This window comes from Aminobacter sp. P4_D5 (assembly GCF_056401815.1).
Genome location: NZ_JBFUIP010000001.1, coordinates 57672 through 112579 on the forward strand (window position 1 = coordinate 57672; position 54908 = coordinate 112579).

Below are 54908 nucleotides of genomic sequence, written 5' to 3' on the forward strand. Positions count from 1 at the left end.
GTTCGGCTAGCGCATCGATCTGCTCGGCGGCACTTTCAGCGCGCAGCACCCAGCTCTGGCGCTCGGCAGCGATGGCCGTCAGCCGCCGCGTTCTCGCCTCTGCTTCGCGATTGAGGCCGTCATGCACGGCTCGCGCGTCAGCGACCGCTGACCTATCACGARCGACCGCGCCGGAAAGCTGCTCAAGCCGCACTTGGAGATCGGCGAGATCAGGCGCCGAGCCAAGCATGTCCTCGGCTTCGACGTAGCCGGCCTGCGCCTCCTCATGCGCATCGGCGACACGAGCGCGCGCTTCGTCCAGGGCCGCGCGGCGGCTGGTCAGCTCGCCGGCAGCCTTTTCGGCCTGGGCAAGCGCGTCGCGCGCCGCACCGACCTGATGCTGCGCGTTGCGCCAAGCCTGGCGCGCCTGCCGTTCGGCTTCGGTGTTTTCGCGCACGGTATTTTCAGCGCGCGCCAAACCTTCTTCAGCAGCTCGAACCAGGAGCGTCGCCTCGACCGCCTCGGCATCGAGTTCGGCCAGGCGATTCTTCTGGGCAAGGCGCTGCGCAGCAGCCGTCGGTGCGTCGGCACTTGCGGTCAGCCCATCCCAGCGCCACAACCCGCCTTCGCGGCTGACCAGACGCTGGCCGGGCGCGAGCAGCGGCTGAAGCCGTGCCGCATCAGCGGCATCGATGACGCCAATCTGGGCCAGGCGGCGCGCCAGCTGGTGCGGCGCACGTACCACCTCAGCGAGGCTACGCACGCCATCGGGCAGCTTCGGGTCGCTTGCGGCTGGCTTGGTAACGCCCCAGTGGACGGGAGCGGCGCGGTCGAGAGCTGCTTCAAGGTCGTCGCCAAGTGCCGCACCTAGGGCCGTCTCGAAGCCGCGCTCGACGCCGATCTGTTCCAGCACGGCCGGAAAAAGATCGCCCGAAGCGGCGTTGATGATCTTGGCCAGCGTGCGCGCCTCGGTCTCGATGCCCGCGAGTTCGGCCTTGGCCTCCTGCAACGGCGCACGAGATGAAGCCTCCGCCTGCCGTGCCTCAATGACAGCGCGCTCGGCCTCGGTGGCGGCGAACTCGGCCTCTTCGAGCGCCTCTTGGGCGGCCTCGGCCTGCATCTGCTTTTCCGCCGGGTCGGCGAGCGCTGAAATGCGCGCGGCGATTTCGCCGGCCTCGCGATCAAGCTCGGTTAGCTGGCGGGCAAAACGGTCGCGGCGATCGGCGGCATCACGCATGGCGCGTTCGGCCTGGGTGCGACCGGCAGCGGCCTCGGCGCGCTCGGCTGTAGCGCGACCAAGCTCGGCCTCGGTCAGCGCCAGCGTCGCCATCGCCTCTTCGAAGGCCGCGCGGGTATGCGTCTCGCGATCAGTGGCGCCGGCATTTTCGTCGTTGAGCGCCTTCTCCTCGGCATCGAGGCGCGACAGGATCGCGGCATTGTCGCCGATCATGCGCTGCTCCCGGACGATGTCGGCGTCGAGCTGCTGCAGGCGCCGGTCGAGTTCGCTCTGGCGTGAGTTGATGCGGCCCGCCTCTTCCTCAAGCTGGGAGCGGGCAATGGAAAGGCGCTGGAAGGTCGCAGCGGCAGCAGCCGCGGCATCTCGCATCTCGGGCAGCTTGTGGGCGCCGATGGCCTGATCCCTGGCGGCCGCCATCTGGGCGGCGGCGCGGTCGCCGACAAGAGCGGTGGCGGTGGCAAGGGCCGACTGGGCCTCGCCTTCCTGAACTTTGGCCAGCGTCCAGCGCAGATGCAGCAGCGTAGCTTCCGCCTTGCGAATATCGGCCGACAGGTTCTTGAAGCGCGAAGCCTGGCGCGCCTGGCGCTTCAGGCTTTCAATCTGGCTTTCGAGCTCCCCAACGACATCGTCGAGGCGTTCGAGGTTCTGCTCGGCGGCGCGCAGGCGAAGCTCGGCCTCGTGGCGGCGCGTATGCAGGCCTGAAATGCCGGCCGCCTCCTCAAGCAGCGCGCGGCGCGCCTGGGGTTTTGCCTGGATCAGCTCACCGATGCGGCCCTGCCCCACCATCGAGGGCGAGCGCGCGCCGGTCGACTGGTCGGCGAACAGCAGTTGCACATCCTTGGCGCGGGCTTCCTTGCCATTGATGCGATAGATGGAGCCGGCCTCGCGCTCGATGCGGCGCGACACCTGCAATTCGTCGGCGTCGTTGAAAGAAGCTGGCGCGGTACGGTCGGTGTTGTCGAGAAACAGCGTCACTTCGGCGGTGTTGCGTGCCGGCCGCGTGCCGGAGCCCGAGAAGATGACATCGTCCATGCCCGAAGCGCGCATGTTCTTGTATGAGCTTTCGCCCATCACCCAGCGCAACGCTTCGACCAGATTGGACTTGCCGCAGCCATTCGGCCCGACGATGCCGGTGAGGCCGCGTTCGATGACGAACTCGCCGGGCTCGACGAATGATTTGAAACCGAGGAGGCGGAGGCGCGAAAACTTCATTCGCGCCGTTCCGCACGGAAGGGTGCACCGAAGCTGCGTTGCCTCGGCGCCATGACCCTATCAGAGCATGCCGTCGATAACCGCCGACATTTCTTCAATCGTCATTGCCCCTTTGTAGACATTCCCGTTGATGAAGAAGGTCGGGGTCGAGTCGACCTTGAAATCCTTCTCGCCGCGGGCGCGCACTGCCCTGATATCGTCCAGAAGCTTCTGGTCAGTCAAGCAGGCCTCGAACGACTCCTGTGTAAAGCCGGCGAGCTTGGAAATCTGCAGCAGCGCATCCTTGGGCGTCTGCGAAGCCGCCCAATTCTGCTGCTGCTTGAACAGCACGTCGACCATCGGGAAGTAGTTATCCTTCGAGCAGCGCGCAAGCATGAAGCCTGCTTCGGCCAGCGGATCGAAGGGGAACTCGCGGTAGATCAGCCGCACCTTGCCAGTGTCGATGTATTTGGTCTTGAGCGCCGGCAACGTCGTCTCGTGGAAATGCGCGCAGTGCGGGCAGGTCATCGAAGCATATTCAACGATGGTGACCGGCGCATCGGCCTTGCCCAGCGACATGTCAGGCAGGCTTCCGGCTTCGAGCAGCTTGGCCATGTCGACCGAGCCCTGCGAGACGGGAGCCTTAACAGCAGGTGCTGCCGGCGCAGCTGGCGTTGCTGCTGGAGTCGCCGGTTCGGCAGGCTTGGCGGGCGTTGCTGCGTTGGCCTGCTCGCCGGAGTCGCTGCAAGCGGAAAGCAACGCTGCTGCCGATACGGCTGCGAGCCCGGTAAGTGCGGTCCTGCGAGAAATGGAACGGAGCATACGAATCACCTGACGATGGTTGGATTTTGCGATGTTCAGATACGTGAAAGCGATAGTTGGCGCGAATTAAGGCATGGCTGTCCCCAAACCAATCGCCATTATCCGCACGTGCGATCACAAATACGCGAGAAAGACGGCAAATTCTACTTTCGGCTGCCCAGGATGCTCGCCCCAAGCTTTTCCAGCGAAGCCTTCAGGCCCTCGTCTTCTATGTACTGGACCGTTCCCGCCAGCTTGCCCTGCTCGGCCTCGGTGAGCTTGCGCAGGCGCGGGCGAGCCTTGGCCGCTGCCGAAGAGACCGGCTTCTGCACGATGCGAATGCGGCCGATGGCGTTGAAGCCGAGATAGGAATTGACCCGGCCGATGATCTCGCCGGTCTCGTGCTGGAGGTGAAGCGCTGCCGGTCCCGAGCAGGCAACGATCAGCACCGCCGGCTCGAACGGGTCGTCCTCATGCATGCGCCGCGGCCATTGGATCTTTTCGGGCCTTGTGTTGTGGGCCAGGCGCGGGCCGACGATCTCCTCCCATGACTGGACGAGGCCTACCGAGATGCCGGTGCGCTTGCGCAGGACCGGATCGAGGATGGCATTTGCCAGATCGCTGACCGGAACGGGATTGCCCGTCCACCTTTTCCCTGCCATGTCGTTCTCCAGAAATGACCCTGTCGACACGCAACGCCGAAGGCAGTCCACCCCATCAATGGCATCCCGAACCGATCCCCGCAAGCACGCCACTGATGTGGACGGCACCATCGCCACCTTGTTGCTCGACTGGTATGACGTTCATCATCGCGAGTTGCCCTGGCGCACGGCCCCAAGCGACCTGAAGCGTGGCATCAAACCCGACCCATACCGTGTCTGGCTCTCCGAAATCATGCTCCAGCAGACCACCGTCGAGGCGGTGAAGCCCTATTTTCGGGCATTTCTGGACAAATGGCCCGATGTCGGTGCTCTCGCCACTGCCGAAACTGAAGACGTCATGAAAGCCTGGGCCGGGCTTGGTTATTACTCCCGCGCCCGCAATCTCAAGGTCTGCGCCGAAACGGTGGCGCTTATGCATGACGGACGCTTCCCCGACAGCGAAGATGGTCTGCGCACCTTGCCCGGCATCGGGCCCTATACGGCCGCAGCAATCGCCTCCATCGCCTTCAACCGGCCTGCGGCGGTTGTCGACGGCAATGTCGAGCGCGTGGTCACGCGGCTGTTTTCAATCGCAACGCCCCTGCCCCAGGCCAAGGTCGAAATCCGTGCCCGTGTCGAACGCATGCTGGCCACCGCGCGACCTGGCGATTTCGCCCAGGCGATGATGGATCTCGGCGCCACCATCTGCGCGCCACGCCGCCCGCGCTGCATACTGTGCCCACTTCGGTCCGATTGCAGCGCGGTCGTCTCAGGCGATCCCGAGTTCTACCCGGTCAAACCGGCCAAGGCGGAACGGCCGCAGCGACGCGGTGCGGCCTTCGTCGCTGTCAGGAGTGACGGTGCAGTGCTTTTGCGCAAGCGTCCGGGCAAGGGTCTGCTCGGCGGCATGACCGAGGTACCGACCACCGATTGGACCTCGCGCGTCGATGGCGCAACTGGCGCTGACAGCGCGCCTTTTGCCGCGAACTGGCAGCGCGCGGGCACCATCACCCACGTCTTCACCCATTTCGCCCTCGATCTCGACGTCTTTCGCGCCGAAGCGGCCTCGGATCAGGCGCCAGACGGCCACTTCTGGTCGGCAGCCGCCGACCTCGCTGGGGAAGCCTTGCCAAGCGTCATGAAAAAAGTCATCGAAGCTGCCATACCGGGTGCTACGAAACGAGGACGCTAGCGAAGCCATGAGCGAAATCCGCCACATCGTCTACGACATCGGCAAGGTTCTGATCCACTACGACCCCGACCTGCCTTTCAGCCGCATCATCCCCGATCCGGTCGAGCGCCGCTGGTTCTTCGACAATGTCTGCACCAGCGAGTGGAACATCGAACAGGATCGCGGCCGTACCTGGGAAGAGGCTGAAGCGCTGCTGATCGCCGATTTTCCCGAGTATGAAAACAGCATCCGCGCCTTCCGCCTGCACTGGCACGACATGGTGCCGCATGCCTATGACGACTCCGTTGCCTTGATGGAAGGGTTGGTCGACGCCGGCCACGACGTCACCATGCTGACGAACTGGGCATCCGACACGTTTCGTGAGGCGCGCGGTCGCTTTCCCTTCCTCGAACGGCCGCGTGGCGTGACGGTTTCCGGCGACATCGGCCTGATCAAGCCCGACCGCCGCATCTACGACCGCCACGTAGCGTCCTTCGATCTCGACCCGAAGGCTTCGCTGTTCATCGACGACAGCCAGAAGAATGTTGATGGCGCCATCAATGCCGGCTGGCAGGCAGTGCTGTTCACAAATGCGAAGACGCTCGAGGCGGACCTCGAGCGTCTCGGGATCGGACGGTGACTGGAAACCCGCCGATCTGCAAAATCCGGAGCGCCTAGGCTCCCGGAATTCGAGCTTTTACTGCAGGATCTGGAAAGCTTCTGCAGGGCCAGAACTGGCTGGCCATGGTGCCTGCGCAGCCGCGCCGGATGCCCTTCGAGGCCCGGCGCGACGCTTGATCGATCAGGCCCCAGCCTTTTCCATGCCGACGCGCACGATGCGGCGCAATTCGTCGATCTGGGTCAGGCCGCCGGCACGCTCATAGTGCCAGAAGGTCCAGCCGTTGCAGGCGTCCAACCCTTGAACCGCAGCACCGACGCGATGGATCGAGCCGGCGGTGTCGCCGATCGACAGCGTACCGTCGGCCCGAACATTCGCCGCCCAGCGCCTCTTGGCGTCGTAGAGCGTGGTGCCCGGCGTCAGCAGTCCCATGTCGAGGAGGCTGCCGAACGCGACACGCGGTTCCGCGCGCTTGCCGGTCAAGACGGTTAGCGTCGGGCCATCGAGCGTCCGCACCGAGGCGATGCGCTCCTGGGCCGCGTCGATGTAAGCCTGTTCGCGCTCGATGCCGACGAAGTGGCGGCCGAGGCGTTTTGCGACTGCACCGGTCGTGCCGGAACCGAAGAACGGGTCAAGCACGACGTCACCCGGCTGGGTCGAAGCCATCATGATGCGAGCCAGCAGCGCCTCCGGCTTCTGCGTCGGATGCAGCTTGTTGCCGTCGTCGTCTTTCAGCCGCTCGCCGCCGGTGCAGATCGGAAACAGCCAGTCCGAGCGCATCTGAATGTCGTCATTCGAGGCCTTCAGCGCGTCGTAGTTAAAGGTGTAATTCTTGCCCTTCTGGTCACGCGAGGCCCAGATCATCGTCTCATGGGCGTTCTGGAAGCGGCGGCCGCGGAAATTCGGCATCGGGTTGGTCTTGCGCCACACGATGTCATTGAGCATCCAGAAGCCGAGATCCTGCATGATCGCGCCGACGCGGAAGATGTTGTGGTACGAGCCGATGACCCAGATGGTGCCGTTCGGCTTGAGCACGCGGCGGGCAGCCAAAAGCCAGGCGCGGGTGAAGGCGTCGTAGGCGGCGAAGCTTTCGAACTGGTCCCAATGATCGTCGACCGCGTCGACCTTCGACTGATCCGGGCGATGCAGGTCGCCGTCGAGTTGAAGGTTGTAGGGCGGGTCAGCAAAGATGACGTCGACCGAGGCCGTCGGAAGCTTGTCGAGTGCGGCGATGCAGTCGCCCTTGATAATGGTATCGAGCCATTCAGAGCGCTGTGGCGTGCGGGAAAGTTGGCTAAGAGGACGCACTGCTGACATTCTGACACCCGGCTGACGCGTTACTGTTTACTCGCTGTTATGGTTACCGATCAGCGTAAATAATTGGTGAAGCCGCCGCCCGAATTTGCGGATCGGGCCAGAATGGTGTAATCGCCGCGCCTTGAACTTTTCCGCCCGCGCCCCGGCGCCGACCCCATTTTCCGGACCGTCATGACCCAGCCAGACCTAGTGATATTCGATTGCGACGGCGTGCTCGTCGATTCCGAAATCATCGCCGCCCGCATCGAGGCAGAGCTTCTGACCTCAGCCGGCTTCGAGATCACCGCTGAGGAGATCGCCGAGAGCTATGCCGGCCTGACCTTCAAGGACATCCTGCTCAGGATCGAGGAGAAGTCGGCGATCCCGTTCCAGGCTTCCCTGATCAGCCAGGCCGAGGATCTGGTCGACCGCCGTCTCAAGAACGAAGTCCGCGCCATCGACGGCGTGCACGAAGCAGTGGCTTCTGTTACAGCCCCGCGCTGCATCTGCTCCAATTCGACGAGCGAGCGCATCGAGATGATGCTTGAGCGCACCCGCATCCTGCCGCTGTTCAAGGGCCGCATCTTTTCGGCACTGGAAACGCCGAGCAAGAAGCCGAAGCCTTCGCCCGACGTCTTCCTGCATGCGGCAAAAACCTACGGCGTCGATCCGGCCAAGACTTTCGTCATCGAGGATTCGGTGCACGGCATATCAGGCGCGGTTTCAGCCGGCATGCGCGTCATTGGCTTCACCGGCGGCGGACACAGCTATCCAGGTCATGCCGACATGCTGACGGAGGCTGGTGCTGAAACGGTGATTCGCCGCTGGGCCGACCTTGGCGGCGTGCTTGAGGCTCTCAGCATGTGGTCGGAAAACGCCTGACCGTTTTCCGACTAACCAGGCCTGTGCCAGATCCGATCGACAAAATCGGCGATCAGGGGCGCGATCTCCGGCAAATTCTCTTCAAGCGCGAAGTGCCCGGTGTCGAACAGATGCAGCTCCGCTTCGGGTACGTCGCGGAGATAGGCATGGGCACCCGGCTCGGGGAAGAAGGGGTCGTGCCGGCCCCATAGAATCAGCGTCGATGGCTGATGTTGCCGGAGCCAGGCCTGCCATTCGCCATAGCGTGCGACGTTGCTGTGGTAGTCCAAGGCCAGATCGATCTGCGGCCGCTTGCGGCCGGGCAGGTCGAGGAAATGCTGGTCAAGCGTCCAGCCATCGGGTGCCAGCAATTCGGGCCTGCCAACGCCAATCTCATACTGGAAGCGCGTGCCCGCAAGGGTAAGCAAGTCCCGGATCGTCTGCTCGGTATTCGGCTGGTCAGGCCGCAACGCAATGAAGTCGCGCGCGCCGTCCGACAAACCCTCCTCATAGGCATTGCCATTCTGGACAATCAGGCCGGCGAACCATTCGGGATGCCGTGTCGCCAGGCGAAAGCCAACCGGTGCGCCAAAATCGAACAGATAGGCCACGAAGCGGTTCAGCCCCAATCCTTTGACAAACCCTTCCATCGTGTCGGCGAGCTGGTCGAAGCTGTAGACGAATGTTCCGCCCGCGCTTGCCGGCTGCGGCATGTCGCTATGGCCAAACCCCGGATAATCCGGCGCGATCACCCGGTAACTGTTGCCGATGGCATCGATCAGCCGGCGAAACTGATGCGAAGCCGAGGGAAAGCCGTGGAGCAGCAAGATCACGGGCGCATTCGCGCCGCCATCGGCCGGTATCGACTCGCGATAGAATATCCTGACACCACCGACGTTAAGATGGCGATGGATCACGCGGGGAAATGCCAGGGCTGTCATTTCACATGCCTTTCGTCTAGAATTATGCATTAGCAACATCCGCCAAGTCGACTAATGTGTCAATGATGATTTTAGGAGTTAGCATGAGTGCAGATTTCACAGCGCTGACCGGCGAACTGCTTGGGCTGGATCTGGTCAACACGCGCGCCCGCAGCGGTGCGGACAGCATCGACCACCTGGCGACGCCGGACGGCTTGCGGGCGTGGATCGCGCTGGAAGCGGAGCGGCTGCAGGGCTTTGGCGGAGAAGCGCTGGTGGCGGTCTCGCAAGCCGATCTTGCCCTCATCCACGCAGTACGCGAATGCGCAACCAAGGCGATCGACCATGTCCGCCACGGCAAGGCGCCGCCAGACTCAAGCCTGCACGGGCTCAACCAGGCGCTGAGGGCAGCGCCGTTGCATCTTGAGCTTCAGTGGAACGGATCGTCGATGGCAGTACGGCCCAAGCGCAGCGGTTCGGTTATCGCCGATCTCGCTGCCTGCCTGGCGGAAGCAGTGGCGCAAGTGCTTGCCGATCCTGCAGTCGCCAGCATCCGCAAATGCGAAGCCGAGGACTGCACGATGCTGTTTTTGCCGGCAAGCAGCCGCCGGCGCTGGTGCGCGGCGGCGCGTTGCGGCAATCGCATCCGCGTCGCGCGCTACTACCAGCGCCACAAGGACAGCTGACCCGTTTGGTTCAGCGTTACTGCTTGGCGGACTTCTTGGCCGGGGCGTCGTCAAAGCCCGCGAAGATCTGAATGTCGCGCGCGGTCGGGATCGGAATCACGACATTCGGTACCGTGAAGACGAACTGGGTGGCCGTCGACGGGTCTGTGACCTGCACGACGTTCTTGTGAAGCTGCGAGTAAAGCACCTCGGTGCCGCGGGTCACAGCAATGCGGATCGGCATGTTGACCGTGCCCGCGCCACCGGCCGGACCGACCACCACCTTGCCGGCAACCCCCACCTTGATGGTCATCTGACCATCGGCGCGCGTGCAACTGCGGGTGACGTCGGTGATCGCTGATTGATTTACCAGCTTGGCCGGGTCGTCCTGGCCACCCTTGGCGTAGCTGTTGAAGAAGGCCGTGCCGTCACGCAATGTGACACCAGGGCAATAAGCGAGCAACTCGCTGGCCAGAATCTTGCCCTCATCGGCGGCAACCTGCTTGGGATCCTTCGGGGCGGGGCTAAAAAGGCCGCCGCTGCCGCCAGATTGGCAACCTGCGACGGCAAACATAAAGCCGGCGGTCGCCAAAGCCGTCAGAAAACGGCCGTCGATCAAACGAAACACCATGAACTGCACTTCCCTCTCGCAAAGCAGTCGTTCTATATCAACCGCGCGGCAAAAATGMGACTGATAGAGCGCAGTTTTCCCGTCCTGCCGCAGGCAGCAGGTCGCATCGCCTTGGAACGGATAGCTATGCACTATGTGAGCACCCGCGGGGAAGCTCCCGCGCTCGGATTTTCTGACGCTGTACTTGCCGGCCTTGCCCGCGATGGCGGCCTTTACCTTCCAGCCGTATGGCCGCATTTCAGCGCAGCCGAGATTCGCGCCATGCGCGGCCTGAGCTACGCCGATCTGGCGATCAGGCTTTTGATCCCGTTTCTCGGCGGCGAAATCAAGCATGACGTCTTCGAGCGTCTGGTGCGCGAGGCCTATGGCACCTTCCGCCATGACGCGGTGTGCCCGCTGGTGCAGACCGGCGCCAACAGCTTCGTGCTCGAACTGTTCCATGGCCCCACCCTCGCCTTCAAGGACGTCGCCATGCAGTTGCTGGCGCGGCTGATGGACCATGTGCTTGCCGAACGCGGCCAGCACGCGACCATTGTCGGCGCGACCTCGGGCGATACCGGCGGCGCTGCGATCGACGCCTTTGCCGGACGTGAACGCACCGACATCTTCATCCTGTTCCCGCACGGACGCGTCTCGCCGGTGCAGCAGCGTCAGATGACGACGTCGACGGCGGCAAATGTCCACGCGCTGTCGATCGAGGGAAACTTCGACGATTGCCAGGGTCTGGTCAAAGACATGTTCAACGACCACGGCTTCCGCGACCGGGTGCAGCTGTCTGGCGTGAACTCGATCAACTGGGCCCGCATCATGGCCCAGATCGTCTATTATTTCTCCTCAGCCATTTCGCTCGGYGCACCCGACAGGCCGGTCTCCTTCACTGTGCCGACCGGCAATTTCGGCGACATCTTCGCTGGTTATGCTGCAAAGAAAATGGGCCTGCCGATCGACCAGCTGGTCATCGCCACCAACGACAACGACATCCTCGCCCGCACGTTGAAGAGCGGCGAATATCGCCAGACCGGGGTCGTGGCCACCACCTCGCCGTCGATGGACATCCAGGTGTCATCGAACTTCGAACGCCTGCTGTTTGAGGCCTCCGACCGCGACGCGGCGCTCGTGCGCCGCTACATGGCGGGCCTCAAGCAGTCGGGCGCCTTCACCATCGAGGCGAAGTCGCTCGCCGGCATCCGCGCTGAATTCCAGGCCGGCCGCGCCGACATGGACGAAACCGCAGCGACGATCCGCTCGACGCTCGACAAGAGCGGCTATCTGCTCGACCCGCACACCGCAACCGCCGTGCATGTCGCAGCCAGCCAGCCCAAAAGCGACATGCCGATGGTGGTGCTCGCCACTGCTCATCCGGCCAAATTCCCGGCTGCCGTGAAGGCTGCCTGCGGCATCGAGCCCAACCTGCCAAAATGGCTGTCGGGGTTGATGGAACGTAAGGAAAAGTTCACGGTACTTCCATCAGAGATAAAAATGGTGGAAGATTACATTAGCCGCCGCACACGAGCGGCGGGTTAGGGAGTATGCGTAATATGGGTGTTGAGGTAAGCCGTCTGTCGAACGGCCTGACAGTAGCCACTGAAACACTTCCAAGCGTAGAGACTGTAGCTCTCGGCACATGGGTCAAGTCCGGCGCGCGTAATGAGCGCGACGACGAGCACGGCATGGCCCACCTGCTTGAGCACATGGCGTTCAAGGGCACCAAGAACCGCACCGCCTTTGAGATCGCATCGCAGATCGAGAATGTCGGCGGCGAGATCAACGCCGCAACGTCAGTAGAAACGACGTCCTTTTATGCCCGCGTCCTGGCCGACGACGTGCCACTGGCAGTCGACATCCTGTCCGACATCCTCCAGGATTCCGAGTTCGATCCGAACGAGCTTGAGCGCGAACAGCACGTGATCCTGCAGGAAATCGGCGCCGCCCACGACACGCCCGACGACATCGTCTTTGACCGCTTCACCGAAACCGCCTTCCGTCACCAGACAATCGGCCGCTCGATCCTGGGCACGCCCGAGACGGTGAAATCCTTCACCTCGGCGCAGCTTCACGATTTCATGCAGCGTCAGTACGGCGCCGAGCGCATGGTCATAGTCGCTGCCGGCGACGTCAAGCATGACGATTTCGTCCGCCACGTCGAAAAGCGACTCGGCAATTTTCGCCCCAAGGCCGAAAGCGCCATTCCGCAATATGCGCAATATGTCGGCGGCGACTTCCGCGAAGACCGCGACCTCATGGACGCGCAGATCGTGCTCGGCTTCGAAGGCCGCGCCTATCATGTCCGCGACTTCTACGCCTCGCAGGTTCTCTCGATGATTCTCGGCGGCGGTATGTCGTCGCGGCTGTTCCAGGAAGTGCGCGAGAAGCGCGGCCTGTGCTACTCGGTTTATGCATTCCACTGGGGCTTTTCCGACACCGGCATTTTTGGCATCCATGCCGCGACCGGCCAGAGTGACATCGCCGAACTGATCCCGGTGATCATCAACGAACTGCAGCGGACCGGCGAAAGCATCCTGCTCGAAGAGCTTGATCGCGCCCGCGCGCAGTATCGCGCCGGCCTCATCATGTCGGCCGAAAGCTGCTCCAGCCGCGCCTCGCAGATCGCACGCCAGCTTCTTCTGTTCGGCCGCCCGATCGCCAAGGAAGAGCTGATGGAACGCCTGGCGGCCCTTACCGTCGAGCGCCTGACCGACTTGTCGTCGCGCCTGTTTTCGACCCGCCCGACGATTGCGGCGGTCGGACCTGTCGGCACGCTGGCGCCCTACGAATCAATCCTGGACACGCTGCCGGGCGTACAGGCGACCACCCGCAAGCTCGCCGTCTGAGCAGACTTTGCGCATATGTTTTCGCTCTCGCTTTTTCGCCGCGAAACTCCGGCACTAAAAGGCGAACGCGTCAGCCTGCGCATGCCGACTTGGCGCGATTATCACGAATGGATGGCCCTGCGCGCCGAAAGCCGCGCGTTCCTCGAACCGTGGGAGCCGCGCTGGGCACCGGACGAGCTTGATCGCTCGGCCTGGCGTGTCCGGATTTCGCGCTACCAGGACGAATATATCCAGGGCACGGCGGCGGCCTTTTTCATCTACGAAAATTCGACCATGAAACTCGTCGGCGGCATCACGCTTGGCAACATCCGCTACGGCGTCGCCCAGACCGGCCACATCGGCTACTGGATCGGCGAACGTTATGCTGGTCAGGGCTTCATGGTCGACGCTCTCAGGCTTGTGGTGCGACATGCCTTCGATACGCTTCGGTTGCACCGGATCGAGGCTGCCTGTATCCCCGACAATGCACGTTCCGTACGCGTGCTTGAAAAAGCCGGATTCCGGCGCGAAGGACTTTTGCGATCCTATCTCAGGATCAACAGCGAATGGCATGACCACTATCTCTACGCCCTGATTGCGGACGATCCGCAAGCTGTCACCATGAAGGCTTGAACTTGTCGAAGCATTTCCTGCTGGCGCCCTTGTTTGCGCTCATTGTTTCCATGATCGCCAGCGTCTGCGCGGTGTCGCAGGCATGGGCCGTGGAGCCGATCAAGATCTCTCGTGACGACGTCGCGCTCAACCTTTCGGGTGCCGTCGAGATCTACCGCAACCAGGGTGAAAACTTTCAGGTTTCGACAGCACCGGGCGTCGACGGCATCGTTCGCCGCATCGAGGTGGAGGCCAACGACAAGCGCTCAACCGGTGACTGGGCGGTGTTTGCGCTTGCCAACACCACCGACCAGGTGATCGACCGGCTGATCGTTGCGCCGCATTTCCGTCTCGTCGGCTCCGGCCTGATCTGGCCCGACCTCGGCTCCAGCCGCATTGCCGCCATCACGCCCAGCGAAGGCTTCGCGCTCGACCGCCAGGCAAGCCCCGACGCCGACGTGTTCCTGGTCACGCTCAATCCGAACTCGGTAGTGACCTTCATCGCCGAGCTCTCCTCGCCCAAGCTGCCGCAGGTCTATCTGTGGGAACCTGAAGCCTACAAGGACACGGTCAATTCCTACACGCTGTTTCGCGGCATCGTCATCGGCATTGCCGGCCTTCTGGCACTGTTCCTGACCATCCTGTTCGTGGTCAAGGGGACCTCGATGTTCCCGGCCACCGCAGCGCTCGCCTGGGCGGTGCTTGCCTACATCTGCGTCGATTTCGGCTTCCTCAACAAGGTCATAGAGGTCTCGCCCGGCAACGAGCAGATATGGCGAGCGGGCACGGAGGTGGCGCTCGCCGGTACCTTCGTCGTCTTCCTGTTTGCCTATCTCAACCTCAACCGATGGCACGGCCATTTCAGCTATGGCGCCTTCGTCTGGGTCATCGGCCTGCTTTTGATCGCCGGTGTCGCCATTATCGATCCAGCGGTTGCCGCCGGCATCGCACGCATTTCCTTCGCTGCCACCGCCATCACCGGACTCGGGCTCATAGTTTACCTCAGCATCCGTGGTTATGACCGCGCCATTATGCTGGTGCCCAGTTGGGCGATGGTGCTGATCTGGCTCAGCGGCTCGTGGATGGCGATCACTGGCGTTTTGGACAACGACATCGTCCAGCCAGCACTCGGCGGCGGCCTGATCCTCATCATCCTGCTTATCGGCTTTACCGTCATGCAGCATGCTTTCGCCGGCGGCGGCGCCCATCAGGGCCTATTCAGCGACATGGAACGCCAGGCGCTGGCGATCTCCGGCTCAGGCGACATCGTCTGGGACTGGGACGTGCTGCGCGACCGCGTCGTGACCCGCCCCGATGTCTCGCTACAGCTAGGGCTCGCGCCCAACAGCCTGGGCGGTGCGGCGCGCAACTGGCTGCCGGTGCTGCATTCCGACGACCGCGACACCTTCCGCACCACGCTCGACGTGGTGCTGGAGCATCGCCGCGGCCGCGTTGCGCAAAGTTTTCGCCTGCGCGGCGCCGACGGTCACTATCACTGGTTCTCGCTCAAGGCGCGGCCGGTGATCGGTTCGGACGGCGAAGTGATCCGCTGCGTCGGCACGCTGGTCGACGTCACTGAGCAGAAGAAATCCGAAGAACGCCTGCTGCACGATGCCGTGCACGACAATTTGACCGGCCTGCCCAACCGCGAACTGTTCATGAACCGGCTGGAGGCAATCATCTCGATTGCCCGCACCGAAGAGAAGGTACGTCCGTCGGTCTTCGTCATCGACATAGACCGCTTCAAGCTGGTCAATGACGGGCTTGGCATTTCGGCCGGCGACACCATCCTTTTGACCATCGCGCGCCGCCTGCACCGGTTGCTCAAGCCCAAGGACTCGCTGTCGCGCTTCGCCGGCGACCAGTTCGCACTGATGCTCCTGTCCGAACAGGACCCTTCGCGCATCGCCGTAGTCGCCGACGCGATCAAGCAGGCGATCAAGGCGCCGATCACTTTCGCCAAGCGCGAGATCGTGCTCACCGCGTCTGTAGGCCTCATCACCTGGACCACGGCCCAGGCCTCGGCCGAAGACATGGTCAAGGATGCCGAACTCGCCATGCATCAGGCCAAGCGTTTCGGCGGCGACCGCATCGAGCCGTTCCGCCCGGCTTTCCGCACCGTTGGCACCGACCGGCTGCAGCTTGAATCGGACCTCCGCCGCGCCATCGAGCGCAAGGAATTCACGCTTGCCTACCAGCCGATCGTACGGCTCGAGGATGGCAGCGTCGCCGGCTTCGAGGCCCTGCTACGCTGGGATCACCCGCGCCGCGGCATGATCCCGCCGGGCGACTTCATTCCAGTCGCCGAAGGTTGCGGCTTGATTGTCCAGCTTGGCTTGTTTGCCATGCAGCGCGCCGCCGACGACCTCGCCGATTGGCAAAAGCAGATCAGCGACGCGCCGCTTTCGGTGTCGGTCAATCTGTCGAGCCGCCAGCTCATCCGCCGCGACCTCGTCAGCGACGTCCGCTCGGTCATCGCCAGGGCCAATCTCAAGCCGCGCTGCTTCCGCCTCGAACTCACCGAATCGCTCGTCATGGACAATCCCGAGCAGACCAATCACGTCCTGACCAAGCTCAAGCAGCTCGGCATCGGCCTGTCGCTCGACGATTTCGGTACCGGTTATTCGTCGCTGTCCTACCTGACGCGCTTCCCCTTCGACACGATCAAGATCGACAAGAGCTTTGTCGACGACACCTCGCCCAAGCGTGCGGTGCTGATCAAATCGATGGTCAACATGGCGCATGAACTGGGGATGTCGGTGGTCGCCGAAGGCATCTCCGATGAGAGCGATGCGCTCGAACTGCGCCAGATGGGCTGCGAATATGTGCAGAGCTTCATGTTCGGCGCGCCTATTCCCGGCGACCAGGCCCTGAAGATGCTGAAAGAGCAGTACCCGCTTGCTCAGGCGTGACCGGCTGCACTGCTGAGCCGCGCAAGGTCGATGCCGAGCGTGGCGAGGATGCGGTCGTATTTGCGGTCGATGTCGGTGTCGAACAAAAGCTCCGGCGTCGCCGGACAGGTCAGCCAGCCGTTCTCGGCGATCTCGCTTTCAAGCTGGCCGGCACCCCAGCCGGAGTAGCCAAGCGCCATCAGCGCATGGCGCGGCCCGCGCCCTGCGGAAATCGCTCGCAAGATGTCGACCGTTGCGGTCAGGCAGATCTCTTCCGAGACCGGCAGCGAGGACTCGACCTTGTAGTCGTCGGTATGCAGCACGAAGCCGCGGCTGCGATCGACAGGCCCGCCATTGCGCACGATGAAATCCTTGGCCTTCATCGGCAGCCGGATCGCCTCGTGCTCGTCGAGTATGCCGAGTTGAACCAGCAGGTCGGGAAACAGAAGTGGCTGGACCTGGTTGATGATCAGGCCCATCGCGCCCTCGTCGCTGTGGGCACAAATGTAGATGACGGCACGCGAGAACCTGTCGTCCTTCATCCCCGGCATGGCGATGAGGAACTGGTCGTCGAGAAAACCGTGCTGTGAAGCACCCTTTTTCTGGCGTAAGAGGTCCATAGCAAGAACCTAACGCGTTTCCCGGCTTCTTGAAAGATGGCGATAGGGTCGCGGCGTTCATCTTTTCAAAGGCAACGTCACGCAAATATGATGCGATGTGTTGGCGCTCCCTGTTGCGGACGCTGCGGGAGCCTATCAAATCAGCGCCATGAAAATTGCATTAGGTTCCACTATCTGCCTGGGCTCGGCCTTGCTTGCCGCTGCCCCTGCCCACGCGTCGTCGTCGGCCTGGTTCGAGGCCGAAGGCGGGCGTTTCCGCCTCGTCACGTCGGGCGCTCCCGACGCCTCGGGCAAGCTCCAGGGCGTGCTCGACATCGAGCTCAAGCGCGGCTGGAAGACATATTGGCGCGACCCCGGCAATTCCGGAGTGCCGCCGCTGATCGACGTGACGGCAAGCCGCAACGTCTCGGCGGCGGAGTTTTCCTATCCCGCCCCGCAACGGCATGACGACGGCTATTCCAAATGGGCCGGCTATGACTATTCGGTGCGCCTGCCGGTCAGCTTTACTATTCCCGCAACCAGCGAGCCTTCAATGATCGCCGCCGATGTTTTCCTTGGCGTTTGCGAAACCATCTGCGTGCCGGTGCAGGCGCGCCTTGAAGTCGTTCCGGCTGCCGATCCCGACAACGCCGACGATGCCGCACTGGTGAAGGCCGCCCTTGCAGCCCTGCCGGCGGTCGCACAGCCCGAATTCGGTGTGATCGTGAAATCCAGCGAGGGCGAACACATCTCGCTCCTTGCGTCCTCCCCGGGCGCGCCAGAGGCCGTCGACGTCTTCATTGCCGGCACGGACGGCTATCAGTTCGGCACGCCCGTGCGGCATCTGGAGACAGGAAAGCCGGTCTTCACGATCAAGGTGCTCGAACGCCCGGCCACGAAACCTTCCGGCAAGGGCATTCCTTATACGCTGACGAGTGCTGCCGGCGCGGTCGAAGGATTCTTGCCCTACCCCTGAGCAAGATGCGCCCAACTTCCTACATCTGGCCGGCCATTGGATAAAACGCGCATCTGCGCTAGTTGGGATGCGCGTTCATCCTGGATCTTTCAACCACCACGCATGCGAGGAAATTCATGACCATTTCGATTGGCGACAAGCTGCCTGAGGCCACGTTCAAGACGATGACCGCCGACGGGGCCAAGAACCTCACCACAAACGAAATCTTCGCCGGCAAGAAGGTCGTGCTGTTTGCGGTTCCTGGCGCTTTCACGCCGACCTGCAGCAACAACCACCTGCCCGGCTATGTCGAGAACCATGACGCCATCATCGCGCGCGGCGTCGACACCATCGCTGTCGTTGCGGTCAACGACGTCCATGTCATGGGCGCCTGGGCGCGTTTCAGCGGCGGTGAAGGCAAGGTGCTGTTCCTCGCCGACGGCAGCGGCGATTTCGCCCGTGCGACAGGTCTCGACCTCGACCTGTCGGCAGCCGGCATGGGCTTGCGTTCGAAGCGGTTCTCGATGGTCGTCGAAGACGGCAAGGTCACGCAGCTCAACGTCGAAGGCTCGGCCGGACAGGCGATCGACTCCGGTGCTGCCAAGATCCTTGAGCAGCTCTGAAACTGCCCTTGCGCGTCGTCAGCCCTTGGCGGCGCGCAATCCGGCAGGTGGTCCGCTGCGTCCGGTCTTGAAGGGCGCCATGCCCTCGCGCGCCAGTTCGTCAGCGCGCTCGTTTTCGGCATGGCCGGCATGGCCCTTGATCCAATGCCACGTCACCTTGTGACGCTTGTTGGCCTCGTCAAGCGCCTGCCACAGCTCGCCATTCTTCACCGGCTTCTTGTCGGCCGTCTTCCAGCCATTCTTCTTCCAGCCGTGGATCCACTTGGAGATCCCGTCCATGACGTATTTGCTGTCGGTGTGCAGATCGACGGTGCACGGCTCCTTCAGCGCGTTCAGCGCCGAAATCGCCGCGAGCAGCTCCATGCGGTTGTTGGTCGTCTCGGCCTCGCCGCCGCACAGTTCCTTGGTCTTGCCGTTGTAGCGCATGATCGCGCCCCAGCCGCCGGGGCCCGGATTGCCCGAACAGGCTCCGTCGGTGAAGATCTCGATGTGCTTTGTCATTTCAGGCCGTATTCTTGTGCGGACTTGATCGTCCGGTGGAAGCGAAGGCGGCGGATATATTCCGACGGGTCACGCTTCATGACCAGCCCGCCATCCGGGACCGTCAGCCAGTCGTAGAGCCGCGTCAGCATGAAGCGCAGGGCCGAGCCGCGCGCCAGGATGGGCAGTGCCGCCTTCTCGTCACCGCTCAGCGGGCGGACGCTCTGGTAGCCTTCCAGGAGTGCCGTGCCCTTGGTCAGGTTGAAGGAAAAGTCCTTCTCGAAGCACCAGGCATTGAGGCAGGTGGCCAGATCGTAAGCGTAGATGTCGTTGCAGGCGAAATAGAAGTCGATCAGGCCCGACAGCTTGTCGCCGAGGAAAAAGACGTTGTCGGGAAACAGGTCGGCATGGATGACGCCCGAAGGCAGGTCCTTTGGCCAGCTTTTCTCGAATTCGGCGAAGTCGGCGTCGACTTCCCTGGCAAGGCCCGGCTCGACCTCGTCGGCGCGCGGGTGGGCTGCGTCCCACAGCTTGCGCCAGCCATCGATGGCGAGCGAATTCGGACGCGTCATCGCAAAATCCTGGCCGGCGATGTGCAGCTCGGCCAACGCCCTGCCGACCTCGCGACAATGCACGGCCTTGGGCCGGCGTAGCCACATGCCCTCAAGGAAGGTGATGATCACGGCCGGGCGACCGGCAAGCGTGCCGATGACATTGCCGTCCTTGCCGTCGACCGGCAGCGGGCAGGACAAGCCCTTATGGGCAAGGTGCTRCATCAGCCCAAGGAAGAACGGCAGGTCCGATTTTTCGACCCGCTTCTCATATAGCGTCAGGATGTACGACCCGGTCGTCGTGTGTAGCAGGAAATTGGTGTTCTCGGTGCCCTCGGCAATGCCCTTGTAGGACAAAAGCTCGCCGACCGGATAGTTGCGCAGGAACGCTCCGAGCTCGCCCTCGCCGACGTCGGTATAGACTGCCATCAGCCGTTACCGTTGACGAAGGCCATGTCGGCTGGCGTCAGCTCGACGTCGCGCAATACCCGCATCACCGGAAAGTCCTCCGTCTCGGTCGCCGTTATCGCGAGTTCCACATTCACCTCGAAGCGCTCACGGAAAGCGTTGATGATCTCGTCGACGATGATCTCCGGTGCCGAAGCACCGGCCGACAGTCCCAGCGTAGCGATGCCGCCTATGTCGTTCCACGGTATCTCCGACGCGCGCTGAACCAGCAGCGACATCTTGGCACCTGCCCGCTCGGCGACTTCGACGAGACGGCGCGAATTGGACGAGTTGGGCGCGCCGACAACCAGGTAAAGGTCGGATCCTGGGGCCGTCTCCTTCACCGCGTCCTGGCGGTTGGTGGTGGCATAGCAGATCGATTCGGCGGCAGGCGCCTGCAGCGCCGGGAACTTTTCCTGCAGCGCCTTCAAGATGCCTGCGGTGTCTTCGACAGACAGCGTGGTCTGGGTGACGAAGCCGAGCTGTTCGGGATCCACTGGGGCAAAATTCTGAACGTCGGCTTCGGTCTCGATCAGCGTGACCGCGCCATCGTTGAGTTGCCCCATGGTGCCGATCACTTCGGGGTGGCCGGCATGGCCGATCAACAGCACATGGCGGCCCTTGCGCTGATGGCGCATCGCCTGCTTGTGCACCTTGGAGACCAACGGGCAGGTTGCGTCGAGATAGAAAAGATTGCGCGCAACCGCATCGGCCGGCACCGATTTCGGCACGCCATGGGCGGAAAACACCACCGGCGCATCCTGGTGTTCGACGGGGATTTCGCTCAGCTCTTCGATGAAGACCGMGCCGAGGTTCTGCAGCCCCTCGACAACATAGCGGTTATGCACGATCTCATGGCGGACAAAGACCGGCGCGCCGTATTTCTTCAGCGCCAAAACAACGATCTGGATCGCACGGTCGACGCCTGCGCAAAAGCCGCGCGGCTGGCAGAGCCTGATTGTCAGGGGCGGTTTGGTAAGCGTCTGGGGCATTTAATCCGGTTCTTCATTCAGTGCCGAAATGATGTCTGCAACCCCTTGCTGTCAAGGGAGACCCGCTGTCATTTGCCTTCGGGCCGGCGCATCAGCCAAAAGCCCATGACACCCAAAAGTGCAGCCGCAAGCCCATACCATGTCACGGCATATTGCAGGTGGTTGTTGGGCATATCGACCATGGTGACGCCGCCGACCGGCAGGCCACCTGGGTTGGCCGTATCGTCGGCATCGACGAAGAATGGCAGCACGACAGCACCTGACGGCAGACCTGCGGTCGCAGCCATCACGTCGCGATCCTTCCAGTAAAAGATGTTCTTCACCGGGTCGTTGTCAGGCACCAGGGAACCGGGCTTGCCATCGAGCGGGTTGCGCGCGAGGCCTACGATGTTGACCGGCCCCGTCACCTGGCCGACCGGCCGCTTGGCCGCATTCTTGAAATCGTAGGGAACGAAGCCGCGATTCACCAGGACGAAGCGGCCATCTTCCAGCTTGAGCGGGGTGTAGACGTAAAAGCCCGACTGGCCTTCCCAGGTGGCGAAGAAATGCCGCTCGCCTTCGTGAGCAAAGGTTCCCGAGAGCGTCACCGGCCAATAGTCGACATCGCTGGTGGCGCGGAACTTCACTTCCATCTCGGACAATGGCAGCGGTTGGGACTGCGTGCGTTCGGCGATCTGGGCGATCAGCTCCTCTTTCCAATAGAGGCGCTGGACCTGCCAGCTGCCGAGCGCGATCAAGAGCGCGAAAGCAATGGTGCCGAGCACGAGCATCAGAACAAGCCCGGAGCGGCGCGCCGGGGCAGACATGGTTTTCTGGTCGCTCATTCGCCCTTGTCCAAACGCCCTTCGGCGGCCTTGTTACGGTATTGCAGGGTAATCAGTACGCCCTTGATCAGCCGCAGTGAGCCGAGGCTGAGGATCAAGGTCAGCGGTATCCAGAGCAGCAGGTGAAGCCACAGCGGCGGCGCCAGCGTCACCTCCATCCACAAAGCGAGACCGACGACCACGAAGCCGATGATCAGGATGACGAACACCGCCGGTCCGTCGCCAGCGTCGGCGAAGGAATAGTCGAGCCGACAGACGCCGCATTCCTTGCCGACGGTGAGGAAGCTCGAAAACAGCTTGCCCTCGCCGCAGCGCGGACAGCGTCCCTTGAGCCCGGCCGCGATCGGATCGACCGGCGGCCAGATCGCCTTGTCGTCACTCATGGATTTATCTCAATGGGAGTGCCGTCTTCGACCATCTGCCAGATCTCCGCCATTTCCTCGTCGGTAACGGCGATACAGCCATTCGTCCAGTCGAACATCTGCACCAGCCAGGACCACCAGCCATACCCGTTCGGTTGGCCGTGGATCATAATCATTCCGCCGGGATCGACACCTGCTCTCTTTGCCGCAGCCACGTCGTCGGCATTGGGATAGGAGACGTGGATCGATCGGTAATAGCCGCTGCCGGGGTTCCGCCAATCAAGCACATAGCGGCCTTCTGGCGTGCGCTCGTCGCCTTCCTGGCCTTTGTGGCCAACCGGACTGGCACCGAGCGCGACAGCATAGCTGCGAACCACCWTGTCGCCTGATACCAACTCCAGCCGGCGCTCGGACTTGGCCACCCGCACCAGGTCGATGACGTCGGCTGAGGCAAACGCCGTTGAGGCGACAAGGGCAATCAAAGGGAGGGCGAAGCGGCAAATCAGCATGCTTGGTGGTTGCCGCAGAAAAGCGCCAAAAAAGAGAAGGCGGCCGCGTTGCCGCGACCGCCTTGCATCAAGAACCGGATCGATCAGTGGCCGGCAGCGATGGTGGCGCCCGCCGAACCCCAAACATAGATCGCGGTGAACAGGAACAGCCAGACCACGTCGACGAAGTGCCAGTACCAGGCAGCCGCCTCGAAGCCGAAATGCTGCTTCGGCGTAAAGCCGCCACCCATGGCGCGGAACAGGCACACCAGCAGGAAGATCGTGCCGACGATGACGTGGAAGCCATGGAAGCCAGTCGCCATGAAGAAGGTCGCGCCGTAGATCGAGTCGCGGAAAGCGAACGGAGCGTGGATGTACTCGTAGGCCTGCACGAAGGAGAACAGGATGCCGAGGCCGACCGTCAGCGCGAGGCCGTTGACCAGGCCCTTGCGATCATTGTTCAGCAGCGCGTGGTGCGCCCAGGTCACCGCCGTGCCCGAAAGCAGCAGGATGATGGTGTTGTAGAGCGGCAGGTGCCAGGGATCGAGAACCTCGATGCCCTTCGGCGGCCAGACGCCGCCGGTGAACTCGGCGCGCATCACCTGGTGAACTTCGCCAGGGAACAGTGCAGCGTCGAAGAAGGCCCAGAASMAGGCAACGAAGAACATCACCTCGGAGGCGATGAACATGATCATGCCATAGCGCAGGTGCAGCGACACGACGCGCGTGTGATGCCCCTCATTGCCTTCCTTGATCGTGTCCGACCACCAGCCGAACATGGTGTAGAGCACGATCAGCAGGCCGATCGCGAAGATCCAATAGTTGGCGTTCGCGGCGTTGTAGCCGAAGATCGGGAAGACGCTGCCTTTCAGGTGCTGCATCCAGGCGACGCCGCCGAAAGCCATGACGAGCGCGCCCAGCGAGCCGAGGAACGGCCACGGGCTAGGATCGATGATGTGATAGTCGTGTTGTGGTTTCGCGTGCGCGTCTGCCATATCAGCCCCCGGCTTTTCCGTCGGAATTAACATTTTTCGCTTCGCCGTCAACCTTTGGCGCGGCTGCTACGGGCTTTTCCCCCTCAATCGGGAAAAAGGTATAAGACAAGGTTATCGTCCTGAGGTCCTTGAGATCGGGCTCGTTGACGATCGCCGGATCGACAAAAAAGACGACCGGCATATCAAGCGTTTCGCCCGGCTTCAGCGTGGTGTCGCTGAAGCAGAAGCACTCAACCTTGTTGAAATAAGCGCCTGCCAGTTCTGGCGTGACGTTGAACGTCGCGCGGCCTTGGGTCGGCTTGTCGAAGACGTTCTTTGCCGTGTAATGCGCCTGGGTCGTTTCGCCGATCTTGATCTTGACGTCGCGCGCGACCGGCTGGAACTGCCAGGGCAATCCACCCGAAATATTGGCGTCGAATCGGATGGTGACCTCACGATCGAGGATCTTGTCGGAATACTGCTCCACGCGCTGGGTCGTGCCGCCATAACCGGTGACCTGGCAGAACATCGCGTAGAGCGGCACAGCGGCATAGGCCATGCCAACCATACCACCGACAAAAGCGATGCACATGCCGGCAACCTTGCGGTTGGAGCTCTGCTTCTTGGCCTCGGCCTCGGTCTCGTTTGTCATGCCATTGCTCATAGCGAGCGGTCCAGGATGGCCGGGCCGAACTTCGCTATCGTGGCGAGATAAAAGATGATGACAAGTGCCGCGAGCGCCAGGCCGATGGCGATGTTGCGGCTGCGCCGCGCTTTCTTCTGCTTGTCAGTGAGCGTGACGAAATTGTTGTCGGACATATCATGCGCCTCCAAGCGCAAAGACACGCTCGATGACGCTGTCAGCCAGATAGGCCGCAAAGATCACGAACAGGTAAAGCAGCGAGTAGCCAAACAGCGCCTTTGCGGGCTTCATCACCCGGTCGCTGTCGGGCATGCGAAGCACCTTCCAGGCATACCAGACAAAGCCGATGCCGAGCGCCAGCGCAACCACGCCGTAGCCGATGGTGGTATAGCCGAGCAGCCAGGGCGCCACGCCAATGGGCGCAAGCAGCAGCGAATAGGCAAATATCTGCCGGCGCGTCGACGCTTCGCCGGCGACGTTCGGCATCATCGGGATGCCGGCGCGCTCATAATCCTGCGACTTGAACAGCGCGAGCGCCCAGAAATGCGGCGGCGTCCACAAGAAGGTGATCAGGAAGAGCACGAAGCTCTCGAAGCTGACCGACCCGGTAATGGCGGCCCAGCCGATCATCGGCGGCAGCGCACCGGCTGCGCCACCAATGACGATGTTCTGTGGCGTCCAGCGCTTGAGCCACATCGTGTAGATGACGGCGTAAAAGAAGATGGTGAAGGCGAGCAGTGCCGCCGACAGCCAGTTGATGAGGACGCCGAGCGTCATCACCGAAAGGACCGACAGCACCAGACCGAAGGTCAGCGCCTCATGCGGCGTCACCTTGCCTGAAGGCACCGGCCGGTTGGCGGTGCGCGTCATGACGGCGTCGATGTCGGCGTCGTACCACATGTTGAGGGCACCCGAAGCGCCGGCACCTATGGCGATCGCTAGGATCGCAACGACGGCGAGTAACGGGTTGATGGTCTCGGGCGCGGCAACCATGCCGACAAAGGCAGTAAAGACCACCAGTGACATCACACGCGGCTTCAGCAGGGCGAAGAAATCGCCAGCCGTCGCCTCCGACATGCGGATGGTTTGGTCTTCAAACCGGTTGTGGACAAGGGCCATGCGTACTTACGTCCAGTCGTTCCGTTTGGCCGAAACCGCCGGTCTGGCCGGCGGCCTCGTAGTTCAGTCAGCGACTTACTTGATCTTCGGAAGCTGTTCCCACTGATGGAAGGGCGGCGGCGAAGGCAGCTGCCATTCGAGCGTGGTCGCACCCTCGCCCCAGGGATTGGCACCAGCGACGCGCTTCTTGGAGAAGGCTTCGAAGACGCCGAACAGGAAGATCAGCACGCCGACGGCGGAGATATAGGAGCCGTAGGACGACACCATGTTCCAGCCGGCGAACGCATCGGGATAGTCGATGTAGCGGCGCGGCATACCGGCAAGGCCAAGGAAATGCTGCGGGAAGAAGACCAGGTTCACGCCCACGAACGTCACCCAGAAGTGGGTGTTGGCGATCGCCGACGAGTACATGTAGCCAGTCATCTTCGGGAACCAGTAGTACCAGGCCGCGAAGATCGCGAACACGGCACCCAGCGACAGCACGTAGTGGAAGTGCGCGACGACGTAGTAGGTGTCGTGCAGCGAACGGTCGAGACCGGCGTTGGCCAGCTGCACGCCGGTGACGCCACCGACGGTGAACAGGAAGATGAAGCCGATCGCCCAGATCATCGGGGTCTTCATCGAGATCGAACCGCCCCACATSGTSGCGATCCASGAGAAGATCTTCACGCCCGTCGGMACSGCGATGACCATCGTGGCGAAGACGAAGTAGCGCTGCGTGTCGAGCGACAGGCCGGTGGTGTACATGTGGTGMGCCCACACGACGAAGCCGACSRCRCCRATGGCGACCATSGCGTAGGCCATGCCGAGGTARCCGAAGAYCGGCTTCTTSGAGAAGGTCGACACGAYGTGGCTGAYGATGCCRAAGSCCGGCAGGATCAGAATGTACACTTCCGGGTGACCGAAGAACCAGAACAGGTGCTGGAACAGGATCGGATCGCCGCCGCCTTCAGGCGCGAAGAAGGTCGTGCCGAAGTTGCGGTCGGTCAGAAGCATGGTGATGCCACCTGCCAGAACCGGCAGCGAAAGCAGCAGCAGGAAGGCSGTSAYCAGCAYCGACCAGRCRAASAGCGGCATCTTGTGCAGCGTCATGCCCGGRGCGCGCATGTTGAAGATSGTSGTGATGAAGTTGATCGCACCCAGGATCGACGACGCACCAGCGATGTGCAGCGACAGGATCGCGAGATCCATCGCAGGACCAGGCTGACCCGAGGTCGACAGCGGCGGATAGATCGTCCAGCCACCACCCACGCCATGGGCGCCAGGAGCGCTCGGCATGAATGCCGACAGGATCAGCAGGATGAAGGCCGGCGGAAGCAGCCAGAACGAGATGTTGTTCATGCGCGGGAACGCCATGTCAGGCGCGCCGATCATGATCGGAACCATCCAGTTGGCAAAACCGCCGATCAGCGCGGGCATGACCATGAAGAAGATCATGACCAGGCCGTGCGCCGTGGTGAAGGCATTATACATGCTCTTGCCGGCGTCGACCGCGGCATCGCCGTTGACGCCATAGACCATCTCGGCCAGGCCGCTGAAGATCTGAACGCCTGGCTCAGCGAGCTCCCAGCGCATCATCACCGACAAGAAGCCACCCACGATACCCGCGAAAATCGCGAAGATCAGGTACATCGTACCGATATCTTTGTGGTTGGTCGAATACACCCACCGAACCCAGCCCGTCGGCCTGTGGTCGTGATGGTCGTGAGCTGCAGCGCCTGCCATGTTCCGCTCCGTTCCCTGATCTTATCTACCGCGGCTCAGTTGCCGGCGGCCGCAACCTTGGCCGCACCATCCGTCGCAGCCATCAGCGCCTTGTTGGCACCTGGCAGGTCGGACTTCGCAGCAGCAAGCCACGTGTTGTATTGTGCGTCGGAGACGACGCGAATTGCGATCGGCATGTAGGCGTGATCCTTGCCGCAAAGCTCGGAGCACTGGCCGTAATAGAGGCCTTCCTTGTCAGCCTTGAACCAGATCTCGTTGATGCGACCCGGCACCGCGTCCGTCTTGATGCCGAAAGCCGGCATGGCGAAGGCGTGGATGACGTCGCTAGCGGTGACCAGGACGCGAACCATGGTGCTGACGGGAACGACAATCTCGTTGTCGACGGCGAGAAGACGCGGATAGGCCGCCTTGTCTTCCTTGCCGGCAGCGGCGCGATCACCTTCGGCGAGCATCGCCGAGTTGAAGGAAAGCGGCTCGGCGTTCTGGTACTCGTAGTCCCAGTTCCACTGGTTTGCGGTCGCCTTGATCGTCAGCTTTGCCTCTTCCGGCGGCGAGTACTGCGCGGTCAGAAGCTGGAAGGACGGGATCGCCAAAAACAGCAGAATCACAACCGGACCGACGGTCCAGATGACCTCGATCAGCGTGTTGTGGCTGGTACGTGACGGAACTGGGTTGGCGCTCGCCCGGAACCGCCAGATGCAATAGGCCAAGAGCGCGAGCACGAAGAGCGTGATCGGGATGATGAACCAAAGCGTGTAGCGCTCGAACCAGGTGATCTGTTCCATGATACCGGTCGCGGCCGGCTGGAAGGTAGTCTGCCAAGGCGTCGGCTGTGCCGCATAGGCCGCGACGCTGGCAAGGGTAGCAGTCGCCGCGACGGCGCTAGCAAAGATCTTTCTCATCGCCCTCTGTATCTCCCATTTCCATGCGGGCGTAGCCGCAAGGACATCCTGCCGCTCCGGGACGGGAATCCCAGAGACGTTCGGAGGTTCAAACCATACTCTCTTTCCAACCGCAAGGAAGCAGAGGCGTAACCCATGCGGCATTTTTGCGCGCAGGCACAGAGGCTGGCGCCGCGACGCGTTTGGCGCTAGTTGAAGAACGCGCAGGCGGAGCGGCTATTCGCCCGCTTTGTGCTGCCATGCCCTGGAAAGGCGTCGCAATTCGGGCCAAATTGGGCTCGAATGTCTGGAAAACCTTAGATTGCGGGATGGCGATGGCGCTGTCTTGTTATTTACTTGCTGCCTGCACGACCTAAATTGTCGTGATTCGCAATGGAGCCGTGATGAAGTCTGGGCTGTTTAAAACCTTGGCGAAGGTGTTGGTCGCCGCTGCCTGCGTGGTTCCCATGCAGGCCGGCGCGCAGCAAAGCGGCACGGTAAAGTCCACCCATGGCGCCTGGTCGATCATCTGCGACACGCCCGCGGGTGCCACCAACGAACAATGCGTGATGATGCAAAACGTCATCGCCGAAGACCGCCCGGAGATGGGGCTGTCGGTGGTTATCCTGCGCACCGCCGACAACAAGGCCGAGATCCTGCGCGTGCTCGCCCCGCTTGGCGTGCTCCTGCCCAACGGCCTCGGCCTCAATGTCGACCAGAAGGACATCGGCCGCGCTTATTTCGTGCGCTGCTTCCAGGACGGCTGCTATGCCGAGGTGATCCTCGACAAGACACTGCTCGACACGCTGAAAACAGGCAAATCGGCCACCTTCATCGTCTTCCAGACCCCCGAAGAAGGCATCGGCATCCCAGTCGACCTTAACGGCTTTGGCGAAGGTTTCGCCGCGCTGCCGTAAGCGTTTGGCGCCGGAGACATTGTCCGGAGCCCTCGCGTCGCCTACATCGGGGTGAACACATTCACCTTGCATATGAGGCGACGCGCCATGACCAGCCTTCTCAGCCAGTTCGACATATCAGAAGACCGCGTACGCCAGATCGTCGCCGAGACGATCGAGGGCGCCGACGACGGCGAATTGTTCCTCGAATATAGCGAGGGCGAAGCGCTGATGTTCGACAATGGCCGGCTGAAGACGGCCAGCTTCAACACCGACCAGGGTTTTGGCCTGCGCTCCGTTGCCGGCGAGGCAACCGGCTATGCGCATTCGAGCGACCTCTCGGAGTCGGCGTTGCTGCGTGCCGCCGACGCGGTCTCCGCAGTCAAAGGCGGCTATTCCGGCACGCTTGCCGCAGCCCCCGCACGCACCAACTCTCATCTCTATGGCGAGGAAAACCCGATTTCCTCGCCCTCTTTCGAGGCCAAGTCCAAGCTGTTGCAGGAAATTGACTCGTGGCTGCGCGACAAGGATCCGCGCGTCCGCCAGGTCACGGCATCGCTTGCCGCTTCGTGGCAGCATGTCGAGATCCTGCGCGGCGACGGCCAGGTGGTGCGCGACATCCGCCCGCTGGTGCGCATGAGCATTTCTGTTGTCGTCGGCGACGGCGACCGCCAGGAAAGCGGCTCATACGGCGCGGGCGGACGCAAGAGCTTCGACGAGTTCCTGACCGAGGAAAGCTGGAAGGATGCGGCCGGCCAAGCACTTCGCCAGGCGCTGGTCAATCTGGAGGCCATCCCCGCCCCTGCCGGCACCTTCGACATCGTCTTGTCGAGCGGCTGGCCGGGCGTGATGCTGCATGAGGCCGTCGGCCACGGCCTCGAAGGCGACTTCAACCGCAAAAAGACCTCGGCCTTTGCCGGCCTGCTGGGCCAGCAGGTCGCGGCCAAGGGCGTCACCGTCGTCGATGACGGCACGATCGCCGAACGCCGTGGCTCGCTCACCGTCGATGACGAGGGCACGCCGAGCGGCCGCAACGTGCTGATCGAGGACGGCAAGCTTGTCGGCTACATGCAGGACCGCCAGAACGCGCGGCTGATGGGCATGAAGGCGACCGGCAACGGCCGCCGCGAATCCTATGCGCACCAGCCGATGCCGCGCATGACCAACACCTACATGACCTCAGGCGACATGACGCCGGAAGAGATCATCGCTTCGGTCAAGAACGGCATCTATGCCGTATCCTTCGGTGGCGGTCAGGTCGACATCACCTCGGGCAAGTTCGTATTCGGCTGCACCGAAGCCTACATGATCGAGGACGGCAAGGTGACCCAGCCGATCAAGGGCGCGATGCTGATCGGCAACGGCCCGGACGCGATGCACCGGGTCTCGATGGTCGGCAACGACATGAAGCTCGACACCGGCATCGGCATGTGCGGCAAGGCCGGCCAGGGCGTGCCTGTCGGCGTCGGCCAGCCGCATCTCAGGATGAACCAGATGACGGTCGGCGGCACGCGGGTTTAAGGTCGGCAAGGCGCGCTGGGCGCGCCTTCACCGCCTCTTTTTCGGCTTTTCCAGCAGGGCTACGGCCTCGACATGATGCGACCAGAGGAACTGGTCGATCGGCGTCACAGCCTTTAGCGTATAACCGCCGTCGATGAGAATGCGCAGGTCCCGTGCGAGCGTCGCCGGATTGCAGGAGACGGCGGCCACCATCGGCACGTCCGAGCGGGCAATCTGCTTGCACTGATCCTCGGCACCGGCGCGCGGCGGATCGAAGACGATGCCGTCAAAAGCGTTCAGCTCCTTGAAGGTCAGCGGACGCCGGTCGAGGTCGCGGCGCTCGACTGTGACGCGCTTCAAGCCATTGGCGAAGCGGAAGCCGCGATCGAGCGCTGCCAATGCCGGCGCGTCGCCCTCCACCGCGTGAACCTCGGAGTTAGCCGCGAGCCTGAGCGCGAAGGTGCCGCAGCCCGAATAGAGGTCGGCGACCTTCTTGGCCTTGCGCATATGGCCGGTCACGAGTGCCGCCATCGCACCCTCGGCCTCGCCCACTGCCTGGACGAATGCGCCCGGCGGCGGCGTCACTGTCGCTGCACCAAAGGTCAGCATCGGCTTGACCGGCTCGACGATGATCTCACCGTCGATGGAGAGCCTTGCGATCTTGGACTTGATGACAAAATCGGTCGCGGCACGGCGGATCGCTTCGGTCGGCTTACCGCAATCGGCAGCCGCCACGTCGAAACCGGATTCAGTCGCGGTGATCAGGAACCTGAAGGGCTTCGACGTATTGGCGATGATGCCGGCCAGGTGACGCAGGACAGCACTCGCCTCGACGATTTCCGGCAGAAGGACGGGGCATTCCTCGATGTCGACGAGGGTATGGGAAAACGCCTGGTTGTAGCCGAGATGCAGTCCGGTTTCGGTGTTGCGTGCTGTAAAGGCCGCGCGGCGCCGGCTATGCGGCGGACAGGCAATCAGATCGCCAACCGGGACCTCGATACCCCTCGCCTTCAGCGCCTGGACCACAAGGCCGCGCTTCCAGTCGCGATAGGCGCTGTCTTCAAGATGCTGGATCGCGCAGCCGCCGCATTCGGTGAAATGGCGACAAGCGGGCTCGATTCGTTGAGGTGACGGCTCGATGATCGCGAGCAGCTGCGCGCGGTCCTTCTCGCGCGCTGCGGTCACCGTCTCCCCAGGCAGCGCGAACGGGATGAAGATGTGCCCGCCATTGGCATCGACGACGCCGTCGCCATGCGCGCCCAGCCGCGCAATCTCGAAACGAGTCGTCATTGGTCTTTCACTCCACCGAGCAGATATTCGCGGTTGCCGTCACCGCCTTCGAGCGGCGAGGCGCAGATACCGAGCGCGCGCCAGCCCGGAATGGCGTCGAGCCACAGTCGCAATTCTTCAGCCATGCGCGGCCCATCTTCAGTATTCTTGAGCAGCCCGCCCTTGCCGATCGCCTCGCGCCCGGCTTCGAACTGCGGCTTGACCAGAAAGACGCCCTTGGCGCCTGTAGCTGCCAGATCGAGCGCATTGGGCAAGGCCAGGCGCAACGAAATGAAACTGACATCCGAAACCAGGAAATCAGGCTGCCGACCGCCAAGATCATCTGATGTCAGATTGCGGGCGTTGAGCCCTTCCAGGCACGTCACGCGCGGATCGCCCCGCAGCATCGGGTGCATCTGGCCATGACCGACGTCGATCGCCACGACCTGGGTTGCGCCGCGTTCCAACAGCACTTGGGTGAAACCACCGGTCGATGCGCCAACATCAAGCGCCTGGCTGCCTGCAGGATCGAAACCGAAATGGTCGAGCGCGGCAATCAGCTTGAGCGCCGCCCGGGAGACATAGGCCTGGGCCGGATCATTAACGTCGATGACCACGTCGGCGGCTACGGTCTGTCCGGGCTTCTTGGCCAATTGGCCATCAACTGCTACAGCACCGCGTGCCACCGCATCGCGGGCGCGCGAGCGGCTCGCAAACAAACCGCGGCCGACGAGCAATTCGTCGAGCCGCAGGCTGGTCCCGGAGCGCTGCGCGTCCGATTGGACGCGCAAAGGGGCTCCAACGTCTTGTATCTGCGCATCGTGCTTTCCGGAAATCGATTTCGATTTCCGGGCCGATGCGCGGGCTTGCCTTGAGATTTCCATGGCTTTCAATGGCGAATGCGCGCCTGCAAGGCAAGCGCTCACTCGAAATGCTCAGGCGCGGACGGCGTGGGCCGACTTGCCGAGCGCTGCGAAGACGGCTCGCACGATGCCGCCTGAATCAAGGCCGGCATCGACATACATCTTGTCGGGATTGGCGTGGTCGACGAAGCTGTCGGGCAGCGTCAGCGCACGCACCTTGAGGCCGTTGTCGAGCAGACCGTTGCGGGCGAGGAAATCGAGCACCTGGCTGGTGAAGCCGCCGACCGAGCCTTCCTCGACCATGACCAGCACCTCATGCGAGCGCGCCAGGCGGCGGATCAGATCCTCGTCCAGCGGCTTGGCGAAGCGCGCGTCGGCGACAGTTGTCGACAGGCCGGCAGCACCGAGTTCCTCGGCGGCGAGCAGGCATTCCTTGAGGCGCGTACCGAACGACAGCAGTGCGACCTTGGTGCCTTCCTTGACCACCCTGCCCTTGCCGATCTCCAGCACCGAGCCGCGCTCGGGCATGTCGACACCGACGCCGTTGCCCCGGGGATAACGGAACGAGATCGGGCCTTCGTCATATTCGGCGGCCGTGCGCACCATGTGGCGCAACTCCGCCTCATCGGCGGCTGCCATGACGACGAAGTCAGGCAGCGAGGCGAGATAGGTCGTATCGAAGGCGCCGCAATGGGTCGGCCCATCCGCGCCGACAAACCCGGCTCGGTCGATCGGGAAACGAACCGGCAGCTTCTGGAKGGCGACRTCRTGCACGACCTGGTCGTAGSCGCGCTGCAGGAAGGTCGAGTAGATCGCAACAAACGGCTTGTAGCCTTCCGTGGCCAGGCCTGCGGCAAACGTCACCGCATGCTGCTCGGCGATGCCAACATCGAATGTGCGTGACGGAAACGCTTCGCCGAAAAGATCAAGGCCGGTGCCCGAAGGCATGGCGGCAGTGACGGCGACGATCTTGTCGTCGGCGCGCGCTTCCTGGAGCAGGCTTTCGGCAAACACCTTGGTGTAAGCAGGCGCGTTGGCAGGCGCCTTGGCCTGGGCCCCGGTGATGACGTCGAACTTGTTGACACCATGGTACTTGTCGGAGGCAGCTTCAGCGGGCGCGTAGCCCTTGCCCTTCTGGGTCACGACATGGATCAGCACCGGGCCGGTGCCATTGTCACGGACGTTCTTCAGCACCGGAATCAGATGCTCGAGATTGTGGCCATCGATCGGGCCGATGTGGAAAAAGCCCATCTCCTCAAACAGCGTGCCACCGGTGACAAAGCCGCGCGCATGCTCAACGGCACGGGTGATCGCACGGTCGACGCGGCGGCCGAGATATGAGGTCAGCTTCTTGCCGAGCTCGCGCACACCGGCATAGGTGCGGCCAGATGCGAGACGCGCCAGATACGCGCTCATCGCGCCCGCCGGCGGTGCGATCGACATGTCATTGTCGTTGAGGATGACGATCAGGCGCGCGTCGAGCGCACCGGCATTGTTCATCGCTTCATAGGCCATGCCGGCCGACATGGCGCCGTCGCCGATAACGGAAATGACGTTGTTGCGGCCACCGCTGAGGTCGCGCGCGACCGCCATGCCGAGGCCTGCGGAAATCGAGGTTGACGAGTGCGCAGCACCGAAAGGATCGTATTCGCTCTCGGAGCGCTTGGTGAAACCGGAGAGACCGTTCTCCTGGCGCAGCGTGCGGATGCGGTCGCGTCGGCCGGTCAGGATCTTGTGCGGATAGGCCTGGTGGCCGACGTCCCAGATGATGCGGTCGTCAGGCGTGTCGAAGACATAATGCAACGCAACCGTCAGCTCGACCACGCCGAGGCCAGCACCCAGATGGCCACCCGTCTGCGACACCGCGTCGATCAACTCGGCCCGCAACTCGCTGGCCAGTTGCGGCAGCTGGCTCTCATCGAGCGCGCGCAGGTCGGACGGCAGGCGGACCTTGTCCAGAAGGGGCGTTTCAGGTTTTGCGTTCATCACTCAGCACTAACATCAATTAACCTTTGGCAGATACGTCCACGGGCTGCGAAAGTAAATGCGTGGAGGTGACGCGGCTCAGCTTTCAGGCAGCGGAATGAATTCTTCCTCGTCGCCAGGAACGATATCGAAGCGCCCGGTCTTCCATTCGTTCTTGGCCTGCTCGATGCGTTCTTTCGACGAGGAGACGAAATTCCACCAGATGTAGCGCTTGGAACCCAGCGACGCGCCGCCGAACAGCATGAAATGCGCACCGGTCTCAGAGCCAACGACGATCTCGTCGCCGGGCCGAAACACCAAAAGCCGCTCGGGCGGAAAACGGTCGCCCAAAATGTCGAGCTCGCCGTTGAGCGTGTAGATGGCGCGCTCCTCGGCATCGGCAGGGATTTTGATCCTTGCACCGGGCGCGAGCGAAATGTCGGCATAAAGCGTGTCGGACGCCGCCCGCACAGGCGAGCGCAGCCCCTTGAAGTCCCCGATGATGAGGCGACCGGTGGCGCCGTCGGCAGCAAATATCGGCAGGTCGGCGTAGCCAGTATTTTCAAACAGCGGCGCTACCTCTTCCTTGCCGTCAGGCAGGGCCAGCCACGTCTGCAGGCCAGACACCGACATCGGCGCGCCGCGCAGTTCCTCGGGCGTGCGCTCGGAATGCACGATGCCCCTGCCCGCCGTCATCAGGTTCACGTCGCCCGGCGCGATGACCATCTCGGTGCCGAGCGAATCGCGGTGCCTGATCTTGCCGTCAAACAGGTAGGTGACGGTCGCAAGCCCGATATGCGGATGCGGCCTCACATCGAGCGCGTGGCCGGCACGCAGGATCGCCGGGCCCATGCGGTCGAAGAAGATGAACGGCCCGACCAGTCGGCGCTTGGCCGTCGGCAAAGCGCGGCGGACCTGGAAGCCGTCGATGTCCTTGGCGTTGGGGATGACCATCAGTTCGATGGCGTCGCAGGAAAAAGCATCGCCTGGCGTTGGGTCGGGTGCGGGAAAAAAGCTCATGGCCATATCCTAGAGCGCTAGGAGCGCGAATGTCACCAAGCGTAGCACAACACTCAGGCAAACCTCAGAGCCGAGCGTGCCTTCGCCTTGGCGGCTTCTTCCTCGCGATTGCGCGGATGTTGGTGCGTTTCCATCGAGTGCAGCAAGTCGTGCGCTGCATCAGTGATCCTGTCGACCGCGCGGTTGAACGCTTCTTCGTTCTTCTTTGCGGGTTTTGTAGAACCGCTCAGCTTGCGGACAAACTGCAGTGCGGCGTCGCGGATCTCGTCATGCGTTGCCGGCGGATCGAAATTGAACAATGTCTTGATGTTGCGGCACATCGCCTGCTCCCGGGCTTTCCACCAATTGGGCACCTCATAACTGGGCGCAATGTGCCACGAGGTCAAGCTGAGCGCCTGCCGGTGCGAACACGTGTCACCCAAATATCAGGGCGCCCGCGCCAAGGAGAAGCGCGCTGTAGGTTCCCACCATGCCGGGCGCGCTCAACGGCGTCCTTCCCGTCATCATCCCCGCAATGTGCAGGCAACGGCCAACAACCAGCAACCCGGCGATGGCCCACAGCATCGCCACCGGGGTCTGACGATATTCGGCCAGCGCGAGCAGGATCAGGGCAAGCGGCACATATTCGATGAAGTTGCCCTGGGCACGGATGCGCCGCATCAAGGTGGTGTCCTCACTCAGGCCGATCTTAACCCCGACCTTCTTGCGCCGCAGGCTTACCGCAATGCTCATGACGACCAGAGCTACAGCCGCGAGCGCGGCGGTCGTCGACGTTATCGGCAGCATGGCTTTCCCTCCCAACCGGACTTTGCCCGGTCAGCTAATCATTTTTCACTTGCATTTTGCAAGTTAAAATCCATCCTGTGGTGATGACCCAGTTCCGTTCCGCATGCCCCATCGCCTCGGCGCTCGACATCGTCGGCGACAAGTGGTCCCTTGTGATAATTCGATCGATGGTGATGGGCGCGACCAGCTATTCGGATTTCCTGTCAACGCCGGAAAAGATCTCGACCAATATCCTGGCGGAAAGGTTGCGCCGTCTGGAAGACGCCGGCCTCATCGTGCAGGCACAATCACGCCAAGGCGCAACCCGGGGCGCCTATGCGCTGACGGCGAAAGGGGCGGCACTTATTCCCGCCCTGCAAGAGCTTGCCCGCTGGGGTGAAACGCAGCTACCGGACCGCTGGGCAGCACCGGAACGTTTCTATGCGGCACGGCCCGACGATTTTACGGGCCATGGCGGGGGATCAACGGACTGAACGGGATGTCGCTCACTCCGCGTCGAGCGGTTCGGTGCCAACCGGCTTGCCGTCGCGCGACAGGCGAATCTTTTCGACCTTGTCTTCGGCTGCCTTCAACAGGCGGTCGCAATGCGCCTTCAGCGCCTCGCCGCGCTCATAGATCTTGATCGACTGGTCGAGCGGCACGTCGCCGCGCTCAAGATCGTCGACGATCTTTTCCAGTGCGGCCAACGCCTGTTCGAAGCTCATCGCCTTGATTTCGTCATTGGGCTCAGCGGCCATGGTTCATCCTTTCATCAGGCGTGTGACGTGGGCGGCCACCGAAAAGGCCAGCCCGTGAAGATCGTAGCCACCTTCCAGCAGGCTGATAAGGCGATTGCCGGAATGGCTTGCAGCACTATCCATCATTTGGCCGGTCGCCCAGTCAAAATCGGCCTCGGTCAGATTGATCTCGGCCAGCGGGTCGCGGTGATGCGCGTCGAAGCCGGCTGAGATGATGATCAGGTCGGGCGCGAAACGCTCGAGAGCGGGCAAAACGCGCGTGCGGATCGCCTCGCGAAAATGATCGCTGCCGGTGTTCGGCGCGAGCGGCGCGTTGACGATGTTGCCCGCCCCGGTCTCGTTTTTGGCGCCGGTGCCGGGAAACAGCGGCATCTGGTGCGTCGAGCAATAAAGCACTGATGGATCGTCCCAGAAGATGTCCTGGGTGCCGTTGCCGTGATGCACGTCCCAATCGACGATCGCTACCCGCTCGGCACCGTGCTTGCGCTGGGCGTAGCGCGCGGCAATCGCCGCATTGTTGAACAGGCAAAAACCCATCGCCGTGGTCTTTTCGGCGTGATGGCCCGGTGGGCGCGAGGCGACAAAGACGTTGTCGATCTTGCCGGAGAAGACATCATCGACGGCGGCATTTGCAGCACCGATCGCCGTGAGAGCCGCCTGCCAGCTTTTCGGGCTCAGCGTGGTATCGCCGTCGATCGTAGCCAACCCTTCCGTGGGCACCCGCCGGCGGATGTCTTCGACAAATTTCTCGGGATGAACGGAAAGAATCGTCTGCTCGTCTCCCATGGGTGCTTCGGCACGATCGAGCATTTCGAAGGGCTCGTCGTCGAGCGCGCGCTCGATGGCACGCAGCCTGTCGGGACGCTCGGGATGCCCTGGCGTCGTCAGGTGCTCCAGATAGATGGGATGGGAATAGAGCCGGGTGGTCATCACCCCACCTTATCAGCAATGGCCGGCCAAACCATGCAGTACCTGTCAAACCCCTGGGGAAATCGGCTACGTGATGCCGGTGCCGACCGAGGAGAAGTGAAGTTCAATTGGGGGCTGGCCGTTGAGCAGGAGCCCCTCCATGAGCGCTCGGAAAGCCTTCACCGCTTTCTCAGACGTCGCGCCGGGGTCCTCGGAGGTGGCGATCCACTGCGCTGCGTACAGCGAAGCGCCACTGATCAGCCGCGCCATCGCTTCCGGGTCGATATCACGTATGACGCCCTCCTCCTTGAGCGCAGCGAGGTTCTTCGTGATCGCCAGGATACAGGCGTTGGCATTGGGCCATTGCGCCGGATCACCGAGGACTGCCGGGCCGTCGCGCAACACGATGCGCTGAATTTCCGGTTCCAGCGCCATTTCGACATAGGCGATGTTCTCGTCGACGAAGCCCTGCCAGCGGGTCCTGGCCCTGGCGGAGATGGCGCTGAGGCGTAGCGACATTTCATGGTCGATCTGGGCCACGACGGCCTCGAACAGGCCCTTCTTGTCTCCAAAGTGATGGTAGAGCGCGCCACGCGTGAGCCCCGCCTCGGCGGTGAAATCGTCCATCGATGCGTTCGCGTAGCCCATCGTCGCGAATGCCCGCCGCGCGGCAGCAATCAACTTGGCACGTGTTTCAGCAATCATCTCGCTGCGGGGTTTGTGCGCCATCTTCATCGCTCATTCCTTGCCGCGCCGCCTTCACACACGCCGCGTATTTTTCTTCACATACGAAGCGTATGGTAATTGACATACGCGACGTATGCAATTATTTCCTTCACATACGCCGCGTATGTAAGTGGCAGACCCTCAAATTGCCAGGAGTGCTCCGATGCACAATCCTTATGGTGAGATTTTCAGAACCCCGGGAGCCAAAGGCTTCGCAGCGGCCGCCTTCATCGCCCGGTTGCCGATTGCCATGGCCCCCATCGGCATAGTCGCGATGCTGTCTCAGGCGGGTGGTGAATATTGGCTGGCCGGCGCCGTCGCGGCCACGTTCGCCTTGACCAATGCCTTTGCCGCCCCGCAGATTTCTCGCCGGATCGACCGTCTCGGCCAGACTGCCGTGGCCGTACCCACCACGATCATCTCCGTCATCGCCTTTGTCACATTGCTCATTGCAACACGTTATGACTGGCCGGCCTGGACGCTGTTCGTCTCGGCCTTCCTGGCGGCGGCCATGCCAAGCGTGCCAGCGATGGTTCGGGCGCGCTGGACCGAAATCTTCCGCAATCGGCCGGAACTCAACACGGCCTTCGCCTTTGAATCGGTCGCCGACGAAATGGTCTAAATCGCCGGCGCCTCGCTTTCCGTCGGCCTGAGCGTTGCCTTGTTCCCGGAAGCCGGCATGCTGGCCAGCACGCTGTTCCTGGCCCTCGGCATGGCAGCCTTCATCCTGCAACGGTCCAGCGAACCCAGGGGCAGGGACCCGGAACGTGCAAGCGGCGGCTCGGCGATCATGTTGCGACCCGTTCAGATCATCACGCTGGCGCTTGTCTTCATCGGTACGATCTTCGCCGCCGCTGAGGTCGCCGCCGTTGCGATCACCAAGGAACTTGGCCAGCCGACCGCCGCCAGCCTCGTCATTGGCGTCTACGCAGCCGGTTCCCTCGTCGTTGGCCTGATTGTTGGCGCATTGAACCCCAAGGCACCGAAACAGCGCCTGCTCGCCATCTCGATCGCCATCGTGGCACTGACCACCTTGCCGTTGCTGGTCGCCGACACGGTGCCGCTGCTCGCACTCGCCATTTTCTTCAGCGGCGTGGCGATCTCGCCGACCTTCATCATGGCCTTCGGCCTGATCGAACGGCGAGTGCCGGAAGACATGCTGACCGAGGGTATCACCTGGGTGATGGCCGGCATGGGCATCGGCATGGCGCTGGGTGCGTTCGTAACTGGTTGGGTGGTCGACAATTTCGGTGCGCAGAACGGCTTCTGGGTATCCGTGGCCGCAGGCACGATTTCCCTTGTGATCGTTCTTCTGGGCCAGAATACGCTTGCGGGCGAACACGAGGTCGAGTTACCGCAGCCCACACCACAAGCCGCGGAATGAGGCCCACTGGATTCCAGGCCTCCCGACAGCACCAATGAGCCGCCGCATCTGGCGGCTACGCCGCCTTCGAAATCTCAGTTATCTCCGTCCCCCGGGTGACTTCCATGCGTAATCCCTATAGCGAAATCTTCAAGGCCCCCGGCGCCAAGGCATTCTCGGCTGCCGGCTTCGTCGCGCGCGTGCCGATGTCCATGGTCACGCTTGGCATTGTGACCATGCTGTCCGAAGCCCGTGGCGAGTACTGGTTGGCCGGCGCCGTCGCCGCCGCTTTTGCCCTTTCCAGTGCCGTCATCGCACCGCAGGTCGCCAGGCTGATCGATCGCTATGGCCAGGTCCGCATCCTGCTGCCGAGTGCTGCCATGGCAGTGATTGCCCTCTCCGGGCTGATGCTCGCGACGCGCTACGACGCGCCCACCTGGGTGCTCTTCGCCTTCGCGATACTCGCAGGCGTAGCGCCGATCATGGGCGCCATGGTGCGCGCGCGCTGGACCGAGATCTATCGCGACACGCCACATCTGCACACGGCCTTCGCATTCGAATCGATCATGGACGAAGTGATATTCATGACCGGCCCGATCGTTGCCATCGGCCTCAGCGTCGGCTTTTTCCCAGAGGCCGGTCCTCTCGTCGCGACCGTGATGCTCGCCGTGGGCAGCCTGCTCTTTGCCGCCCAGCGCTCAACCGAACCGCAGGTGCACGCACAGGACCACGGAGACGGCCAATCCGTGATCTGGCTTGGTCCCGTCCAAATTCTGGTGCTGACCCTGATCGCCATCGGCGCCATCTTCGGCACCGCCGAAGTTACTGCCGTGGCCTTCGCCGAGGCCCAGGGCAACAAGGCCTCGGCAGGCTTTGCGCTTTCCGCCTATGCTGCCGGCTCGCTCGTCGCCGGCCTCGTATTCGGCGCCATGAAGCTCAAGATGCCGCTCGCCCGGCAGCTGCTGATCGCCATCGCGCTCGCCGCCCTGACGACGCTACCGCTGCTGGCAGTTAACAACGTGGCGGTGCTTTCGGTCGTGCTGTTCCTGGCGGGCGTTGCCGTCTCGCCGACCATCATCCTGTCGATGGCACTGATCGAGAAGGTCGTCCCCTCTTCCAAGCTCACCGAGGGCATGACCTGGGCTGTCACCGGCATCAGCATCGGCATGGCCGTAGGCTCGTCGGCCTCAGGCTGGATCATCGATCAAATGGGCGCAAGCAGCGGCTTCATGGTTTCGCTTGTCGCGGGCTTCATCGCGCTGGTGATCACCTTCCTCGGTCAGCGGCCGCTCGTGCGGTCGCTGCGAATTGCCCCCCCTGCAGTGCAGGCGGCGGAATAGGGGATCTGTCCGTCGGCCCCGCGACCGTTTGCTGAGAGGCTCAGACGTGTCGCGGAGCACCGTCCCAGCGTGACGCCTCGCCCGAGCCGAAGGCCTTTTCCTTCAGTTCGCCAAATTTCGACGACGCCTCTTCCAGCCTGCGGTCCCATTCTGGATTGGGCACCTGGCCTTCGATGATCTTGAAATAGACCTGCATCAGCGAGGCGACCGCAAAAGGTTCGATCAGCGCCGATTTGAACGCCCAGGCAAACACGATCGCCAAAACGAAAGCCCAGCCCCCGAGTTCACCCGGCATGAAGTAGAGGATGGCGCCGGCTGGTGCGAGCATCAACAGGAAGATCGCCAGCGACACGCCCCACACGACCAGCGACAGCCAGATGGCATTTTTGACCATGGTCTTGCCGTTTTGGGCATACAGCACAACGCCCTGCCGCGCGCTCTGCCAAGGCGAAGTGCTGCCGATGCGGATATTGTAGCCCAGGATGATCTCGTCGACATAGGTCAGCGACATGCGGATAACGGTGTTGACGAACCTGGCAAGTCCGTTGAGCCCCGGGATTGGCAGGAAGGCGGCAACGCCGCCGACCAGGCCGGTGATCGCGCGGATCACCCCCTTCACCAGCTGATCGAGAACAAACAGGACGCTCGCCTCGCTGAAGCGGGCAGTGACGACCTCGCGGCCATAAGAAATCTGGTCCTGGCCGCCGGGGATTTCGCGCCCGTCGATCAGATGGACCATGACGGCGATGTGGCCGGCCTTGACGATGTAGAGGATATATTCGCGGATCCAGTAGACCGCGATCGAGACCACGCCGAAGCCGGCGATGCCACCCCACAGCGCGAACGATATCGCGCTGTCAAGGTCGGCGGTGGCGTGACCCAAACCGTAGCCGAAGCCGGCGCCCGTCCCCGTCGCCACGATATAGGCAAGCGTGATGCCGAAATAGACGACCATGCGTAGCACGATGAACGGCCAGGTGCGCACCATGATCGCCAGGCTCTGGCCTATGCTGAAATCCCACATCCCCGACTCTCCCCCCAGAGAGAGCAAGAGAATGCGCCGTGGCTAGCGGAAGTCAATCACCTCACAGAGGCGTCGGAGATCAGCGGATTTCAGTCTTGGCGATGCGGATACCAAAACCTTCGAGGCCGACATAGTGGCGCTCGCGCGAGGCGATCAGGTTGATCGAGGAAATGCCGAGGTCCTTGAGGATCTGCGCACCGAGACCGATCTGGCGCCATTCGTCCTCGCGGTGACGCGCCTCTTCGTGGTCTTCGCGTTCCGCTGTCGGGCGGTTGCGGCCGAGATTGGAAACACCGACCGAACCTTCACGCAGGTAGACGATGACGCCTCGGTTGCACTCACCGAAGGTCTTCATGATGTCGCCCAAGCGATTGCTGGTGCCGAACACATCGGTAACCACATCTTCGGTGTGCAGGCGCACCGGCACGTCCTCGCCGTCGCGAATGTCGCCGAAGACGATGGCGAGGTGATGCATGACGTCCCAGGGCAGCGTGTAGGTGATGGCTTTCGCCTTGCCCGCCGGGGTTTCGATGTCGAAGCTGTCGACACGCTGGATCAGCGTCTCCTGGCGCTGGCGATAGGCGATGAGATCGGCGACCGAAACCTGCTTGAGACCGTTTGTCTCGGCAAAGGCAGCGACCTGCGGGCCACGCATGACCGTGCCGTCGTCGTTCACCAGCTCGGAAATGACACCGACCGGCGGCAGACCGGCGAGCTTGCACAGGTCGACGGCGGCCTCGGTATGGCCCGAGCGCATCAAGACACCGCCTTCGCGCGCGATCAGCGGGAAGATATGGCCGGGACGAACGAAATCCGAACCGCCGACATTGCCATTGGCAAGGTTGCGCACGGTCAGCGTGCGGTCCTCGGCGGAGATGCCGGTCGACGTGCCGTGCTTGAAGTCGACGGAAACGGTGAAGGCCGTAGTGTGCGCCGAATCGTTGTCGGCAACCATCGGCGCAAGGTTGAGGCGCCTTGCGTCTTCCTTGAGCATCGGCGTGCAGACGATGCCGGAGGTGTGGCGCACGATGAAGGCCATTTTCTCGGCCGTACAGTGAACGGCGGCAACGATCAGGTCGCCTTCGTTCTCGCGCCCGTCGTCGTCCATCACGACTACGATCTCCCCGCGCTCGAAGGCTCTCAGCGCTTCGACGACTTTCTTCTGATCGTAGGCCATGGCGTTCTCTCTTTCACAGGGGAGTAAGGCAGTAGGGGAATAGGGCAGTATGTGAAACCAGGCGATTGCCCTATTGCCTTATTGCCCTACTCCCCTAACCCCTTCCCGTCTGTCCGCGATGGCGGAGATAGTGGTCGGCGATCGCGCAGGCAACCATTGCCTCGCCGATCGGCACGGCACGGATGCCAACGCACGGATCATGCCGGCCCTTGGTCATCACATCGACATCCTTGCCGTCCTTGTCGATAGACTTGCGCGGCGTCAGGATCGACGAGGTAGGCTTGACGGCGAAACGTGCGATCACGGCCTGTCCTGTCGAGATGCCGCCCAATATACCGCCGGCATGGTTGGACAGGAAGTGTGGCACCCCGTCATTGCCCATGCGCATCTCGTCGGCATTCTCTTCGCCGGTGATCCGCGCGGCCTCAAAACCGTTGCCGATCTCGACGCCCTTGACGGCGTTGATCGACATCAGGTTCGACGCGATGTCCTGGTCAAGCTTGCCGTAGATCGGCGCGCCCAAGCCGGCAGGCACACCCTCGGCGACGATCTCGATCACTGCACCGACAGACGAGCCCGACTTGCGGATGCCGTCGAGATAGTCGGCGAAGACCTGCACTGAACCAGCATCTGGCGTGAAGAACGGGTTTTCGGCACTGCCGATGAAATCCCAGTCCCAGTTGGCCCGGTCGATCGACTTGACGCCCATCGACACCAGCGCGCCGCGCACGACGAGGCCGGGCACGACCTTGCGCGCTATCGCACCTGCCGCCACGCGTGCGGCCGTCTCGCGCGCCGAGGAACGGCCGCCGCCGCGATGATCGCGCAGGCCGTATTTGACGTCGTAGGTGTAGTCGGCATGGCCGGGACGATATTGCCGGGCGATCTCGCCATAGTCCTTGGAACGCTGGTCGACATTTCCGATCAGCATCGAAATCGGCGTGCCGGTCGAGATCAACGTCTCGCCGTCATCGTCCGTGATGATGCCGGACAGCACCTTGACCTCGTCGGGTTCACGGCGCTGGGTGACGAAACGCGACTGGCCCGGCTTGCGCTTGTCGAGTTCGTCCTGGATGTCCTTCAGCGTGAAACGGATGCCGGGCGGGCAGCCGTCGACRACRCAGCCRAKKGCCGGSCCRTGGCTCTCGCCCCAGGTGGTRACGCGRAASAGGTGGCCGAAGSTGTTGTGCGACATGCAAAGGGCCCTTTCCGGCAGGTGCCGGGGTATGGCCGCGTTCTAGCGCATGACCCCGAAAAGTAAAATTCCTTTTCGACAAAGGACGATGCGCCGATTCAACGTGATGGAGCGCACCGGCACGTCCATTGAGCCGCGCAGCGCGTCTTTGGCCATTTTAGCGGTGGTCAAACTGTGATCGGAGCCGATTTAGTTTTGACACATTCGGTTGGTTTCTGCTTCCTTCCGACCGCCCCGTTTGTTTTGCCTCGCGCTTTGCGGGGCGCAGAGAAAAAGAGGACGACAATGCGTACCCTTATTGGCGCCGTTGCCGCCGTGCTCATGATGTCAGGCGCAGCACTGGCCGCCGAAGCCGAAGGTCAGGTCAAGTCGGTCGACAAGGAAAAATCGATCATCACGCTCGACAACGGCAAGACCTACAAGCTGCCGGGCGAGTTCGATGTCGACAACATCAAGCCGGGCATGGAAATCCTGCTGGCCTATGACGTGGTCGAGGGCGAAAACCTGATCACCGACATGGAACTGCCGCAGTAACAGCGAAATTCGCGGCCGCTAGAGCCATTCCAGGCGGCCGTTTTCCACTTTCAGCACGCGGTCTTGGGGGATCTCCAGGGCCGCGGCTTTGTTTTTGGGCAGGTCTTCGACAAGCCTGAAGATCGCGCGCAAGACACCGCCATGGGTCACGCAGACCGTCGGTCGCGCAACCTCCGCCAGCCAGGGACGAATACGGCGGGTGAGCATTTCATAGCTCTCCGCATCCTCGCCCGGCGGCACGAAATCCCACTTGTCCAGTTGCCGCGCAGCGCTCACGCCTGGTTTGCGGGCTTCGAGTTCGGCGAAGGTGAAGCCCTGCCAGTCGCCGAAATTCACTTCGATGAGCCGCGAGTCAGTGCGATAGGCCAAGGGATCGAGCCCCATCGCAATTCGCACGCGCTGCATCGTCTCGCGGGTACGCCGCATCGGGCTTGCCACGAAATCGAAAGCCTCGGGATTGGGAACAAGTTCGGCTAGCCTACGACCATTACGGTCGGCCTGCTCGCGCCCGAGAGCATTGATGTCGATGTCGGCCTGGCCCTGCAGACGCTGCTCAGCGTTCCAGGGCGTCTGGCCATGGCGCACGAAATAGATGAGCGGGGTCATGTCGAACCGGGTCGGAGGTCAGTCCTTCACGGCTGCGATATCGGGCGCATCGACAGCCTTCATGCCAACGACATGGTAGYCGGAATCGACGTGATGCACTTCGCCGGTGACGCCGCGCGACAGATGCGACAGAAAATAGAGCCCGGCGTCGCCAACCTCCTCGATCGAAACGGTACGGCGCAGCGGCGCGTTGTATTCGTTCCACTTCAAGATGTAGCGGAAGTCGTCGATGCCAGACGCAGCAAGCGTCTTGATCGGGCCGGCAGAGATGGCGTTGACGCGGATGTTCTTGGGGCCGAGGTCAACGGCGAGATATTTGACGCTGGCCTCAAGCGCTGCCTTGGCGACGCCCATGACGTTGTAGTTCGGCATCACCTTTTCGGCGCCGTAATAGGTCATGGTCAAAAGCGAACCGCCATCGGTCATCAGCTTCTCGGCGCGCTGGGCGACTGCCGTGAAGGAATAGACCGAGATGTCCATGGTGCGCAGGAAGTTGCCGTGGCTGGTGTCGACGTAGCGGCCAGTCAGCTCATCCTTGTCGGAGAAGCCGATGGCGTGGACGACGAAGTCGAGCTTGCCCCACTTCTTTTCCAGCGTCTCGAAGCAGGCGTCGACGGTTGCCATGTCGGTGACGTCGCAATGGCCGCAGACAAAAGCGCCGATTTCGGCGGCCAGCGGCTCGACGCGCTTCTTCAGCGCATCGCCCTGATAGGTAAACGCCAATTCCGCGCCCTGGTCGGCGCAAGCCTTGGCAATGCCCCAGGCAATGGATCTGTTGTTGGCGACGCCAAGAATAAGGCCGCGCTTGCCGGCCATCAGGCCCTGTCCACCCGCCATGTGAGCGCACTCCAATGCATGATTTGTTTGGGAGAGCCTATCGCATAGGCAATCTGCACCTTCAAGCGTTCATACGCCGACATACTGCGGCCGGCGACATCGCGCCGGCCCGCTTTCAGCCGTTGGACTTGCGCATCAGCTCTTCAAGTGCCGCATCGCCGCCTTCAGGCAGCATCACGCGGACATGAGCATACATGTCGCCGTGGCCGCCCGCTTTTTCAGGCAGACCGCGCCCCTTGATGCGCAAGACCTTGTCCGAACTCGACCAGGCCGGCACCTTGACGGCAATGCGCCCGGTCGGCGTTTCCACGGCAAGCTTGGCGCCGAGCACAGCATCGTGAAGCTGAACCGGCAGGTCGGCATGCAGGTCCCGGCCCTCTACACGGTAGCGCGGATGGCGGCGGAACCTGATCTTGACCAGTGCGTCACCGGCACCACCAAAGCCCTGCTCGCCCTGGCCCTTGAGCCTGATCGTCTGGCCGTCCTCGACATATTCCGGCAGCTTGACCGCCAGCTTGCGGCCATCGGGGAACATGGCGGTGACCTTTGGCGCGGTCGCCGCTTCCTCGATGGTCACATCGAGCGTGACATTGACGTCGGCGCCCGGCTGGGCGCGTTGCCCGCCCCCCATGCCTGCGCCGGCACCGGCACCAGCACCGCGCTGGCTGAAGGAATCGCCGAAAATCTGGCTGAATATGTCACCGGCATCGAACGATTGGCCGCCCGGGCCACCGGAGCGGAATTCGAATCGCGAGCCGCCAGGTCCTGCCTGCTGTCGGCGGAACCCGCTATAGGGATCGCCACCCGCAGCGCCTTCAAAGCCATGGAAGCGCTGCTTGCCCTCGGCGTCGATCTCGCCGCTGTCGAAGGCTGCCTTCTTCTTCTCGTCGCCGAGTATCTCGTAGGCTTGGTTGGCCGCGGAAAAGCGTTCCTTCGCCTTCGGATCGTCAGGGTTCTGATCCGGGTGATGCTTCTTGGCGAGTTTGCGGTAAGCCGCTTTTATGTCCTTGGCCGAGGCGTTCTTGGCAACGCCCAGCACCTCATAGGGGTCGCGCATGTCTCATTCCATAAACAGAGAAAAGGGTTGGTTCCCCCCTATATGCGCTTGGCTAGGAAGAAATTCCAGAGGCGGAAGTACCTTGATCGTCAGACAGGTTCGAATGCCAGCATCTGCCAGGCACCTGCACCGGCAGCACAAACTTCGCCCTTGAACAGCCTGACGCCATCAAAGCTTTCGCGCGAAACAGCGAACTCCCGACACAACACGCCGCGCTCGGTGCTCTCCACGAGCGCGCTGATGGCGCCGCGCGAACCGGTATCGGCATTGGCCCAGGGAATTGCCTGCCCCTTCAGCTCGGCGACGTCGACGGACGAAACCGCATTGCGGATCGTTGTCTCATCGGCCAGCCGATTCGCATCGGTGGTACGGTTCACGTCGTCGGGGATCTTGCTGGTCACCAGGCTGCGATCCACCTCCGCCTTATCCAGGCTGAAGCCACCAGCACCACAGGCGCTGATCGTCGTCAGGCTAAGCAGCAGCACCACCTTGAAGGATCGGAACCCGAATTGTGGGAGGCAATGGCCCTCAAAGGCTTGCGCGAAGCGCGACAATAGGCATTCTCCCGGTCGGATATGGCAAGTCGAGTAAAAGCTATGACGGACACAGAGTTAACAAGCAGTGACTTCACGCAGAGCGCGGAGCCTTTCTGGCTTTTTGCCACGTGGCTCAAGGATGCGACGGCCAGTGAGCCGAACGATCCCACCGCGCTGGCGCTCGCCACCGTTGACACCGATGGGTTGCCTGACGTGCGCATGGTGCTGCTCAAGGGTTTCGACGAACACGGCTTTGTCTTCTACACCAATTTCGAAAGCGCCAAGGGCCGCGAGATCCTGGCGACAATGAAGGCGGCCATGTGCTTCCACTGGAAGTCGCTGCGCCGCCAGGTGCGGGTGCGCGGTCCTGTGGAAATCGTCACCGACGCCGAGGCCGACGAGTATTTCGCCACCCGCCCGCGCGGTAGCCGCATCGGCGCCTGGGCCTCGAAACAGTCACGCCCGCTTGAAAGCCGATTCGCGCTGGAAAAGGCGGTGGCTGAATACACCGCCCGCCACGCCATCGGCGAAATCCCGCGCCCGCCGCACTGGTCAGGCTTCCGCATCGTGCCGAGCCAGATCGAATTCTGGCACGACCGCCCGTTCCGGCTGCACGACCGTGTCGTCTTCAGCCGCAACGAAGAAGGCGGTTGGGACAAGGACCGGCTCTATCCGTAAGGACAAGAGGAGCCATCGCGGCGGCTCGTTGCCGCCGCCTACGATGCAGCGGGGTGCTTGGTCGCAAGTCCCGCAAGGCGGAAGTAGTCGCAATCCGCAAGGTTCGGCAGCGTCAGCAACTCTGCGGGCGCGAACCATTTGATCTCGGTGTGCTCGTCGCAGATGTTTTCAGGCATACCGTCGGTCCACGCGGTAACCGCGTAGATATGATGCACGGCATCACCGTAGAGATCGGGTCGGCGCTCGGGAACGCATTCCAGCCACAGGAACTCCGTCGGCGTCACGCCTATTTCCTCACGCACCTCACGCTTCATGGCTTCATCGAGCGTTTCGCCTGCTTCAACCCGGCCACCGATCGAATCCCAGTGGTCGGGCCATGCCTTCTTCCAGGGTGCACGTAGCCCGAGCAAAACCTGCCCGTGCTGGTTCACAAGAAGCGCACCGACCGTCACCACCGGATTTGTCATCGCGCCGCCTCGTTCACCGGTGCCATCAGCCCTTTTTGCGCGACATGAAGGCGACGAGTGCGGCTTTCGCTTCGTCAGACTTGAGCCGGGCACGGAAATGCGCGCCCTCTTCATTGATGCGTTCAACAAGCGCCGAGCGGTCGCCACGCATCAGGTCGCGGGCGATCTTCAGCGCTTGCGGCGGCTTGGCTGCGATCTCGCGGGCAGCGGCAAGTGTTGCCGCCTCCAGCTCATCTTCGGCGACAACCTTGTAGATCAGCCCCGATGCCTGCGCGCGCTCGGCCGAAAAACCCTCGCCGAGCCCGAGCAAAGCAAAGGCGCCCTGGTAGCCAAGCACCTGCGGCGCAAGCAGGCTGGAGCCCGCCTCTGGCACCAGGCCGAGATCGACGAAGGGCGTGCGGAACACCGTGCGCGGGGTGGCGAAGGTCAGGTCGCAATGCAGGTTGATGGTCGTGCCGATGCCAACGGCGATGCCGTCGACACCCGAGATGACAGGCTTTTCGGTCTTGGCGATCGCCAGCAGGAAATCCCACACCTCGCCGCCGCCTTCGCCGCCGGTCGCGATCACCATGAAATCGGCAAGGTCGTTGCCGGACGAAAACGCGCCGGGCACGCCAAGGAAGACATGGCAGCGCACGGCCGGATCGGCATCGCCTGCGGCAAGTGCTGCCGCCATCTCGGCATACATCGCGCGCGTGATGGCGTTTTTCTTGTCCGGACGGTTCATCCGGATGATCTGCACGGCGTCCTGCCGCTCGATGAGAATGTGGTCGCTCACTTCAGTCTCGTCCTCGTCCCAGATGTCACGCCGAAATCAGCGCCGTGGCGGCAGCGGCAAGGCTGCCCGCGCCACCGGTGATGCGATCCTTCAGTGCCCCCGTCTCGCCAAGCAGGTTTTCGGCAAAGAACCGGCAAAGGGCGATGCGGTTCTGATCGCCGTTGGCAAGGGCAGCGCGCGCCAGATAGGCGCCACCGGCCACCAGCGCGAACAGCCTGAGATATGGCGTAGCGCCGGCCAGGGCATCGTCCGTTCGGCCGTCGCTGAGCTTGATTTGCAGATCGCGCGTAGCGTCCTGCAGATCGTCCAGCGCCTGATCGAGATTGAGCGCGGTGCGGCCATAGGCTTCGCTATTCATCGCAGCCACCGCGATGCCAATACCATCCAGCTCCCTGATGTAGCCGAATACATGCTCGCCGCCGCCGAGCGGCAGCTTGCGGGTCACCAGGTCGATCGCCTGGATGCCGTTGGTGCCTTCATAGATCGGAGCGATGCGGGCGTCGCGCAGAAGGGCCGCGGCACCGGTCTCTTCGATGAAACCCATGCCGCCATGGATTTGCACGCCGAGCGAAGCGACGTCGACACCGACATCGGTGGCAAAGGCTTTCGCGACCGGCGTCAAAAGATTGGCACGGTCCTGCCAATGCGCCTTGTCCGCACCCTCCGAAACCCGAGCCATGTCGATGGCGTGCGCACAGGAATAGGCAAGGGCACGCGCGGTTTGTGTCAGCGCCTTCATGGTCAGCAGATTCCGCTGCACATCGGGATGATGGACGATGGGCGCCATGCCCTCGCCCTTGTAGGACGACGCCTTGCCCTGGCGCCGGTCGTTGGCATAGGCGAGCGCCTTTTGGAACGCGGTCTCGGCAATGGCCACGCCCTGGATACCGACCAGCAAGCGGGCATTGTTCATCATGGTGAACATGCAGGCGAGCCCGCGATGTTCCTCACCAATGAGCCAGCCAACGGCGCCCGGCTCGCGGTCCTTGGCAAAACCATCGCCATAAATCATCGTGCAGGTTGGCGAAGCATGGATGCCGAGCTTCTCCTCGAGGCCCGAGCAGAACACGTCGTTGCGCTCACCCGGCGTGCCGTCCTCGTTGAGCAGGAATTTCGGCACCAAAAACAGCGAGATGCCGCGCGTGCCTGCTGGCGCATCGGGCAACCGCGCCAGCACCAGATGAACGATATTGTCGGTAAAATCGTGCTCGCCATAGGTGATGAAAATCTTCTGGCCGAAGATGCGGTAGGTGCCGTCGTCGGCCCGTTCGGCGCGCGTCCGCAGGGCCGCAAGGTCCGAACCGGCCTGCGGCTCGGTCAGGTTCATGGTGCCCATCCACTCGCCGGAGACGAGCTTGGCGAGATAGGCCGCCTTCAGCTCCTCGGAGGCATGCTTTTCCAGCGCCTCGACCGCACCCATGCTCAAGGTCGGACCGATGCCAAAGGCCATCGAGGCGGAGTTCCACATTTCAAGGGCTGCGACCCCCATCATGGTCGGCAGGCCTTGCCCGCCATATTCCTCGGGACCGTTCAGGCTGTTCCAACCGCCTTCAGTCCAATGCTTGTACAGATCCTTCCAGCCGGGAGGCATGGTCACCGCAGCGTCCTTGAGCCTGGCGCCGGTGCGGTCGCCGACCTTGTAGAGCGGTGCCACCTCCTCGGTGGCGAAACGCCCGGCCTCGCCCAGGATGGCGTCGATCAGGTCCTCGCTGAGGTCGCCGAAGGTGCCGGCGTCGAGCGCGGCCTTCAGGCCCGCGACATGCTTCAGCGCAAAGGCTATTTCTTCCACCGGGGCGCGATACATGACGCTTCCTCCTGCCTGTCCTGATGAACTGCTGTCGCGGCCTCACCACCGCCTGCCACGCACACTAGCCGTCTTCCTTCAACGAGGGGAAGTGACTTTTGACGTAAACGTCAAGTTTTTGGCCGCACTTTGCACCAAAGTCTCAGGTGGGTAGAAGTCGCGAAATCGAAGAGGATGACCATGCTCGCCCGGCCCGACGCCTATAGCTGCATCGAATGCGGCCTGCCCTACCGTTCCGAAGGCTTCTGGTATCACGGCGGTAAGATCGAGGACGGCGCGGCCTACTGGACGGATCGCGGCATCCTGTGTTCGCCGAAATGCTCGCTCGCGCACCATCGCAAACGCGCGGCCGAAGGCACGCTGCCGACCACGCCCGCGCCTGATCCGTTTGAGTGACACCCCGTCACTGTCGCTTTCAACCTAGGGACGGTGGAGCTTCATCAGTATTTCCTTAACCATGGCGGTCCACCATCGGTTCGTCACCGAGGATCGCCTTTGAGGGGACTGGCGTCTAAGCTTCACCGACTTGCGCTCGCTGCGCTCACCGCCGCGTGGACATTCCACCTTCCAGTCGTCTCCCATGCCTCCGACTTCTCCGAACCGTGGAAGAAGGTCGACCGCGCGCTGGTCATCGACGCCTACGAATACAACTCCATCGACTGGCAGAAGCTGTCGGGCGACAAGCGCATCGTCGGCTTCATCAACAAGGCCTCGGACGGCCTGCCGCCGCCCTATTCCTGCTCCGGCGAGGAAACAGCCTACAAGCTGTGCAAGGCACTTTGGAAACGCCATGCGGTGGCCCGCGAGTTGTTCCACACGCGCAAGGTGGTCGCCAAGGCGCTTGGCCTCAAATGGGGCGCCTACCACCTCGCCCGTCCCGGCAATCCGATCGAGCAGGCCGACAACTTCCTCGACTTCGCCGAGCCCGGCCCTGACGACCTGATGGCCATCGACATCGAGGAAAACGATCCGACCAAATGGATGTCGCTGGAGGACGCAGAGCTGTTCGTGCGCCGCATCTTCTCGCGTACCGGCCGCTACCCGATCCTCTACACCAATGGCACGACATCGCGTTACATCGCCGACAATCGCTACCGCTACCGGCTCTTGTCGCGCCTGCCGCTGTGGTATGCGCGCTACAAGCCCGAGATCGGCATCCATTTTCCGAAAGGCAACTGGCAAGGCTATTCGCTGTGGCAATTCTCGGCGCAGGCCAATTGCGGCATCCGGCGCTGCCCCTACCGCGTCGCCGGCACGCCCAACGACATCGACGTCAATGTCGCGCCGATGGACGCGGACGGCCTGCGCAAGGTCTGGCCATTTGGCCAGCTGATCGAGACGACCGACGAGTTCATGGTCAATGTGCCAGTGCCGATCGCACGCGATCAGGGCCTCAAGGGCGAAAGCCGCATCACCTATGCCTCGGTCGCCTATCCGGTGCGGCTTGATCTTCTCGCCGAAACGCTGCGGTCGAGCTGGAACAAGGCAGTTCTCAGCGCCCTGCCGGCGATCAAGGTTCCCGCCAGCCGCTACGCCAACGGCATGGCTGAATATGCCGCTGCCAGGCTCGACCAGCGCCTGCGCGCAAGCAGCAAGGCTGAACTCGATCCGGTCGCGACGGCTTCCACCGAACTGGACAGCGCCGGGCGCTAAGCCTGCTGTTCGCGCTCCACGGCGCGCCAGCCGATATCGCGGCGGCAAAATCCCTCCGGCCAATCGATCTGGTCGATCGCCGCATAGGCTTTTTTCTGCGCTTCGCTGACGCTGCGGCCTGTCGCCGTGACATTCAGCACGCGCCCGCCATTGGCGACGATCTTGCCATCCTGAACCGCTGTCCCGGCATGGAATACCTGGGCGCCTGACGCCTCGGCCTTGTCGATACCTGATATCACCGAGCCTTTTTCCGGCGTGCCAGGGTAGCCCTTGGCCGCCATCACAACCGTGAGTGCCACCTCGTCGCGCCAGCGCGCCGACACATGCGCCAGCTGGCCGTCGGCGGCGGCGTTGAGCAGTACGAGAAGGTCTTCCTTGAGCCGCATCATCAGCACCTGGCATTCCGGGTCGCCGAAGCGGGTGTTGTATTCGATCAGCTTCGGCCCCTCGTCGGTCAGCATCAGGCCGGCAAACAGCACGCCGGCAAACGGCGCACCCATATCGGCCATGCCGCGCATCGTCGGCTCGATGATCTCGCGCATCGTCTGTTCGATCAGCTCGGGCGTCATGACGGGAGCGGGAGAATAGGCGCCCATGCCGCCAGTATTGGGCCCGACATCGCCGTCGCCGACGCGCTTGTGGTCCTGTGCTGTGCCGAAAGGCAGGGCGGTCTTGCCGTCGCACAGGCAGAAGAAGCTGGCTTCCTCCCCGGTCATGAACTCTTCGACCACCACCGAAGCGCCAGCACCGCCGAACGCGCCATCGAAGCAGCCATCCACCGCTTCCAACGCTTCATCCAGTGTCATCGCCACCGTCACGCCCTTGCCGGCGGCCAGACCATCGGCCTTGATGACGATCGGCGCACCCATCTTTTCGACATAGGCGCGGGCATCGGCGGGGTTGTCGAAACGGCCGTAGGCAGCAGTCGGAATACCGTAGCGGGTGCACAGATCCTTGGTGAAACCCTTGGAGCCCTCGAGTTGGGCCGCGGCCTTGGACGGACCGAAGACACGAATGCCCTCGGCGCGCAGGTCATCGCCGATGCCGGCGACCAGCGGGCCCTCCGGACCTACGACGACGAGATCGATGGCCTTGTCCTTGCAGAACGCTGCTACCGCCGCATGGTCGGCGACATCGAGCGCCACCAGTTCTGCCTCCTGCGCGATGCCCGGGTTGCCCGGCGAGGCATAAAGCTTGGTC

Annotated in this window: 57 protein-coding genes and 1 pseudogene (2 of these 58 cut by a window edge); 19 read left to right on the forward strand and 39 right to left on the reverse strand. The window is 62.7% G+C overall.

Annotated features, from left to right (window positions below; genetic code table 11):
- The 3 genes from smc to AC1DWF_RS00245 all read right to left on the reverse strand — a co-directional run.
- Positions 1-2428, reverse strand: the 5' portion of a protein-coding gene (gene smc / locus AC1DWF_RS00235; RefSeq protein WP_476841373.1) for a chromosome segregation protein SMC. It extends 1031 nt beyond the left edge of the window; only the first 2428 of its 3459 coding nucleotides appear in the window; the start codon lies at positions 2426-2428; the stop codon falls past the left edge of the window.
- Positions 2429-2488: 60 nt separating this feature from the next.
- Positions 2489-3229: a DsbA family protein gene (locus AC1DWF_RS00240; protein WP_476781516.1), complete on the reverse strand. Its 741-nt coding sequence runs from the start codon at positions 3227-3229 to the stop codon at positions 2489-2491.
- A 143-nt stretch (positions 3230-3372) separates the two neighbouring features.
- On the reverse strand, positions 3373-3870 hold the full coding sequence (locus tag AC1DWF_RS00245) for a DUF721 domain-containing protein (RefSeq protein WP_476781515.1): 498 nt from the start codon (positions 3868-3870) through the stop codon (positions 3373-3375).
- A gap of 58 nt (positions 3871-3928) precedes the next feature.
- Here AC1DWF_RS00245 and mutY point away from each other — a divergent pair, with 58 nt between their 5' ends.
- Together mutY and AC1DWF_RS00255 are read left to right on the forward strand one after the other, a co-directional pair.
- Positions 3929-5041 (forward strand): A/G-specific adenine glycosylase, encoded by a 1113-nt coding sequence (mutY, locus tag AC1DWF_RS00250; protein WP_476781514.1) that lies wholly within the window; start codon positions 3929-3931, stop codon positions 5039-5041.
- A gap of 7 nt (positions 5042-5048) precedes the next feature.
- A complete protein-coding gene (locus AC1DWF_RS00255; RefSeq protein ID WP_476787520.1) occupies positions 5049-5660 on the forward strand; it encodes an HAD family hydrolase in 612 nt (203 codons plus the stop codon).
- A gap of 162 nt (positions 5661-5822) precedes the next feature.
- On the opposite strand, the gene AC1DWF_RS00260 is transcribed toward AC1DWF_RS00255, so the two are convergent.
- On the reverse strand, positions 5823-6956 hold the full coding sequence (locus AC1DWF_RS00260; RefSeq protein WP_476781512.1) for a DNA methyltransferase: 1134 nt from the start codon (positions 6954-6956) through the stop codon (positions 5823-5825).
- Between the two features lie 171 nt (positions 6957-7127).
- Here AC1DWF_RS00260 and AC1DWF_RS00265 point away from each other — a divergent pair, with 171 nt between their 5' ends.
- Positions 7128-7817, forward strand: coding sequence for an HAD family hydrolase (locus AC1DWF_RS00265; protein ID WP_476781511.1), 690 nt, complete (start codon positions 7128-7130; stop codon positions 7815-7817).
- A gap of 11 nt (positions 7818-7828) precedes the next feature.
- Here AC1DWF_RS00265 and AC1DWF_RS00270 read toward each other — a convergent pair whose 3' ends face one another.
- Positions 7829-8737 (reverse strand): alpha/beta fold hydrolase, encoded by a 909-nt coding sequence (locus AC1DWF_RS00270; protein WP_476781510.1) that lies wholly within the window; start codon positions 8735-8737, stop codon positions 7829-7831.
- Positions 8738-8820: 83 nt separating this feature from the next.
- On the opposite strand from AC1DWF_RS00270, the gene AC1DWF_RS00275 reads away from it, so the two are divergent.
- Entirely contained in the window at positions 8821-9402 is a 582-nt protein-coding gene (locus AC1DWF_RS00275) for a CGNR zinc finger domain-containing protein (RefSeq protein WP_476781509.1), read from the forward strand.
- Positions 9403-9418: 16 nt separating this feature from the next.
- Here the strand turns inward: AC1DWF_RS00275 and AC1DWF_RS00280 are convergent, their stop codons facing one another.
- Positions 9419-10021: a hypothetical protein gene (locus AC1DWF_RS00280; RefSeq protein WP_476841374.1), complete on the reverse strand. Its 603-nt coding sequence runs from the start codon at positions 10019-10021 to the stop codon at positions 9419-9421.
- Between the two features lie 117 nt (positions 10022-10138).
- On the opposite strand from AC1DWF_RS00280, the gene thrC reads away from it, so the two are divergent.
- From thrC to AC1DWF_RS00300, 4 genes are read left to right on the forward strand one after another with little or no spacing between them, the layout of a single operon-like run.
- On the forward strand, positions 10139-11536 hold the full coding sequence (gene thrC, locus AC1DWF_RS00285) for a threonine synthase (protein ID WP_476781507.1): 1398 nt from the start codon (positions 10139-10141) through the stop codon (positions 11534-11536).
- Positions 11537-11550: 14 nt separating this feature from the next.
- Entirely contained in the window at positions 11551-12843 is a 1293-nt protein-coding gene (locus AC1DWF_RS00290; RefSeq protein ID WP_476781506.1) for a M16 family metallopeptidase, read from the forward strand.
- 15 nt (positions 12844-12858) lie between these two features.
- The gene (locus tag AC1DWF_RS00295) at positions 12859-13455 is read left to right on the forward strand and encodes a GNAT family N-acetyltransferase (RefSeq protein WP_476781505.1); all 597 of its coding nucleotides are present in this window, start codon (positions 12859-12861) and stop codon (positions 13453-13455) included.
- Between the two features lie 50 nt (positions 13456-13505).
- Positions 13506-16346: an EAL domain-containing protein gene (locus AC1DWF_RS00300; protein ID WP_476781519.1), complete on the forward strand. Its 2841-nt coding sequence runs from the start codon at positions 13506-13508 to the stop codon at positions 16344-16346.
- Here AC1DWF_RS00300 and AC1DWF_RS00305 read toward each other — a convergent pair.
- Entirely contained in the window at positions 16337-16945 is a 609-nt protein-coding gene (locus AC1DWF_RS00305) for a YqgE/AlgH family protein (RefSeq protein ID WP_476781504.1), read from the reverse strand. The two genes, AC1DWF_RS00300 and AC1DWF_RS00305, sit on opposite strands and share 10 nt — an antisense overlap.
- 148 nt (positions 16946-17093) lie before the next feature.
- Between AC1DWF_RS00305 and AC1DWF_RS00310 the strand changes: the two genes are divergently transcribed.
- Both AC1DWF_RS00310 and AC1DWF_RS00315 read left to right on the forward strand, forming a co-directional pair.
- Positions 17094-17900: a protein-disulfide reductase DsbD domain-containing protein gene (locus AC1DWF_RS00310; protein ID WP_476781503.1), complete on the forward strand. Its 807-nt coding sequence runs from the start codon at positions 17094-17096 to the stop codon at positions 17898-17900.
- Positions 17901-18016: 116 nt separating this feature from the next.
- Entirely contained in the window at positions 18017-18502 is a 486-nt protein-coding gene (locus AC1DWF_RS00315) for a redoxin family protein (RefSeq protein WP_476781502.1), read from the forward strand.
- Positions 18503-18520: 18 nt separating this feature from the next.
- Here AC1DWF_RS00315 and rnhA read toward each other — a convergent pair whose 3' ends face one another.
- The 12 genes from rnhA to coxB form a co-directional block, all read right to left on the reverse strand.
- Positions 18521-19003: a ribonuclease HI gene (gene rnhA, locus AC1DWF_RS00320; protein WP_476781501.1), complete on the reverse strand. Its 483-nt coding sequence runs from the start codon at positions 19001-19003 to the stop codon at positions 18521-18523.
- Complete coding sequence (locus AC1DWF_RS00325) at positions 19000-19962, reverse strand: homoserine kinase (protein ID WP_476841375.1); 963 nt, start codon at positions 19960-19962, stop codon at positions 19000-19002. The genes rnhA and AC1DWF_RS00325 overlap by 4 nt, the downstream gene beginning before the upstream one ends.
- Entirely contained in the window at positions 19962-20972 is a 1011-nt protein-coding gene (gene ispH / locus AC1DWF_RS00330; protein ID WP_476841376.1) for a 4-hydroxy-3-methylbut-2-enyl diphosphate reductase, read from the reverse strand. Before ispH ends, AC1DWF_RS00325 begins: the two co-directional genes overlap by 1 nt.
- 68 nt (positions 20973-21040) lie before the next feature.
- On the reverse strand, positions 21041-21796 hold the full coding sequence (locus AC1DWF_RS00335; RefSeq protein WP_476781498.1) for an SURF1 family protein: 756 nt from the start codon (positions 21794-21796) through the stop codon (positions 21041-21043).
- Positions 21793-22179, reverse strand: coding sequence for a DUF983 domain-containing protein (locus AC1DWF_RS00340; RefSeq protein ID WP_476781497.1), 387 nt, complete (start codon positions 22177-22179; stop codon positions 21793-21795). The genes AC1DWF_RS00335 and AC1DWF_RS00340 overlap by 4 nt, the downstream gene beginning before the upstream one ends.
- On the reverse strand, positions 22176-22667 hold the full coding sequence (locus AC1DWF_RS00345; RefSeq protein ID WP_476841385.1) for a L,D-transpeptidase family protein: 492 nt from the start codon (positions 22665-22667) through the stop codon (positions 22176-22178). Before AC1DWF_RS00345 ends, AC1DWF_RS00340 begins: the two co-directional genes overlap by 4 nt.
- A gap of 83 nt (positions 22668-22750) precedes the next feature.
- Positions 22751-23641, reverse strand: a complete 891-nt coding sequence (locus AC1DWF_RS00350; RefSeq protein ID WP_476841377.1) for a cytochrome c oxidase subunit 3 — start codon at positions 23639-23641, stop codon at positions 22751-22753.
- Position 23642: 1 nt separating this feature from the next.
- Positions 23643-24272 (reverse strand): cytochrome c oxidase assembly protein, encoded by a 630-nt coding sequence (locus tag AC1DWF_RS00355; protein ID WP_476781494.1) that lies wholly within the window; start codon positions 24270-24272, stop codon positions 23643-23645.
- 8 nt (positions 24273-24280) lie between these two features.
- A complete protein-coding gene (locus AC1DWF_RS00360; protein ID WP_476781493.1) occupies positions 24281-24439 on the reverse strand; it encodes a hypothetical protein in 159 nt (52 codons plus the stop codon).
- Position 24440: 1 nt separating this feature from the next.
- Positions 24441-25382, reverse strand: coding sequence for a heme o synthase (locus AC1DWF_RS00365; protein WP_476781492.1), 942 nt, complete (start codon positions 25380-25382; stop codon positions 24441-24443).
- 75 nt (positions 25383-25457) lie between these two features.
- Complete coding sequence (gene ctaD / locus AC1DWF_RS00370) at positions 25458-27107, reverse strand: cytochrome c oxidase subunit I (protein WP_476841378.1); 1650 nt, start codon at positions 27105-27107, stop codon at positions 25458-25460.
- A 35-nt stretch (positions 27108-27142) separates the two neighbouring features.
- On the reverse strand, positions 27143-28009 hold the full coding sequence (gene coxB / locus AC1DWF_RS00375; protein WP_476781490.1) for a cytochrome c oxidase subunit II: 867 nt from the start codon (positions 28007-28009) through the stop codon (positions 27143-27145).
- A 383-nt stretch (positions 28010-28392) separates the two neighbouring features.
- Between coxB and AC1DWF_RS00380 the strand changes: the two genes are divergently transcribed.
- Positions 28393-28905 (forward strand): invasion associated locus B family protein, encoded by a 513-nt coding sequence (locus tag AC1DWF_RS00380; protein ID WP_476781489.1) that lies wholly within the window; start codon positions 28393-28395, stop codon positions 28903-28905.
- An 87-nt stretch (positions 28906-28992) separates the two neighbouring features.
- Positions 28993-30405, forward strand: coding sequence for a metalloprotease TldD (tldD, locus tag AC1DWF_RS00385; RefSeq protein ID WP_476781488.1), 1413 nt, complete (start codon positions 28993-28995; stop codon positions 30403-30405).
- A 27-nt stretch (positions 30406-30432) separates the two neighbouring features.
- Here tldD and AC1DWF_RS00390 read toward each other — a convergent pair whose 3' ends face one another.
- From AC1DWF_RS00390 to AC1DWF_RS00415, 6 genes are all read right to left on the reverse strand, one after another.
- Positions 30433-31674 carry a class I SAM-dependent RNA methyltransferase gene (locus AC1DWF_RS00390; protein WP_476781487.1) on the reverse strand — a complete coding sequence of 414 codons (1242 nt, stop codon included), beginning with the start codon at positions 31672-31674 and terminating at the stop codon, positions 30433-30435.
- Positions 31671-32444, reverse strand: coding sequence for a TlyA family RNA methyltransferase (locus tag AC1DWF_RS00395; protein WP_476781486.1), 774 nt, complete (start codon positions 32442-32444; stop codon positions 31671-31673). Before AC1DWF_RS00395 ends, AC1DWF_RS00390 begins: the two co-directional genes overlap by 4 nt.
- Before the next feature lie 144 nt (positions 32445-32588).
- Positions 32589-34502 (reverse strand): 1-deoxy-D-xylulose-5-phosphate synthase, encoded by a 1914-nt coding sequence (gene dxs / locus AC1DWF_RS00400; protein WP_476841379.1) that lies wholly within the window; start codon positions 34500-34502, stop codon positions 32589-32591.
- A 78-nt stretch (positions 34503-34580) separates the two neighbouring features.
- Positions 34581-35501: a pirin family protein gene (locus AC1DWF_RS00405; RefSeq protein ID WP_476781484.1), complete on the reverse strand. Its 921-nt coding sequence runs from the start codon at positions 35499-35501 to the stop codon at positions 34581-34583.
- Positions 35502-35554: 53 nt separating this feature from the next.
- Positions 35555-35821 carry a DUF2277 domain-containing protein gene (locus AC1DWF_RS00410; protein WP_476781483.1) on the reverse strand — a complete coding sequence of 89 codons (267 nt, stop codon included), beginning with the start codon at positions 35819-35821 and terminating at the stop codon, positions 35555-35557.
- A 94-nt stretch (positions 35822-35915) separates the two neighbouring features.
- Positions 35916-36287 carry an MAPEG family protein gene (locus AC1DWF_RS00415; protein ID WP_476781482.1) on the reverse strand — a complete coding sequence of 124 codons (372 nt, stop codon included), beginning with the start codon at positions 36285-36287 and terminating at the stop codon, positions 35916-35918.
- A gap of 83 nt (positions 36288-36370) precedes the next feature.
- Between AC1DWF_RS00415 and AC1DWF_RS00420 the strand changes: the two genes are divergently transcribed.
- Positions 36371-36760: a winged helix-turn-helix transcriptional regulator gene (locus AC1DWF_RS00420; protein WP_476781481.1), complete on the forward strand. Its 390-nt coding sequence runs from the start codon at positions 36371-36373 to the stop codon at positions 36758-36760.
- Between the two features lie 12 nt (positions 36761-36772).
- On the opposite strand, the gene AC1DWF_RS00425 is transcribed toward AC1DWF_RS00420, so the two are convergent.
- From AC1DWF_RS00425 to AC1DWF_RS00435, 3 genes are all read right to left on the reverse strand, one after another.
- Positions 36773-37024, reverse strand: a complete 252-nt coding sequence (locus AC1DWF_RS00425; protein ID WP_055978295.1) for an exodeoxyribonuclease VII small subunit — start codon at positions 37022-37024, stop codon at positions 36773-36775.
- Between the two features lie 3 nt (positions 37025-37027).
- On the reverse strand, positions 37028-37954 hold the full coding sequence (locus tag AC1DWF_RS00430; RefSeq protein WP_476787521.1) for a histone deacetylase family protein: 927 nt from the start codon (positions 37952-37954) through the stop codon (positions 37028-37030).
- A 66-nt stretch (positions 37955-38020) separates the two neighbouring features.
- Entirely contained in the window at positions 38021-38662 is a 642-nt protein-coding gene (locus AC1DWF_RS00435) for a TetR/AcrR family transcriptional regulator (protein ID WP_476781518.1), read from the reverse strand.
- Positions 38663-38822: 160 nt separating this feature from the next.
- Here AC1DWF_RS00435 and AC1DWF_RS00440 point away from each other — a divergent pair.
- Positions 38823-40043 (forward strand): annotated as a pseudogene (locus tag AC1DWF_RS00440) (MFS transporter).
- Between the two features lie 104 nt (positions 40044-40147).
- The gene (locus AC1DWF_RS00445; RefSeq protein WP_476787522.1) at positions 40148-41362 is read left to right on the forward strand and encodes an MFS transporter; all 1215 of its coding nucleotides are present in this window, start codon (positions 40148-40150) and stop codon (positions 41360-41362) included.
- Positions 41363-41402: 40 nt separating this feature from the next.
- Here the strand turns inward: AC1DWF_RS00445 and AC1DWF_RS00450 are convergent, their stop codons facing one another.
- The 3 genes from AC1DWF_RS00450 to aroC all read right to left on the reverse strand — a co-directional run bounded on the left by AC1DWF_RS00450 (position 41403) and on the right by aroC (position 44758).
- Positions 41403-42386 carry a hypothetical protein gene (locus AC1DWF_RS00450; protein ID WP_476784279.1) on the reverse strand — a complete coding sequence of 328 codons (984 nt, stop codon included), beginning with the start codon at positions 42384-42386 and terminating at the stop codon, positions 41403-41405.
- A 79-nt stretch (positions 42387-42465) separates the two neighbouring features.
- Positions 42466-43563 (reverse strand): 3,4-dihydroxy-2-butanone-4-phosphate synthase, encoded by a 1098-nt coding sequence (ribB, locus tag AC1DWF_RS00455; protein WP_476787523.1) that lies wholly within the window; start codon positions 43561-43563, stop codon positions 42466-42468.
- Positions 43564-43657: 94 nt separating this feature from the next.
- On the reverse strand, positions 43658-44758 hold the full coding sequence (gene aroC / locus AC1DWF_RS00460; protein WP_476841380.1) for a chorismate synthase: 1101 nt from the start codon (positions 44756-44758) through the stop codon (positions 43658-43660).
- Between the two features lie 285 nt (positions 44759-45043).
- Between aroC and AC1DWF_RS00465 the strand changes: the two genes are divergently transcribed.
- On the forward strand, positions 45044-45292 hold the full coding sequence (locus AC1DWF_RS00465) for a DUF1344 domain-containing protein (RefSeq protein ID WP_476784276.1): 249 nt from the start codon (positions 45044-45046) through the stop codon (positions 45290-45292).
- Positions 45293-45310: 18 nt separating this feature from the next.
- On the opposite strand, the gene AC1DWF_RS00470 is transcribed toward AC1DWF_RS00465, so the two are convergent.
- The 4 genes from AC1DWF_RS00470 to AC1DWF_RS00485 form a co-directional block, all read right to left on the reverse strand.
- Complete coding sequence (locus AC1DWF_RS00470; RefSeq protein ID WP_476784275.1) at positions 45311-45898, reverse strand: histidine phosphatase family protein; 588 nt, start codon at positions 45896-45898, stop codon at positions 45311-45313.
- A gap of 18 nt (positions 45899-45916) precedes the next feature.
- The gene (gene fabI, locus AC1DWF_RS00475; RefSeq protein ID WP_476841381.1) at positions 45917-46735 is read right to left on the reverse strand and encodes an enoyl-ACP reductase FabI; all 819 of its coding nucleotides are present in this window, start codon (positions 46733-46735) and stop codon (positions 45917-45919) included.
- A gap of 115 nt (positions 46736-46850) precedes the next feature.
- A complete protein-coding gene (locus AC1DWF_RS00480; RefSeq protein ID WP_476784273.1) occupies positions 46851-47792 on the reverse strand; it encodes a DnaJ C-terminal domain-containing protein in 942 nt (313 codons plus the stop codon).
- Positions 47793-47881: 89 nt separating this feature from the next.
- The gene (locus AC1DWF_RS00485) at positions 47882-48346 is read right to left on the reverse strand and encodes an RT0821/Lpp0805 family surface protein (RefSeq protein WP_476784272.1); all 465 of its coding nucleotides are present in this window, start codon (positions 48344-48346) and stop codon (positions 47882-47884) included.
- A gap of 42 nt (positions 48347-48388) precedes the next feature.
- On the opposite strand from AC1DWF_RS00485, the gene pdxH reads away from it, so the two are divergent.
- Entirely contained in the window at positions 48389-49006 is a 618-nt protein-coding gene (gene pdxH / locus AC1DWF_RS00490) for a pyridoxamine 5'-phosphate oxidase (RefSeq protein WP_476784271.1), read from the forward strand.
- Positions 49007-49044: 38 nt separating this feature from the next.
- Here pdxH and AC1DWF_RS00495 read toward each other — a convergent pair whose 3' ends face one another.
- From AC1DWF_RS00495 to AC1DWF_RS00505, 3 genes are read right to left on the reverse strand one after another with little or no spacing between them, the layout of a single operon-like run.
- A complete protein-coding gene (locus tag AC1DWF_RS00495; RefSeq protein ID WP_476787525.1) occupies positions 49045-49473 on the reverse strand; it encodes an NUDIX hydrolase in 429 nt (142 codons plus the stop codon).
- A 25-nt stretch (positions 49474-49498) separates the two neighbouring features.
- A complete protein-coding gene (locus AC1DWF_RS00500; protein WP_476781872.1) occupies positions 49499-50251 on the reverse strand; it encodes a crotonase/enoyl-CoA hydratase family protein in 753 nt (250 codons plus the stop codon).
- Between the two features lie 25 nt (positions 50252-50276).
- Positions 50277-52055: an acyl-CoA dehydrogenase gene (locus AC1DWF_RS00505; RefSeq protein ID WP_476787526.1), complete on the reverse strand. Its 1779-nt coding sequence runs from the start codon at positions 52053-52055 to the stop codon at positions 50277-50279.
- Between the two features lie 180 nt (positions 52056-52235).
- Here AC1DWF_RS00505 and AC1DWF_RS00510 point away from each other — a divergent pair, with 180 nt between their 5' ends.
- Both AC1DWF_RS00510 and AC1DWF_RS00515 read left to right on the forward strand, forming a co-directional pair.
- The gene (locus tag AC1DWF_RS00510) at positions 52236-52451 is read left to right on the forward strand and encodes a hypothetical protein (protein WP_476781898.1); all 216 of its coding nucleotides are present in this window, start codon (positions 52236-52238) and stop codon (positions 52449-52451) included.
- Positions 52452-52550: 99 nt separating this feature from the next.
- Positions 52551-53708 (forward strand): glycoside hydrolase family 25 protein, encoded by a 1158-nt coding sequence (locus AC1DWF_RS00515; protein ID WP_476781874.1) that lies wholly within the window; start codon positions 52551-52553, stop codon positions 53706-53708.
- Here AC1DWF_RS00515 and purD read toward each other — a convergent pair.
- Positions 53705-54908, reverse strand: partial view of a phosphoribosylamine--glycine ligase gene (gene purD, locus AC1DWF_RS00520; protein WP_476781875.1) — the 3' portion only. Its footprint extends 74 nt past the window's final position; only the last 1204 of its 1278 coding nucleotides appear in the window; the start codon falls outside the window, past its right edge; its stop codon occupies positions 53705-53707. The two genes, AC1DWF_RS00515 and purD, sit on opposite strands and share 4 nt — an antisense overlap.

What these genes read in the sequence shown, in the direction of transcription:
- AC1DWF_RS00365 (WP_476781492.1), bottom strand. Translation starts at nt 25,382, where the DNA reads ATGGCCCTTGTCCACAACCGGTTTGAAGACCAAACCATCCGCATGTCG.
- AC1DWF_RS00270 (WP_476781510.1), bottom strand. Translation starts at nt 8,737, where the DNA reads ATGACAGCCCTGGCATTTCCCCGCGTGATCCATCGCCATCTTAACGTC.
- AC1DWF_RS00340 (WP_476781497.1), bottom strand. Translation starts at nt 22,179, where the DNA reads ATGAGTGACGACAAGGCGATCTGGCCGCCGGTCGATCCGATCGCGGCC.
- AC1DWF_RS00405 (WP_476781484.1), bottom strand. Translation starts at nt 35,501, where the DNA reads ATGAGCTTTTTTCCCGCACCCGACCCAACGCCAGGCGATGCTTTTTCC.
- AC1DWF_RS00290 (WP_476781506.1), top strand. Translation starts at nt 11,551, where the DNA reads ATGGGTGTTGAGGTAAGCCGTCTGTCGAACGGCCTGACAGTAGCCACT.
- mutY (WP_476781514.1), top strand. Translation starts at nt 3,929, where the DNA reads ATGGCATCCCGAACCGATCCCCGCAAGCACGCCACTGATGTGGACGGC.
- AC1DWF_RS00510 (WP_476781898.1), top strand. Translation starts at nt 52,236, where the DNA reads ATGCTCGCCCGGCCCGACGCCTATAGCTGCATCGAATGCGGCCTGCCC.
- AC1DWF_RS00315 (WP_476781502.1), top strand. Translation starts at nt 18,017, where the DNA reads ATGACCATTTCGATTGGCGACAAGCTGCCTGAGGCCACGTTCAAGACG.
- AC1DWF_RS00305 (WP_476781504.1), bottom strand. Translation starts at nt 16,945, where the DNA reads ATGGACCTCTTACGCCAGAAAAAGGGTGCTTCACAGCACGGTTTTCTC.
- AC1DWF_RS00465 (WP_476784276.1), top strand. Translation starts at nt 45,044, where the DNA reads ATGCGTACCCTTATTGGCGCCGTTGCCGCCGTGCTCATGATGTCAGGC.
- AC1DWF_RS00360 (WP_476781493.1), bottom strand. Translation starts at nt 24,439, where the DNA reads ATGTCCGACAACAATTTCGTCACGCTCACTGACAAGCAGAAGAAAGCG.
- AC1DWF_RS00470 (WP_476784275.1), bottom strand. Translation starts at nt 45,898, where the DNA reads ATGACCCCGCTCATCTATTTCGTGCGCCATGGCCAGACGCCCTGGAAC.
- AC1DWF_RS00355 (WP_476781494.1), bottom strand. Translation starts at nt 24,272, where the DNA reads ATGACAAACGAGACCGAGGCCGAGGCCAAGAAGCAGAGCTCCAACCGC.
- pdxH (WP_476784271.1), top strand. Translation starts at nt 48,389, where the DNA reads ATGACGGACACAGAGTTAACAAGCAGTGACTTCACGCAGAGCGCGGAG.
- ribB (WP_476787523.1), bottom strand. Translation starts at nt 43,563, where the DNA reads ATGGCCTACGATCAGAAGAAAGTCGTCGAAGCGCTGAGAGCCTTCGAG.
- AC1DWF_RS00480 (WP_476784273.1), bottom strand. Translation starts at nt 47,792, where the DNA reads ATGCGCGACCCCTATGAGGTGCTGGGCGTTGCCAAGAACGCCTCGGCC.
- coxB (WP_476781490.1), bottom strand. Translation starts at nt 28,009, where the DNA reads ATGAGAAAGATCTTTGCTAGCGCCGTCGCGGCGACTGCTACCCTTGCC.
- AC1DWF_RS00335 (WP_476781498.1), bottom strand. Translation starts at nt 21,796, where the DNA reads ATGAGCGACCAGAAAACCATGTCTGCCCCGGCGCGCCGCTCCGGGCTT.
- AC1DWF_RS00505 (WP_476787526.1), bottom strand. Translation starts at nt 52,055, where the DNA reads ATGTATCGCGCCCCGGTGGAAGAAATAGCCTTTGCGCTGAAGCATGTC.
- AC1DWF_RS00265 (WP_476781511.1), top strand. Translation starts at nt 7,128, where the DNA reads ATGACCCAGCCAGACCTAGTGATATTCGATTGCGACGGCGTGCTCGTC.
- tldD (WP_476781488.1), top strand. Translation starts at nt 28,993, where the DNA reads ATGACCAGCCTTCTCAGCCAGTTCGACATATCAGAAGACCGCGTACGC.
- AC1DWF_RS00410 (WP_476781483.1), bottom strand. Translation starts at nt 35,821, where the DNA reads ATGTGCCGCAACATCAAGACATTGTTCAATTTCGATCCGCCGGCAACG.
- AC1DWF_RS00435 (WP_476781518.1), bottom strand. Translation starts at nt 38,662, where the DNA reads ATGGCGCACAAACCCCGCAGCGAGATGATTGCTGAAACACGTGCCAAG.
- AC1DWF_RS00415 (WP_476781482.1), bottom strand. Translation starts at nt 36,287, where the DNA reads ATGCTGCCGATAACGTCGACGACCGCCGCGCTCGCGGCTGTAGCTCTG.
- AC1DWF_RS00430 (WP_476787521.1), bottom strand. Translation starts at nt 37,954, where the DNA reads ATGACCACCCGGCTCTATTCCCATCCCATCTATCTGGAGCACCTGACG.
- AC1DWF_RS00255 (WP_476787520.1), top strand. Translation starts at nt 5,049, where the DNA reads ATGAGCGAAATCCGCCACATCGTCTACGACATCGGCAAGGTTCTGATC.
- AC1DWF_RS00445 (WP_476787522.1), top strand. Translation starts at nt 40,148, where the DNA reads ATGCGTAATCCCTATAGCGAAATCTTCAAGGCCCCCGGCGCCAAGGCA.
- AC1DWF_RS00300 (WP_476781519.1), top strand. Translation starts at nt 13,506, where the DNA reads ATGATCGCCAGCGTCTGCGCGGTGTCGCAGGCATGGGCCGTGGAGCCG.
- AC1DWF_RS00390 (WP_476781487.1), bottom strand. Translation starts at nt 31,674, where the DNA reads ATGACGACTCGTTTCGAGATTGCGCGGCTGGGCGCGCATGGCGACGGC.
- AC1DWF_RS00380 (WP_476781489.1), top strand. Translation starts at nt 28,393, where the DNA reads ATGAAGTCTGGGCTGTTTAAAACCTTGGCGAAGGTGTTGGTCGCCGCT.
- AC1DWF_RS00245 (WP_476781515.1), bottom strand. Translation starts at nt 3,870, where the DNA reads ATGGCAGGGAAAAGGTGGACGGGCAATCCCGTTCCGGTCAGCGATCTG.
- AC1DWF_RS00260 (WP_476781512.1), bottom strand. Translation starts at nt 6,956, where the DNA reads ATGTCAGCAGTGCGTCCTCTTAGCCAACTTTCCCGCACGCCACAGCGC.
- AC1DWF_RS00425 (WP_055978295.1), bottom strand. Translation starts at nt 37,024, where the DNA reads ATGGCCGCTGAGCCCAATGACGAAATCAAGGCGATGAGCTTCGAACAG.
- AC1DWF_RS00295 (WP_476781505.1), top strand. Translation starts at nt 12,859, where the DNA reads ATGTTTTCGCTCTCGCTTTTTCGCCGCGAAACTCCGGCACTAAAAGGC.
- AC1DWF_RS00450 (WP_476784279.1), bottom strand. Translation starts at nt 42,386, where the DNA reads ATGTGGGATTTCAGCATAGGCCAGAGCCTGGCGATCATGGTGCGCACC.
- AC1DWF_RS00420 (WP_476781481.1), top strand. Translation starts at nt 36,371, where the DNA reads ATGACCCAGTTCCGTTCCGCATGCCCCATCGCCTCGGCGCTCGACATC.
- AC1DWF_RS00240 (WP_476781516.1), bottom strand. Translation starts at nt 3,229, where the DNA reads ATGCTCCGTTCCATTTCTCGCAGGACCGCACTTACCGGGCTCGCAGCC.
- AC1DWF_RS00310 (WP_476781503.1), top strand. Translation starts at nt 17,094, where the DNA reads ATGAAAATTGCATTAGGTTCCACTATCTGCCTGGGCTCGGCCTTGCTT.
- AC1DWF_RS00495 (WP_476787525.1), bottom strand. Translation starts at nt 49,473, where the DNA reads ATGACAAATCCGGTGGTGACGGTCGGTGCGCTTCTTGTGAACCAGCAC.
- AC1DWF_RS00275 (WP_476781509.1), top strand. Translation starts at nt 8,821, where the DNA reads ATGAGTGCAGATTTCACAGCGCTGACCGGCGAACTGCTTGGGCTGGAT.
- rnhA (WP_476781501.1), bottom strand. Translation starts at nt 19,003, where the DNA reads ATGACAAAGCACATCGAGATCTTCACCGACGGAGCCTGTTCGGGCAAT.